General features: G+C 69.0%; 48 protein-coding genes and 1 pseudogene (1 of these 49 only partly in view). 25 read left to right on the plus strand and 24 right to left on the minus strand.

Translation table 11 applies throughout. From position 1 onward, the window contains the following. Positions 1–105: 105 nt before the first annotated feature. Positions 106–459 (minus strand): Fe-S protein, encoded by a 354-nt coding sequence (locus ABFT43_RS01790; protein ID WP_347958692.1) that lies wholly within the window; start codon positions 457–459, stop codon positions 106–108. An 85-nt stretch (positions 460–544) separates the two neighbouring features. Here ABFT43_RS01790 and ABFT43_RS01795 point away from each other — a divergent pair, with 85 nt between their 5' ends. After that, on the plus strand, positions 545–2,155 hold the full coding sequence (locus ABFT43_RS01795; RefSeq protein WP_347958693.1) for a carboxylesterase/lipase family protein: 1,611 nt from the start codon (positions 545–547) through the stop codon (positions 2,153–2,155). Here ABFT43_RS01795 and ABFT43_RS01800 read toward each other — a convergent pair. Beyond that, the gene (locus ABFT43_RS01800; protein WP_347958694.1) at positions 2,142–5,981 is read right to left on the minus strand and encodes an nSTAND1 domain-containing NTPase; all 3,840 of its coding nucleotides are present in this window, start codon (positions 5,979–5,981) and stop codon (positions 2,142–2,144) included. The genes ABFT43_RS01795 and ABFT43_RS01800 overlap by 14 nt on opposite strands. Positions 5,982–6,457: 476 nt before the next feature. On the opposite strand from ABFT43_RS01800, the gene ABFT43_RS01805 reads away from it, so the two are divergent. The 4 genes from ABFT43_RS01805 (at position 6,458) to ABFT43_RS01820 (ending at position 10,742) form a co-directional block, all read left to right on the plus strand. Then, on the plus strand, positions 6,458–7,672 hold the full coding sequence (locus ABFT43_RS01805) for a winged helix DNA-binding domain-containing protein (protein WP_347958695.1): 1,215 nt from the start codon (positions 6,458–6,460) through the stop codon (positions 7,670–7,672). A gap of 74 nt (positions 7,673–7,746) precedes the next feature. Continuing rightward, entirely contained in the window at positions 7,747–8,433 is a 687-nt protein-coding gene (locus ABFT43_RS01810; protein WP_347958696.1) for a DUF899 domain-containing protein, read from the plus strand. 89 nt (positions 8,434–8,522) lie between these two features. Next, a complete protein-coding gene (locus ABFT43_RS01815) occupies positions 8,523–9,245 on the plus strand; it encodes a response regulator transcription factor (RefSeq protein WP_347958697.1) in 723 nt (240 codons plus the stop codon). Continuing rightward, positions 9,246–10,742, plus strand: coding sequence for a sensor histidine kinase (locus ABFT43_RS01820; RefSeq protein WP_347958698.1), 1,497 nt, complete (start codon positions 9,246–9,248; stop codon positions 10,740–10,742). Positions 10,743–10,775: 33 nt separating this feature from the next. Here the strand turns inward: ABFT43_RS01820 and ABFT43_RS01825 are convergent, their stop codons facing one another. Next, on the minus strand, positions 10,776–11,615 hold the full coding sequence (locus tag ABFT43_RS01825) for a hypothetical protein (RefSeq protein ID WP_347958699.1): 840 nt from the start codon (positions 11,613–11,615) through the stop codon (positions 10,776–10,778). A 9-nt stretch (positions 11,616–11,624) separates the two neighbouring features. Beyond that, complete coding sequence (locus tag ABFT43_RS01830) at positions 11,625–12,623, minus strand: DNA adenine methylase (protein ID WP_347958700.1); 999 nt, start codon at positions 12,621–12,623, stop codon at positions 11,625–11,627. Positions 12,624–12,793: 170 nt separating this feature from the next. Here ABFT43_RS01830 and ABFT43_RS01835 point away from each other — a divergent pair, with 170 nt between their 5' ends. Next, positions 12,794–13,219: an HIT family protein gene (locus ABFT43_RS01835; RefSeq protein ID WP_347958701.1), complete on the plus strand. Its 426-nt coding sequence runs from the start codon at positions 12,794–12,796 to the stop codon at positions 13,217–13,219. A gap of 9 nt (positions 13,220–13,228) precedes the next feature. On the opposite strand, the gene ABFT43_RS01840 is transcribed toward ABFT43_RS01835, so the two are convergent. Continuing rightward, positions 13,229–15,340, minus strand: coding sequence for a RecQ family ATP-dependent DNA helicase (locus ABFT43_RS01840; RefSeq protein WP_347958702.1), 2,112 nt, complete (start codon positions 15,338–15,340; stop codon positions 13,229–13,231). Between the two features lie 369 nt (positions 15,341–15,709). On the opposite strand from ABFT43_RS01840, the pseudogene ABFT43_RS01845 reads away from it, so the two are divergent. From ABFT43_RS01845 to purD, 4 genes and pseudogenes are all read left to right on the plus strand, one after another. Then, positions 15,710–16,461, plus strand: a pseudogene (locus ABFT43_RS01845) (glycosyl transferase); the annotation flags it as partial. Positions 16,462–16,591: 130 nt separating this feature from the next. Further along, complete coding sequence (locus tag ABFT43_RS22655) at positions 16,592–16,723, plus strand: hypothetical protein (RefSeq protein ID WP_457590099.1); 132 nt, start codon at positions 16,592–16,594, stop codon at positions 16,721–16,723. 143 nt (positions 16,724–16,866) lie between these two features. Continuing rightward, entirely contained in the window at positions 16,867–18,069 is a 1,203-nt protein-coding gene (locus ABFT43_RS01850; protein ID WP_347959244.1) for a low temperature requirement protein A, read from the plus strand. A 36-nt stretch (positions 18,070–18,105) separates the two neighbouring features. Continuing rightward, a complete protein-coding gene (gene purD, locus ABFT43_RS01855; protein ID WP_347958703.1) occupies positions 18,106–19,359 on the plus strand; it encodes a phosphoribosylamine--glycine ligase in 1,254 nt (417 codons plus the stop codon). 81 nt (positions 19,360–19,440) lie between these two features. On the opposite strand, the gene ABFT43_RS01860 is transcribed toward purD, so the two are convergent. The 3 genes from ABFT43_RS01860 to ABFT43_RS01870 form a co-directional block, all read right to left on the minus strand. After that, positions 19,441–20,391 (minus strand): alpha/beta hydrolase, encoded by a 951-nt coding sequence (locus ABFT43_RS01860; RefSeq protein ID WP_347958704.1) that lies wholly within the window; start codon positions 20,389–20,391, stop codon positions 19,441–19,443. 112 nt (positions 20,392–20,503) lie between these two features. Then, positions 20,504–20,902: a DUF302 domain-containing protein gene (locus ABFT43_RS01865; protein ID WP_347958705.1), complete on the minus strand. Its 399-nt coding sequence runs from the start codon at positions 20,900–20,902 to the stop codon at positions 20,504–20,506. Between the two features lie 59 nt (positions 20,903–20,961). Beyond that, the gene (locus tag ABFT43_RS01870; RefSeq protein WP_347958706.1) at positions 20,962–21,717 is read right to left on the minus strand and encodes a DUF6882 domain-containing protein; all 756 of its coding nucleotides are present in this window, start codon (positions 21,715–21,717) and stop codon (positions 20,962–20,964) included. A gap of 185 nt (positions 21,718–21,902) precedes the next feature. Between ABFT43_RS01870 and ABFT43_RS01875 the strand changes: the two genes are divergently transcribed. From ABFT43_RS01875 to purB, 3 genes are all read left to right on the plus strand, one after another. Continuing rightward, positions 21,903–22,496 (plus strand): TetR/AcrR family transcriptional regulator, encoded by a 594-nt coding sequence (locus ABFT43_RS01875; protein ID WP_347959245.1) that lies wholly within the window; start codon positions 21,903–21,905, stop codon positions 22,494–22,496. A 35-nt stretch (positions 22,497–22,531) separates the two neighbouring features. Beyond that, positions 22,532–22,939, plus strand: a complete 408-nt coding sequence (locus tag ABFT43_RS01880; RefSeq protein WP_347958707.1) for a hypothetical protein — start codon at positions 22,532–22,534, stop codon at positions 22,937–22,939. Between the two features lie 61 nt (positions 22,940–23,000). After that, positions 23,001–24,428 carry an adenylosuccinate lyase gene (gene purB, locus ABFT43_RS01885; protein ID WP_347958708.1) on the plus strand — a complete coding sequence of 476 codons (1,428 nt, stop codon included), beginning with the start codon at positions 23,001–23,003 and terminating at the stop codon, positions 24,426–24,428. A 4-nt stretch (positions 24,429–24,432) separates the two neighbouring features. On the opposite strand, the gene ABFT43_RS01890 is transcribed toward purB, so the two are convergent. Continuing rightward, on the minus strand, positions 24,433–24,741 hold the full coding sequence (locus tag ABFT43_RS01890) for a SelT/SelW/SelH family protein (protein WP_347958709.1): 309 nt from the start codon (positions 24,739–24,741) through the stop codon (positions 24,433–24,435). A 112-nt stretch (positions 24,742–24,853) separates the two neighbouring features. On the opposite strand from ABFT43_RS01890, the gene ABFT43_RS01895 reads away from it, so the two are divergent. Together ABFT43_RS01895 and ABFT43_RS01900 are read left to right on the plus strand one after the other, a co-directional pair. Then, on the plus strand, positions 24,854–25,753 hold the full coding sequence (locus tag ABFT43_RS01895) for a phosphoribosylaminoimidazolesuccinocarboxamide synthase (protein ID WP_347958710.1): 900 nt from the start codon (positions 24,854–24,856) through the stop codon (positions 25,751–25,753). Beyond that, entirely contained in the window at positions 25,750–27,897 is a 2,148-nt protein-coding gene (locus ABFT43_RS01900; protein WP_347958711.1) for a S9 family peptidase, read from the plus strand. Before ABFT43_RS01895 ends, ABFT43_RS01900 begins: the two co-directional genes overlap by 4 nt. Before the next feature lie 70 nt (positions 27,898–27,967). On the opposite strand, the gene ABFT43_RS01905 is transcribed toward ABFT43_RS01900, so the two are convergent. Both ABFT43_RS01905 and ABFT43_RS01910 read right to left on the minus strand, forming a co-directional pair. Continuing rightward, positions 27,968–29,515: a DHA2 family efflux MFS transporter permease subunit gene (locus ABFT43_RS01905; protein ID WP_347958712.1), complete on the minus strand. Its 1,548-nt coding sequence runs from the start codon at positions 29,513–29,515 to the stop codon at positions 27,968–27,970. Positions 29,516–29,623: 108 nt separating this feature from the next. Beyond that, the gene (locus ABFT43_RS01910) at positions 29,624–30,148 is read right to left on the minus strand and encodes a MarR family winged helix-turn-helix transcriptional regulator (RefSeq protein ID WP_347958713.1); all 525 of its coding nucleotides are present in this window, start codon (positions 30,146–30,148) and stop codon (positions 29,624–29,626) included. A gap of 149 nt (positions 30,149–30,297) precedes the next feature. Here ABFT43_RS01910 and ABFT43_RS01915 point away from each other — a divergent pair, with 149 nt between their 5' ends. The 4 genes from ABFT43_RS01915 to ABFT43_RS01930 all read left to right on the plus strand — a co-directional run bounded on the left by ABFT43_RS01915 (position 30,298) and on the right by ABFT43_RS01930 (position 33,114). Next, on the plus strand, positions 30,298–30,780 hold the full coding sequence (locus ABFT43_RS01915) for a glutathione peroxidase (RefSeq protein ID WP_347958714.1): 483 nt from the start codon (positions 30,298–30,300) through the stop codon (positions 30,778–30,780). Between the two features lie 110 nt (positions 30,781–30,890). Beyond that, positions 30,891–31,130, plus strand: coding sequence for a phosphoribosylformylglycinamidine synthase subunit PurS (purS, locus tag ABFT43_RS01920; protein ID WP_347958715.1), 240 nt, complete (start codon positions 30,891–30,893; stop codon positions 31,128–31,130). A 6-nt stretch (positions 31,131–31,136) separates the two neighbouring features. Further along, positions 31,137–31,817, plus strand: a complete 681-nt coding sequence (gene purQ, locus ABFT43_RS01925; protein WP_347958716.1) for a phosphoribosylformylglycinamidine synthase subunit PurQ — start codon at positions 31,137–31,139, stop codon at positions 31,815–31,817. 10 nt (positions 31,818–31,827) lie between these two features. After that, positions 31,828–33,114 (plus strand): M18 family aminopeptidase, encoded by a 1,287-nt coding sequence (locus tag ABFT43_RS01930; protein ID WP_347958717.1) that lies wholly within the window; start codon positions 31,828–31,830, stop codon positions 33,112–33,114. Between the two features lie 32 nt (positions 33,115–33,146). On the opposite strand, the gene ABFT43_RS01935 is transcribed toward ABFT43_RS01930, so the two are convergent. Both ABFT43_RS01935 and ABFT43_RS01940 read right to left on the minus strand, forming a co-directional pair. Next, positions 33,147–33,926: a lytic transglycosylase domain-containing protein gene (locus tag ABFT43_RS01935; protein WP_347958718.1), complete on the minus strand. Its 780-nt coding sequence runs from the start codon at positions 33,924–33,926 to the stop codon at positions 33,147–33,149. A gap of 186 nt (positions 33,927–34,112) precedes the next feature. Further along, entirely contained in the window at positions 34,113–35,420 is a 1,308-nt protein-coding gene (locus ABFT43_RS01940; protein ID WP_347958719.1) for a hypothetical protein, read from the minus strand. 62 nt (positions 35,421–35,482) lie between these two features. On the opposite strand from ABFT43_RS01940, the gene ABFT43_RS01945 reads away from it, so the two are divergent. Beyond that, positions 35,483–35,956, plus strand: a complete 474-nt coding sequence (locus ABFT43_RS01945; RefSeq protein ID WP_347958720.1) for an anthrone oxygenase family protein — start codon at positions 35,483–35,485, stop codon at positions 35,954–35,956. 134 nt (positions 35,957–36,090) lie between these two features. Here ABFT43_RS01945 and ABFT43_RS01950 read toward each other — a convergent pair whose 3' ends face one another. Genes ABFT43_RS01950 through ABFT43_RS01960 form a run of 3 tightly spaced genes read right to left on the minus strand, consistent with a single transcriptional unit; the run spans position 36,091 to position 38,901 of the window. Beyond that, complete coding sequence (locus ABFT43_RS01950; RefSeq protein WP_347958721.1) at positions 36,091–37,419, minus strand: VOC family protein; 1,329 nt, start codon at positions 37,417–37,419, stop codon at positions 36,091–36,093. Further along, positions 37,416–37,964, minus strand: coding sequence for an RNA polymerase sigma factor (locus ABFT43_RS01955; RefSeq protein ID WP_457590085.1), 549 nt, complete (start codon positions 37,962–37,964; stop codon positions 37,416–37,418). Before ABFT43_RS01955 ends, ABFT43_RS01950 begins: the two co-directional genes overlap by 4 nt. A 4-nt stretch (positions 37,965–37,968) precedes the next feature. Next, positions 37,969–38,901 (minus strand): alpha/beta fold hydrolase, encoded by a 933-nt coding sequence (locus ABFT43_RS01960; RefSeq protein ID WP_347958722.1) that lies wholly within the window; start codon positions 38,899–38,901, stop codon positions 37,969–37,971. Positions 38,902–38,970: 69 nt separating this feature from the next. Between ABFT43_RS01960 and ABFT43_RS01965 the strand changes: the two genes are divergently transcribed. Continuing rightward, the gene (locus ABFT43_RS01965; protein ID WP_347958723.1) at positions 38,971–39,582 is read left to right on the plus strand and encodes a TetR/AcrR family transcriptional regulator; all 612 of its coding nucleotides are present in this window, start codon (positions 38,971–38,973) and stop codon (positions 39,580–39,582) included. A gap of 128 nt (positions 39,583–39,710) precedes the next feature. On the opposite strand, the gene ABFT43_RS01970 is transcribed toward ABFT43_RS01965, so the two are convergent. From ABFT43_RS01970 to betT, 3 genes are read right to left on the minus strand one after another with little or no spacing between them, the layout of a single operon-like run. Then, entirely contained in the window at positions 39,711–41,273 is a 1,563-nt protein-coding gene (locus ABFT43_RS01970) for a GMC family oxidoreductase (RefSeq protein WP_347958724.1), read from the minus strand. A gap of 2 nt (positions 41,274–41,275) precedes the next feature. Further along, the gene (locus ABFT43_RS01975; RefSeq protein WP_347958725.1) at positions 41,276–42,784 is read right to left on the minus strand and encodes an aldehyde dehydrogenase family protein; all 1,509 of its coding nucleotides are present in this window, start codon (positions 42,782–42,784) and stop codon (positions 41,276–41,278) included. Further along, positions 42,781–44,982, minus strand: coding sequence for a choline BCCT transporter BetT (betT, locus tag ABFT43_RS01980; protein ID WP_347958726.1), 2,202 nt, complete (start codon positions 44,980–44,982; stop codon positions 42,781–42,783). The genes ABFT43_RS01975 and betT overlap by 4 nt, the downstream gene beginning before the upstream one ends. Before the next feature lie 134 nt (positions 44,983–45,116). Here betT and ABFT43_RS01985 point away from each other — a divergent pair, with 134 nt between their 5' ends. The 4 genes from ABFT43_RS01985 (at position 45,117) to ABFT43_RS02000 (ending at position 50,396) form a co-directional block, all read left to right on the plus strand. Next, positions 45,117–45,530: a VOC family protein gene (locus tag ABFT43_RS01985; RefSeq protein ID WP_347958727.1), complete on the plus strand. Its 414-nt coding sequence runs from the start codon at positions 45,117–45,119 to the stop codon at positions 45,528–45,530. Between the two features lie 393 nt (positions 45,531–45,923). After that, positions 45,924–48,470, plus strand: coding sequence for an ATP-dependent Clp protease ATP-binding subunit (locus ABFT43_RS01990; RefSeq protein ID WP_347958728.1), 2,547 nt, complete (start codon positions 45,924–45,926; stop codon positions 48,468–48,470). Positions 48,471–48,633: 163 nt separating this feature from the next. Then, positions 48,634–49,500 carry an enoyl-CoA hydratase-related protein gene (locus ABFT43_RS01995; protein ID WP_347958729.1) on the plus strand — a complete coding sequence of 289 codons (867 nt, stop codon included), beginning with the start codon at positions 48,634–48,636 and terminating at the stop codon, positions 49,498–49,500. Between the two features lie 398 nt (positions 49,501–49,898). Then, the gene (locus ABFT43_RS02000) at positions 49,899–50,396 is read left to right on the plus strand and encodes an HNH endonuclease (RefSeq protein ID WP_006898934.1); all 498 of its coding nucleotides are present in this window, start codon (positions 49,899–49,901) and stop codon (positions 50,394–50,396) included. A gap of 42 nt (positions 50,397–50,438) precedes the next feature. Here ABFT43_RS02000 and ABFT43_RS02005 read toward each other — a convergent pair whose 3' ends face one another. The 5 genes from ABFT43_RS02005 to ABFT43_RS02025 all read right to left on the minus strand — a co-directional run. After that, on the minus strand, positions 50,439–51,737 hold the full coding sequence (locus tag ABFT43_RS02005; RefSeq protein ID WP_347958730.1) for a hypothetical protein: 1,299 nt from the start codon (positions 51,735–51,737) through the stop codon (positions 50,439–50,441). A gap of 95 nt (positions 51,738–51,832) precedes the next feature. Beyond that, positions 51,833–53,347 carry a lipase family protein gene (locus tag ABFT43_RS02010; protein ID WP_347958731.1) on the minus strand — a complete coding sequence of 505 codons (1,515 nt, stop codon included), beginning with the start codon at positions 53,345–53,347 and terminating at the stop codon, positions 51,833–51,835. A gap of 100 nt (positions 53,348–53,447) precedes the next feature. Beyond that, positions 53,448–54,131 (minus strand): DUF305 domain-containing protein, encoded by a 684-nt coding sequence (locus ABFT43_RS02015; RefSeq protein ID WP_347958732.1) that lies wholly within the window; start codon positions 54,129–54,131, stop codon positions 53,448–53,450. Continuing rightward, the gene (locus tag ABFT43_RS02020; protein WP_347958733.1) at positions 54,128–55,606 is read right to left on the minus strand and encodes an LVIVD repeat-containing protein; all 1,479 of its coding nucleotides are present in this window, start codon (positions 55,604–55,606) and stop codon (positions 54,128–54,130) included. The genes ABFT43_RS02015 and ABFT43_RS02020 overlap by 4 nt, the downstream gene beginning before the upstream one ends. A gap of 565 nt (positions 55,607–56,171) precedes the next feature. Continuing rightward, a protein-coding gene (locus tag ABFT43_RS02025) for an MFS transporter (protein WP_347958734.1) crosses the window boundary here: on the minus strand, positions 56,172–57,146 show its 3' portion. It continues 312 nt past the right edge of the window; only the last 975 of its 1,287 coding nucleotides appear in the window; the start codon falls outside the window, past its right edge; it ends in the stop codon at positions 56,172–56,174.

A 57,146-nucleotide genomic window follows, 5' to 3' on the forward strand; every position in this document is an offset into this window, starting at 1 on the left:
GCCCCCGCCCCCGCCCCCCCCCCCCCCCCCCCCCCCACGACCGGGTGACCGTGCGCCCCGAACCGGAGATGTGTGTCCACCGTTTCGAGGTCGCACGGTGATCGGTCACCAGATGACGGCGAGACCCGCCGCGATCAGGGGCAGCACCGCGGCGGCCCAGAACAGTCCGCGCGGCACGGGCTCGCCCGTGCGCCGCTGCCGGGCGTTGCCGATCCCCAGGATCGCGCCCAGCGCCAGCAGGATCACCAGCTTGATGCCGATCTTCGGGTAGTTGAGGTCGATGCCCTCCGGCCACGGGGCCGCGAGCGCCAGGCCGGTGATGAACGACAGCAGGACGCCGTACTCCATCACGCGGGTGAACCGGAACTCCCGGCTCGCCGCCTGGGCGACCAACGCGCCGAAGGTCACGGCGAAACCGATGAGGTGCACGAAGATTACGACGTTGCGTAGTATTTCCATGCCTGCACTGTACCCAGCCGTCGTCGCCGGGCCGTCCTCGTCGTTCCGCCCTCCGCGCGTTGGCCCCACGGGGCACGATGGACGCATGGAGTACGACGAATCCGGTACCACGACTGTCGACGGCGAGGCCTCGGCCTCCACGGGACGGGCCGCCCCACTCGCGCGGACCGCGCTGGGCACCTACCGCGGGGTCGCCGGTGAGCGCGCCGACATCTGGCGGGGCATCCGCTACGCCGAGCCCCCGGTCGGGGACCTGCGCTGGCGGCGCGCGGTCCCACTCTCCGCCACCGGGGACCCCGACGCGATCATCGGGGCCCGCACGTTCGGCGCGGTCAACCCGCAGGAACCCAACCCCGCCGTCCGGCTCGGCCCCGACGTCGTGTTCGACGAGGACTGCCTGTACCTCAACGTGTGGACCCCGCCCGGGGCATCGACCCGCGCCGGCAGGGGGCTCCCGGTCATGGTGTGGCTGCACGGCGGGGCCTATGTCCTGGGTTCGGGTAGCCAGCCGTATTACGAGGGCTCCAACCTCGCCGCCGCCGGCGACGTGGTGGTCGTGACGCTCAACTACCGCCTCGGACTGCACGGCTTCGCCGATCTGTCGTCGATCGACCCGCGATTCGAGTCCAACGTCGGACTCAGTGACGTGCTCGCCGCACTCCGCTGGGTCCGCGACCACATCGCCGCATTCGGTGGGGATCCCGAGCGCGTCACCGTGTTCGGGGAATCCGCCGGCGCCGGGCTGGTGACCGCGCTTCTCACGATGCCCGCCGCGGACGGGCTGTTCGACCGGGCGATCGCCCAGAGTTCGCCGGTGACCTCGATGTACGGCGCCGAGCGCGCGGCCCGCGTCGCGCGGCTCCTGCTGGAGGCATCGGGACTCGACGAGGCGGACACCGTCGCCGCGGTCGACGCGATCGAAAACCTCGACGCCGCACGGTGTTCCGGACTCACCAGCGAGCTGTTCGCCCGGGTGCCCACCGACTGGCCCGGCACCATCGCCTTCGCCCCGGTCGTCGACGGCGATCTGCTGCCCGAGTATCCGCTCGACGTCTACCGGGCCGGGCGGGCGCTGCCGGTGCCGCTGATCATCGGGACCAACCGGGACGAGGCGAGTCTGTTCAAGTACATGAAGTCCCCGCTCATGCCGATCACCACCGAGGAGATCGAGCGGATGTTCGCCTCGATGGCCGCCGAGTATCCCGATGTGGTGTTACCCGAACGCGCACAGGTGCTCTCGGCCTACTCGGGACTCAAGCCGAAGGTGACCGGGCTCGGGGTCGCCCGCGACGTCGCGTTCCGGATGCCGACGTTGTGGCTCGCCGACGCCCACGCGCACCGCGCCCCGACCCATGTCTACCGGTACGACTGGTGCCCGCGGATGTTCAAGCTCCTCGGTCTCGGCGCCGCACACGCCACCGAGGTCCCGTATGTGTGGGGCAATCTCGGGTCCACCCCGCGCGACATCACCTTTCTGCTCGGCGGACGCAAGCACGGAGAGGCGGTGTCGCAGAGGATGATCCGGCGCTGGACGCAGTTCGCGCACGGGAACGAACCCGATGCGGGCGACGACTGGCCGACCTACGACAGCGGCCACCGGCCGGTGCTGCGCATCGATGCCGAGGACCGCGTGGTCGCCAACCTCGACGGCGATCTGTGGGAGGCGTGGGGCGAGGAGCCGCTCAGTTTCCGTTGAGGCGGCCGCGACGGGGATGGCCGTCGCAGTCTCCCTTGAGGTCCGCGTGCGGGAGGTACGCCTTGCGCTGTGCCGGCGTCAGGGGTGAGGTGCTGGCGCAGACCCAGCCGCGGGCGGCGTTCACGTCCAGGCTGTGCACGTACACGTTGCCGGTGGTGTCGCCGCCGGCGAGCAGTTCGTCGTCGGCGGGCATGCGCACCGGGAGCTGCCAGGTGGTGGTCGTGTCGGTGGTCGACAGCAGGGTCCCGACCGACTGCCGGTCGGTGAGCTCCCCGTGGTCGCCGAGCGCGAAGCTGATCAGTTCGTGGGTGGCGGTGCCCACGGCGACCCGGTTCGGCGACATCGACAGCGTGTCCGGGTAGAGCTCCTCGTGCCGGTCGATGCGCTCGGGGCCGGCGCCCGAACCCGGCGCCGGGAGCCGCCACGTCGACAGTGCCCGGGCCGCGACGACCAGGATCTCGCCGCTGTCGTCGAAGGCGGCCTGCGTGACCGGGGCGTCGTCGGTGATCACCGCGTACGGTTCGGTGTCCCCGGAGGCCAGGTCGTACAAATAGACGCGCTTGTCGTCGGAGGTCACCGCGAGCCGTTTGGCGTCACGGCTGAACGCGATGCCGCGGATGAGGTCCGTGGGCCCCTCGAGCGGCTCGCCGACCCGCCGGGGCGCCGACGGGTCCGAGGTGTCCCAGAGTGCGACCGTCGTGTCGGTGTCTCCGGTCGCGAGCGTGTTCCCGGTCGGCGAGAAGGTGACCGGGAACGAGTACCGGGTGTCGAGCGGCAGTTTCGCCGCGGCACGCGGGGCCGCCGGGTCGGCGATGTCCCACAGCTCCACGAGACCGCCGTTGTTGTTGGCCGTCGCCGCGAGGGTGCCGCGCGCGTTCACCGACACCCGAGGGTGGTCGTTGACCTTCCGCTGGACCGGGATGCGCGACCGCAGCGTCAACTGCTCGCCGGCAAGGGTCCACAGATTGAGGGTGGTGTCCGACCCGACGGTCGCGAGGACGCGTTGCGCCGGGTCGGTGGCGACGCCGCTGATGGTGCCGCCGCGGTCGGGGACGGTGCGGTCGGGCAGCGACCACACGTCGATCGTCCCGTCGGAGCGGCCCGAGACCAGGCGGTCGCCGCTCGGGTCGAAGGCGGTGGAGAAGGTCCGCACCGAGCCCTGTTCGGAGGCGGTCTGCAACGCCCACTGCATGGTCGGCGACCCACGGTTGGCGGTGTTCCACACCCGGACCGTGCCGTCGGCGCGGGCGGAGGCGAGCCGAGCGCCGCCCGGGTCGAAGCCGATCGACCACGACCCGGCCGTGGCATTGGGCAGCGAGGTGCTCAGCGGGTGCGGTGACGCGGGGTCGGAGACATCCCAGAGCTGGGCGTTCGGACTGTCACCGGTGATCGCCAGCGTCCGGCCGTCGGGGCCGAACGCCACCGCGTGGGTGATGCTGGGGAAGCCGGTGATCGGCTCGCCGGCGGGCTGCGGTCGTTCTCCGGTGCTCCACAGACGCACCGTGCGGTCGTCGCCGCCGCTGGCCAGCAGCCGCCCGTCGGGGCTGAAGGACAGGGTCCGGGCCGCGGCGGTGTGCCCGCGCAGCTCGGCGGTCTGCCGCAGCGAGCCGTTCGGGGCTACCGCGTAGACGGTGATCGACCCGTCGTCCGACGACGCGGCGAGGGTGCGTCCGTCGGCGGAGAACCGTGCCATGTAGACGGTGCCGCGCCCGGGCGTCGCGGTCGACCGCAGCGCGGGCCGGGCCGGGTCGGCGAGATCCCAGACGCGGACGGTGCCGTCGCCGCTACCGGCCGCCAGCAGCGGGAGAGCCGGATGGAACGAGGTCGAGGTCACGTAGTTGCCGAACCCGGAGAGCGTCCCCGCCTCCCGGTAGCCGGGGTGATGGTCGGTGCGTTGCCACAGCCGCACCGTCCGGTCGCCGCTCGCCGAGGCGAGGAACCTGCCGGTGCGGTCGAAGGCCAGGTCGTAGACCGGTCCGGTGTGTCCCGTCACCTGGGTGGCGAGTGGACTCGTCGCGGCGCCGCGCACGGCCGCGACGACCGTCGGGTCGTCGGGGTAGAGCTGGTGCGCGACCAACAGCAGACGCGCGGCGACCGACGGATTGGACCGCTGCATGTTGTCGATGTGGGACAGCAGCGCCTGCCGTTCGGCGAAGTTGCGTTGATTGCGCAGGTCGTGGGCCTGCCGGAACCCGATCACGGCCGCGATGGACGCAGCGATCGCGAGGACGACGATCACCGAGACCGCCCCGAGTTGCAGGAGCCGGCGCCGGTGTTCCATCGCGACCGCGGAGTCGAGGAACTCGTCGTTCTCCTTGCTCAGCAGGTGCAGGTAGTTGCTGCGCAGGGACTGGCGGTGCCGGGTGGCGTCCTCCAGTCGTGACCCGGTGTAGAGGAAAGAGCGGCTGCGGCCGTTGGCCAGCCACGCCTGGGTGTCGGCGTCGAGTTGCTGCCACCACACGTGGGTGTCGGAGTCGTCGGCGATCCACTCCGCGAGACGCGGCCACGCGGTCAGCACGACGTCGTGGACCAACATCACCGAGTCGGCCGAGACGGTCAGCAGCCGGGCCTGTGCGAACTCGTCGATGACGGTCGAGACCTCGGGCGGGAAGCGGTTGCCGATCGTCGTGGTCGACAGCGGCACCCGCAGCGCGATGCCGGCCGGGCCGACGTGCACCAGGGCGAGCAACAGGGCACGGGCGAGGTCGCGGTGTTCGGGACTGATCGCCTCCCACGCGGATTCGGCGGTGTCGGCGACGGCGCGGGCGATGCCGCCGGTCGCCCGGTAACCGGACAGCGTCATCCGGTTCCCGGAGCGCCGGGCCCAGGTCGCCTGCAGCACATGTGCCAGCAGCGGGAGCCGTCCGGCGCGATCGCCGACGGTCGACGCCTCGTAGAGGTCGGTGATCATCACGTCGGCCAGGCCGCTCTCGATGCGGCCGCCGGCCAGCCGCACCGGCGCGGTGATGACCTCCCGGAGCTGTGCGCGGGTCATCTCGGAGACGATCACACAGCGGTGCTGCCAGGCGTCGGCGAGGAACGGGTACTCGACGCACTGGCTGAAGAAGTCGGCGCGCACCCCGAGCACGACCACGGTGTCGGCGGCGAGTTTCTCGACCTCGTCGAGAACTCGCTGCCGCGGTTCGTCGTCGAGGGAGAAGACGTTCTCGAACTGGTCGATGACGATGACCGAATCGGCATCGGGATCGCAGTCGCAGGTCACCACGCCCCCGTACGGCGTCCGGTCCTCTGCGCACGTGCAGTCCGGCGCGCTGATCCGGAGTCCGTCCGACGTGATCTCGCCGTACCGCGGCCGGGACAGCCGCTCGTCGCGGGCCAGTCCGGCGCGCAGCAGCGAGGACTTGCCGGAACCGGACACACCGGTCACCACGACCAGCCGCGACGCCGGGGGACACGGCGCCGGCGCGTTCCGGGCCGAGAGGATGGTGTCGGCGAGGCCGGCGATCAGGTCGTCCCGCCCGAAGAACAGCTCGCTGTCGTCGGCGGTCAGTGTGGCCAGGCCCGCGTACGGGCGGGTGAATCGCACCGGCGGCGCGTGGGCCTCCGCGGACTCCTGGGAGAGATGACGCTCCCACAGTTCACGCCACTGCGGGATGGTCAGGACGTCGGCGACCCCCGCGGACACCGCACGGGAGGTCAGCCAGACGAGGAGGGGTTCGACGGTCGCGAAGTCGCGTGGGAGGTGGCGTCCGTTGCGCCAGTCGCTGATGCGCTGGGCGGACACCTTCGCGCGGGACGCCGCGGTGCGCAGAGTGGGGCGACCGGCCTGCACGAACAGGAGCGCAAGCGCTTCACCAAAATCCACTCACCCGACTCCGCGCCTTCAGACTTCCGATCGACCGGTCCATCATGTCTGACCCCGACCCGGGTTTCCAGAGCCCGGGATCGAAAGTGGCGACGGCCACTCCCACCGGCGACGGCCATCAGGTCATCTGACCTGATCCGGTCCGGAACCGGGTTCATCGGTGTCCGGACCGGATAGTCCATTTCACGTGTGACCTGCACATTCTCATCCGGATCCGGATCGGCGCTGGCTTCGGGGGTGCGGATGGGGTCTCCTGTACGTGCGTTTCCTGACGGGGGTCGGGAGCGTGAGGATGCGTTGGTCGCAGGACACACGGAGGTGTTCTCAGGCACTGCCCGTCGGGGGCTGTGTGTCGTTCGGTCCACGTAACCGGGCGGGTGCCGGAAGCCGGGTCGATGGGGGTCGGCCGGCTTGCGGCACCCGCTTCCTTCTCTCGACTGCGCTCCCCATCCGTTTTCGCTCCCTACCATCGCTGCATGGTGACCCCACGTCCCCGCATCACCGACGCACAGCGTCGCACCCGCCTGGCCCGGCGCAGTCGGCTCGCCCCGGATTCTCGCGCCGCCGACGCCGTGGAGGCCGCCCGCTCCGTCGTCGGGTTGCACGCCACCACCCCGTCGACCGTCTATCTGTCCGCGTGGGCGCGCGTCGCCGACGGTGCGGGCTTCACGCGCGCGGATCTCGACACCGCCCTCTACGAGGAGCGGACCCTCGTCAAACACCTCGCGATGCGCCGGACGCTGTTCGTCTTCCCGCGCGAGCTGCTGGCCGAGGCGATCGGCGCCCTCGGGCCCCGGATCACGGCCTCCGAACGCACCAACCTGCTCCGGGACCTGCGTCGCTCCCCGGACATCGACGATCCCGAGGCCTGGATCGAGCGCGCCCGCGAGGCGATCCTCGCCGAGCTCGCGTCCGGCGAATCCCTGACGTCCACCGAGCTGCGGGAACGCCTGCCGGCGCTGGCCGGATCCATCGACCACGGCGAGGGCAGGTCGTGGGCGGGCCGGAGTCACTTCGGACCGCGGGTGCTCAACATGCTCGACGCGGCGGGCGAGGTCGTCCGCGGACCCAACCGGCTCGACTGGCATCTGTCGCGCCCGGCGTGGACGTCGATGGAACGCTGGCTGGGTGAGCGCCCGGAGATCCCGAGCGTGCACGACGGGCACCGGGCGCTGATCGAACGCTGGCTGCGGACGTACGGGCCCGGCACCGAGACCGACCTGGTCTGGTGGCTCGGCTCCACCAAGACCGCGGTCCGTGCCGCGCTCGCCGACCTCGAGACCGTCGAGGTCGAACTCGAGAACGGGGACATCGGCCACGTCCTGCCCGACGACCTCCCCGGCGACACCGACGACGACGCACCGCTCGCCCCGCACGCGGTCCTGCTGCCCGAACTCGACCCGACGACGATGGCGTTCAAGCGGCGGGACTTCTACCTCGGCGACCACGCGCCGATGGTCTTCGACACCGCGGGCAACGGCGGGCAGACCGCGTGGTGGGACGGCCGGATCGTCGGCGGCTGGTATCGGCGCGCGGACGGGCGGATCGCGATCCACCCGCTCGAGCCACTGCCGCGGGCCGCGCGCCGGGCACTCGACGCCCGCGCCGACGAGCTGACAGAGTGGCTCGGCGACGCCACGCCGAAGACCGGGTACGCGGCGCCGTACACGAAGCTGATCGGCACCCGCTGAGTGCGACCGATGAGTCGAGGGCACCCGTCGGGTCTGTCCGTCGAGAGACATCCCTTCTGCGAGAGGACCCCGTGATGAACACTCCACTCCCACCCGTCGTCGACCACGACACCTGGGCCGCGGCACTCGCCGAACTGCGCGTCCGGGAGAAGGCCGCCACCCGGGAACTCGACGCGATCGCCGCGCAGCGACGCCGGCTGCCGATGGTCGAGATGCCCGATCACGTCCTCACCGGACCCGACGGACCGGTCCGGCTCGTCGACGTCTTCGACGGCAGGTCGCAGCTCATCGTCTACAACCACATGTGGTTCCCTGGCGAGAAATGGCAGTGCTCGGGTTGCACCGGCTTCACCGCGCAATTCGACCGGCTCGGGTTTCTCGGCGACTACGACGCCCGGTTCGTGATCATCACGCACGGACCCATCGACGAGGCGCTCGCCTACAAGAAGCGCGTCGGCAACCGGATGGACTGGTACTCCTCCGCCGGCACCACCTTCTCCGCCGACGTCGGTGCCGGACCCGGCGAGGGGTTCGCGGTCAACGTCTTCCTCCGCGATGGCGACACCGTCTACCGGACCTGGCACACCTCGGGTCGCGGCGTCGAACAGCTCGCCCACACGTTCGCGCTGATCGACGTGCTGCCGTGGGGGCGTCAGGAGGAGTGGCAGGATTCGCCCGCGGGCTGGCCCCAGGGCCCGACCTACGGCCGCTGGCGTGACTCGGACGCGATCGCCGCGGCGTACGGGGATCCGGACGCGTAGCCCCGGCCGAAAAAGCAGGTCAGGGTTCACAGGGATCTCCCAGGCGCCTTCCAGGAAGGTCGCGGGGTCGTCTGGAAGAGTGGGTGGGCGTGAGTGGACCCGACCGTGACGACGCCCCGCGCGGGGCGAAGGTCCTCGTCGTCGACGACGAGGAGAACATCCGCGAACTACTGTCGGTGTCGCTGAGATTCCAGGGATACCAGGTGGACACCGCGGCCGACGGCCCGAGCGCCATCGACAAGTGCCGCACCCGCAAGCCCGACATCCTGATCCTCGACGTGATGATGCCCGGCATGGACGGCTTCGGCCTGCTGCGGCGGTTGCGCGCCGACGGGATCGAGGCGCCGGCGCTGTTCCTCTCCGCACGCGACTCGGTCGCCGACAAGGTCAACGGCCTGACCATCGGCGGCGACGACTACGTCACCAAACCGTTCAGCCTCGAGGAGGTCGTCGCACGATTGCAGGTGCTGTTGCGCCGCAGCGGCTTCGGGGAGGAGGAGAAGACGTCGTCGAGGATCACCTTCGCCGACATCGAACTCGACGACGAGACCCACGAGGTCTTCAAGGCGGGCAAGCCGGTGCAGCTGTCGCCGACCGAGTTCACCCTGCTCCGTTACTTCATGGTCAACGCGGGCACGGTGCTCTCCAAACCCCGCATCCTCGACCACGTGTGGAACTACGACTTCGGCGGAGACGTCAACGTCGTCGAGTCCTATGTCTCCTACCTGCGCCGCAAGCTCGACAACGGCGAGAAGCGCCTCATCCACACCCTGCGCGGCGTCGGATACGTGATGCGTGAGCCGCGCGAGTAGATGACGGCCCCCATCCCGCAGGTCCCGTGCGGAACCCGACACTCCCCGCAGCCCTCCGGGCGCCGTCGGGGGGTTCCGCTGCGGGTCTCCCTGGTCGCCCTGACCGTCGCGCTGGTGGTGGTCGGGCTGCTCGCCTCCGGGGTCGCGGTCACCTCGTCGATGCGGCAGGACCTGATCTCGCGCGCCGACGACGGCCTGATCAACGCGACCCGCACCTGGGCCGAGCCGCGCGGCCCGCTCGACGAGCCGCGGTCCGGTCCGCCGGGCCCGCGACGGCCGCCGTCGCCCTACTACGTCGAGGCGGTCCCGTTCGGTCCGGGCGGACCGATGTCGATCAACATCTACAACCAGTTCGGTCACTCGCCCGACCTGTCCGCGCTGGAGGGCGAGGCCGATATCGGTCCGGTCACCGTGCGGTCGATCGAGAGCAACGGACCCGAATGGCGGGTCATCAAGCGGACCAACAGATTCGGTTCGGTGACCGTCGCGACCCCGATGTCCGACATCGACGCCACGATCAGCCGGTTGATCTGGTTGCAGTTCGCGATCGGCGCCGTCGTCGTACTGCTCATCGCCGTGCTCAGCTACCTGCTGGTCCGCACCAGTCTCCGTCCGCTGCGCCGGGTCGAGGAGACGGCCCACGCGGTCGCGGAAGGTGATCTCACGCAACGGGTTCCGCCGGCCGCCCCGAACACCGAGGTCGGCAGCCTGTCGGAGTCGCTGAACACGATGATCGGGCAGATCCAGCAGGCGTTCGCGACCACGGCCGCCTCCGAGCGGCAGGCCCGCGCCTCCGAGGAGGAGATGCGGCGCTTCATCGCCGACGCCAGTCACGAGCTGCGCACGCCGCTCACCTCGATCAAGGGGTTCGCCGAGCTCTATTCGCAGGGCGGCGTCCCCGACGTCACCGATGCGATGCGACGCATCGACGAGGAGGCGGGCCGGATGAACCTGCTCGTCGAGGACCTGCTGATGCTCGCCCGGCTCGGTGTGCAGCGGCCCGTCGACACCGAGCCCGTCGACCTGTTGACGCTGGCGACCGATGCGGTGTCCTCCGCGCGGATCTCTGCTCCCGATCGCGACATCCGGCTGGAGGTGAGGTCCGGCGACCATCCACCGGTCGTCGCCGGTGACGCTCCGCGACTGATGCAGGTGCTGCGCAACCTCGTCTCCAACGCGATCGACCACACCCCGCCGGAGGCGTCAGTCACCGTCGGCGTCGCGGTCGACGACAGCGTGGCCGGGCGCCCGGAGGCCGTGCTCACCGTCGCCGACACCGGGCAGGGGCTGACCCCCGAGGAGGCGGCGCACGTCTTCGAGCGGTTCTACCGTGGCGACCGGTCGCGGCACCGGGGTTCCGGCGGCGGCAGCGGCCTGGGCCTGTCGATCGTCGCCGCGCTCGTCGAGGCGCATGGCGGGCGGGTCGGTGTCGACACGGCTCCCGGGAAGGGCGCGACGTTCTGGGTGCGGCTGCCGCTCCACCTGAACCCGGAGTAGCCCCGGAACTGGCGGAGGGGGCGTGCCGAGGGACTAGATCAACCGCCGCAACCGCGCGAATTCCTCGACGTCCGTGCGGAATCGGTCGAGCGTCACGAGTGTGTACATGCCGTCGATCTGACGGTTCACCCAGAGCTGGTGGATGCGCCGGAGATCGGATTGGCGAGACTTCCAACCGATCCCGTCGATCACCGCGAGCACCAGCTGGGTCGGCAGCCGCACCTCGGCCATCTCCTCGATCTCGCGCACCGCGTCGGTGAGCTTGGAGCCGGTCGAGTCGAATCCCTTTGCGGCGACCACGATCTCGGCCGAGGCCGGATCGCCGACGATGAGGTCGGCGGGAGCGGTGCGGCCGTTGCGGCCGGTGAACCGGGACCGCGGGGTGTAGGTGAGGCCGAGATCGCGTGCGATGTCCTCGATCTCGTCCTCGATTCGGCGGCCCGACGCGCCGGCGCGGGTGGCGGTGGCGCGGGTGCCGGCGCGGGCCACGAGGATGTCGGCGAAGGTGTAGGTGCGGTCCATCTGCGCGCGCAGCGTGCGGACGAGGTCGAACTCGGAGTCGAGCCAGGTGATCAGGGCGACCGGCTGGGTGCGGGCCAGGCCGTGCCAACCGCTCGTGTCGAAGCGGTCGCGCAGCGCGTTCTTCAGCTTCTCCTGCGACAGCCCGACGGCGAGCCCGAGCACCGGGACGTCGTTGGGGTTGTCGCGGACCCACGCTGCCAGCCCGGTGATGTCCGTGTCGAGGAGTTCGCCGAGTCGGGCGGTAGCCTCGTGGATGCGTTCGGCCTCCGGGGTCGAAGCAGTGGGGTCGACGTGAGAGGTCAACCGCCCCAACGACTTCAGGTAATCGTCGAAGTCAGGTGCGTCACTCATTCGCTCTCGTCAGTCCCGGCCGATGAACAGATACTCGCTGACGTCGCGGCGGGTGGCCGCGGCGTGCGTACCGAAACTGTACTTGTGGTCGATCGCGATGACCTCCACCGAGGGCTTCACCTTGCCCAGCAGGTCGATGATGCGCTCCTTGCCGGGCAATGCGTTCGACGAGTAGGACAACACGATGGCGCCGGCGTCCTCGAAGTGCTCGAAGGTGCGCAGCAGGGCGTCCTCGATGGTCCGCTTGTAGGCGAACGGCGTGAACCGCTTGGGCAGCTTCTTGGTCTTGGTGTTCTCCATGATCGTCATGCCGCGCCAGTACGCGGACAGGCCCTCGAGGAAGTGATAGCGCTTGATGTAGTCGTTGTCGTCGGTGGGCGGCGCGTACGGCGGGTCGAGGTAGACCAGGTCCGGGGGCGCCGACCACGGGAGTTCGAGGTCGAAGATGTCACCCTGGACACTGCGGTTGGAGCAGCCGTTGCTGAAGACCGTGGCGTTGTAGTCGGCCGCGGCGCGCAGCCGGAAGTGGTCGCGCAGCGACATGGTGAGGTCGCGGCGGCCGTCGGCGTAGCGGGTGGAATCGGTGAACGTGAAGACCCCGCGCGGCTGCTTGCGCGCCGCCGACAGGACCAGGGCGGCGATGGCGAGGTCGCGCCGGTAACCGCGGAGCGTGTCGATGTGCGACCACGCCGAGTCCAGGAACGCGCGGTCCTCCGGGGTGAAGTACAGCCCGTCGAAGGTTCGCGAGATGTAATCGCGATCGTCGGCGGCGGGCCCGCAGATCCGCTCGACGAGATCGGGTTCGAGGCGGACGCTCGAATTGGCCACCGACGCGCGCGTGATGACGTGCGGGAAGTGCAGGAAGTCGTTGCTGAGGACCTCGAAACCCTGCGCCTTGAGCAGATAGGACACCACGCCGGAGCCGGAGAAGGCGTCGACGGCGGTCGTGCCGCCGATCTCGGCGAACACGCGCTCGAGATGGGGGAGCAGGCGGTACTTGGACCCCATGTACCGCAGGCGGGGGAACCGTTGCGCGCGGGCCAGAACATCGCTGGATCCGATTGCGCGTCCCGGTCGGGATGATTCCTGGCCACTCACACCGCAAAGGATGTCATGGACCCCCGACAGCCCGGCGCACATACACGGCCGAGGTGCGCCAGAACACTAGACTCGTGTCCATGGCATCGGTCTTCAGCATGATCATCAACGGCGATCTCCCGGGACGGTTCGTCTGGAAGGACGAGCAGGCCGTCGCGTTCCTCACCATCGAACCCGTCACACCCGGCCACGTGCTGGTGGTCCCGCGTGCGGAGGTCGACCACTGGGAGCAGATCGACCCCGCGCTGTTCGCGCACCTCAGCGGGGTCGCGCAGAAGGTCGGCCAGGCGGTCCGGCACGCCTTCGACGCGCCACGCATCGGTCTGCTGATCGCCGGTCTCGAGGTCCCGCACGTGCACATCCACGTCTTCCAGGGCCTCTCGCTCGAGACCTTCGATCTCGCCAACGCGAACAAGAACGCCAAGCCCGAGGAACTCGACGCCGCCGCCGAGAAGATCCGCGCGAGCCTGCGCGAACTCGGCTTCGGCGAGCACGTCGCGGACTGACGGCGAGGGTCAGACGGTTCGGTGGATCAGCAACGGCAGCACCGCCGCCGCACCGGCCTCGCGAAGCGCGGCGGCGGCGAGCGTGATCGGCCAGCCCGACGAGCTGGCGTCGACCACGAGCAGCACGTTCTGGCCCGTCACGTCGGGCGGATCGCCGAGATGATCACGCCAGTAGGTGGCCTCGACCGCGCCGGTGGCATCGGCGGGCGGATCGCCCGGACGCACGGGATAGGTTCCGCCACCGCGTTTTCCGACCGCGCGCAGATGCTCGGCGAGCGTCTCCGCCAAGGTGGTGCCGGTCAGCCGTAGGGACACGATGACGTCGGCCCGGATGCCGGTCTCGCGCACCCATGCGGACAGGGTCGCGACGGCCGCGTCGCCGAGCTCGGCGAGTGCGCGCTCGTCGGCGCCGCGCGCCGCGGCGAGCACCTCGACCCATTCGGGTGCGTCGGCATGGGCCAGCACTCGTCCGGTTTCGGCCAGCTGACCGGCGGGGATCCGTCCGCGACGGCCGAACTCGCCGCCCGGCCACATCTTGCGCGGTTCCAGGATCTGGGCCTTGCGTCGCAGCGTCGCGGTGATCGTGCGGACCACCTCGGCGTCGACGGAGTCGGGGAGGCCCTCGCTGAGCCGTCCGCGGCAGACCGAGCAGCGTCCGCAGTCGGCGGCCTCCGGGTCGTCGAGGGACTCGGTGAGCAGCCGCATCAGACAGGTGCGTCCGGCGATGTAGTCCCGCATGATGTCGGCCTCGCGGCGCCGGACGGCGAGGACGCCCTCGTAGTGAGCGGCGTCGTAGGCCCAGGGCTTGCCGGTGGCGATCCAGCCGTCGGGGGTGCGGTCGGTGGCGCCGTCGACGGCGAGTTGCTTGAGCATCAACTCGATTCGCGTGCGCCGGAACCGGGTCGCGGCCTCGAGCTGGACGACGGACTGCGGTTCGCCGGCCTCCTCGAGTGCGGCGAGGAGATCGCGCATCTTGCCCGGGTCGGGGATGGTCGCCGTCGCGAAGTGCTCCCAGATGCGGTCGTCGGTCTGTGACGCCAGCAGCATCACCACCGCGTCGTCGAGTGCGCGGCCGGCACGGCCCACCTGCTGGTAGTAGGACACCGGCGACGGCGGCGAGCCGACGTGCACGACGAAGCCGAGGTCGGGCTTGTCGTATCCCATGCCGAGCGCCGACGTCGCGACGAGCGCCTTGACCTCGTCGCGCAGCAACGCATCTTCGAGTTCATGGCGCCGGTCGGCGTCGAGCTGGCCGGTGTAGGCGGCCACGGGCAGCTCGTCGCCGTGGACGGCGCGGATGGCCTCGACGAGGCGGTCGGCGTCGGCGACGGTGAGCACGTACACGATGCCCGAACCCGGCAGGTGGGGGAGTGCCTGCGCCACCCAGCCGTACCGCTGAACCGGGGAGAGCCCGTCGAGGACGTTGAGGTGCAACGACTTCCGGGCGAGTGGCCCGCGCAGGACGAGTGTCGGGGCGTCGGAGCCGGAGTCGAGCTGGGCGGCGACGTCCTCGGTGACGCGCGCGTTGGCGGTCGCCGTGGTGGCGAGAACCGGGGTGGTCGGGTTGACCGACCGCAGCACGTCGGCGACGCGCCGGTAGTCGGGCCGGAAGTCGTGCCCCCAGTCCGACACGGCGTGCGCCTCGTCGATCACCAGCAGGCCGAGATTCCCGGCCAGCGCGTCGAGCACTCGCCGGCCGAACCCGGGGTTGGCCAGGCGCTCCGGCGACACGAGCAACACGTCGAGGTCGCCCGCCGCCAGCCGCGCCTCGATGGCCGACCACTCCTCGACGTTCGACGAGTTCAGCGTCGCCGCGGACAGCCCGCCGCGCTCGGCGGCGGCCACCTGATCGCGCATGAGCGACAGCAGCGGGGACACGATGAGCGTCGGCCCGCCCCCGCCGGAGCGGATGATCGCGGTCGCCGACCAGTACACCGCCGACTTGCCCCAGCCCGTCGCCTGGACCACCAGCACGCGGGCCCCGGGCGCTCCGGGTTCGCCGCCGGCCAGTGCGGTCACCGCGCGCAGCTGGTCCTCCCGGAGCCGGGCGCCCTCACCCGCCAGGCTGGTGATGACGCGGTTCGCGGCGGACAGCTGGTCCGGGGTCAGGGTGACGGCCATGGGCCCCAATGTAGAGGCGGACGCCGACACCGCAGCTCGCGCCGCGCACAGTGCGCCCGTGACCGGCCGGAACCGTTCGCAGGAACCTCGCAGCGGAGAGCCAGACCGGCGGGAGCCTCGGGGTGCACCGTGGTCGTCTGCGTGGTCGGGGCGGCGTCGACGATCGCCTTCGCGGTCCTGTTTCTCGCCCGGCACTCGTTCCTGGGTGCGCAGGTGTCGAACTTCGTCGCGCTGGCGATCACGCGGTGCTCAACACCGCGGCCAACCGCCGTTTCAGCTTCGGCGTCCGCGGCCGGGACAACGCGCTTGCGGCACCAGCTGGTCGGCCTGGGCGTGTTCGTCGTCGACTGGGTACTCACCGCCGCATCGCTGGCGCTCCTGCACGCGGTGGCGCCGAAAACCCATCTGTGGGAGCATTTCTCGCTGGCTGCGCTGCCGACCGGGACCGGCGTCATCTACCTGTGGAACCTCTCGATCAACGGATGGGCCAACTCGTTCTACTCCGCGGGCATCCAGGCCGGATCGGAGTCGTGGAAGGCGTGGTTGTTCGGGTGGAGCGACATGGCCGCCTCCATCACCGTCGACAAACCACCTGCCTCCCTCTGGATTCCGGGATTGTCCGCGCGGATCTTCGGCGTGAACTCGTGGTCGATCCCGGTGCCCGAGGCGCTGATGTACCTGGCCTTCGGGCCCGGCGGTTGGCTGCATCGCCTCGGCCAACTGTTCGCGGCGCTCGGTGCGATGATCGTCAGCGCCGGCTGGTGGATTCTCGCCGTCGAGCTGTGGCCGCCGTCGTCGCGATGGCGCTCATCGGCGAGGCCCGACGTACCGACACCCGCCGCGCATTCCTCGTGGTCTGGGGTCTGTGGCTGCTGGTCACCATGGGTGCCTTCAGCTTCATGGCGGGGATCTTCCACCAGTACTACACCGCGGCTCTCGCCCCCGGCGGTCGCCGCACTCGTCGCCGGCGGCGCGACGGTCTGCTGGTCGCACCGCGGCCGGCTGTGGGTGCGGCTCGCGCTCGGCGCGTCGGTGTGGATCGCGGCGATCTGGGCTTCGTCCTGCTCGACCGGACCCCGGGTTTCGTGCCGTGGCTGCGCTACGCGGTGCTGGTAGTCGGAGCTGGAGACCGGGTACTCGTCCGATCGGCGGCTCCGACGGCAGCGACCCGTCGCCGACGCTGGTGCAGTTCCAGAAGCTGGTCGCGAGAAGAAGATCCACTGGTTCCTCGGCGGCAGTGGCGGACCCGGCATGGAAGCCGACGGCATGGGTATCGGCTCCGGGCGTCCGGCGTGGCAGATCAGCGCCTGGGTTCAGGAGAACTTCACCGCGGTCGCGGTCGACGGGGTGACCGAGTACGACCTGACCCGACCGAAGAACTGAACGACGCATTCACCGGGGCGGCCTCGCGCTTCCCCTGGTGGATGCGGTCGTCGCGATCTAGAGTTCAGGCTGTGAAACCGGGGGAGGACACCACACAGGCGTCGGCGCAGCCGACCGCGCATACGCGCTCACGACTGATCCGGATGACCGGTCGCGACCCGCACGAGGAAGGGCGGGTGGCAACCGGTCTCGAACTCTTCTACGACCTCGTCTTCGTCGTCGGCTTCTCCGTCGCGACGAGCTCGGCGGGACACCAACTGGCCGAGGCCCACTACACCGCGGCGATCGTCGGGTTCGTCCTGTGCACCTTCGCGACGATCTGGGCCTGGATCAACTTCTCCTGGTTCGCGTCCGCGTTCGACACCGACGACTGGGTGTTCCGGGTCGTCACCCTCGTGCAGATGGTCGGCGTCGCGATCATCGCGGTCGGCATCCCTTCGGTGTTCACCTCGGTGGCGCACGGCGGCGACATCGACAACCGGGTGATGATCCTCGGCTACGTGGTGATGCGCGCCGGCATGATCATCCAGTGGCTGCGGGCGGCCGCGGAGAGTGAGCGGTGCCGTCGCGCCTGCCTGACCTACGCCGTCGCGACCGTCGTCGCGCAGATCGCCTGGGTCGCCATCGCGATCGCGCACCTGCCGCTGGTGCCGACGATCGTGGCGATGCTGGTCGCCGGGCTGATCGAGCTGTCGGGTCCGGTCATCGCCGAGACCCGCGCCGGCGGCACACCGTGGCACGCCCATCACATCGCCGAACGCTATTCGCTGCTGACGATCATCACCCTCGGTGAGGGTGTCGTCGGCGTGGTCGCGCTGCTGAGCGCGCAGGTCGCCGTCGACGGCTGGACGTTCGGCACCGCGGTCCTCGGTTTCTTCGCGATGACCACGACCTTCGCGATGTGGTGGGCCTACGCCGCGGTGCCCGTCGGCGAGGTGCTGCACGCCCGCCGCGACAAGTGCTTCCCGTGGGGATACGGGCACATCGCGCTGTTCATGGCCGCGGTCGGTGTGGGCGTCGGGCTCCACGTGGCGGCCCTGTTTCTCGAGCATCACGCCGAGATCGTCGACGAGACCGTGGTCGCGAGCTTCTCGGTCCCGCTGGCCGTGTTCTGCCTCGGCATCCTGCTCATGGACCGGTACCTCGTGGGCTTCGATCCCGTCACCCTCGTCCAGGCAGCCCTCGTGATCGCGGTGCTCGCGGCGTCGATGATCGCCTGCGCGGCCGGGGCGTCGGTGATCGTCTCGCTCGTCATCGCGTCGCTGGCCCCGGTGGTGATGGTCGCCGTCGACGAGCTGGCCGGCGCCGGGCGTCGCGAGCGGGCGCCGGCGGCTCTCACCGCCTGACGCCACGCGGGGCCGGGTCGATTAGAGTCTGTGTTCGTGCGCGTACTCGTGATCGGCTCGGGCGGCCGCGAACATGCCCTTCTCATCGGCCTGAAGAACGATCCGTCGGTCACCGACCTGCATGTGGCCCCGGGCAATGCGGGCACGTCGGCCATCGCCACCAACCACGCCGTCGACATCGTCTCCGGTGAGGCCGTGGTCGCGCTCGCCAAGAAACTCGACGTCGACCTGGTCGTGATCGGTCCGGAGGTCCCGCTGGTCGCCGGTGTCGCCGACGCCCTGCGCGAGGCGGGCATCGCCACCTTCGGCCCGAGCGCGAAGGCCGCCCAGATCGAGGGCTCCAAGGCCTTCGCCAAGGACGTCATGGCCGCCGCCGGTGTCCGCACCGCCCACGCCGAGGTCGTCGACAACCCGGCCCACCTCGACGCCGCGCTGGATCGCTTCGGACCGACCTGGGTCGTCAAGGACGACGGTCTCGCCGCGGGCAAGGGCGTCGTCGTCACCACCGACCGCGCCGTCGCGCGCGACCATGCCGCCGAATGCCTCGAGGCCGGTCACCCGGTGCTGCTCGAGAGCTTCCTCGACGGCCCCGAGGTCTCCCTGTTCTGCCTCGTCGACGGCGAGACCGTGGTCCCGCTGCTGCCCGCGCAGGACCACAAACGCGTCGGCGACAACGACGCCGGACCCAACACCGGCGGCATGGGCGCCTACACCCCGCTGCCGTGGCTGCCGGAGGGCATGACCGAGCGCATCGTCGACGAGATCGTCAAGCCCGTCGCCGCCGAACTGGTCAAGCGCGGCATCCCGTTCTCGGGCCTGCTGTACGCCGGACTCGCGATCGGCAAGGACGGCCCGGCCGTCGTCGAGTTCAACTGCCGCTTCGGCGATCCCGAGACCCAGGCGGTGCTCGCACTGCTGAAATCGCCGCTCGGCCGGGCGCTGAACGCCACCGCGACGGGCAAGCTCGCAGACCTGCCCCCGCTCGAGTGGCAGGACGGCGCCGCGGTCACCGTGGTCGTCGCCGCCGAGAACTACCCGGGCACGCCGCGCACCGGCGACGTCATCACCGGCGCCGAGTACGAGGGCGTCCTGCACGCCGGCACCGCCCGCAACGCCGACGGCCAGATCGTGTCCGCCGGCGGTCGCGTGCTCGCGGTCGTCGGCACCGGCGCCGATCTCGCCGAGGCCCGCGCGCAGGCGTACGCCCGCATCGAGAAGATCAAGCTGCCCGGTTCCCACTACCGTTCCGACATCGGCCGCAAGGCGCTCGAGGGTCAGATCGGCATCTGAGTCGAGCCCGTCGCGGGGCGGGACCAGACCGTGGGAATCGGACCCCGAGATCCGGTCTGTGAGGGATCGGATCGCGCGGGATCAGACGGCGAGATTCCGACCCAGGAACTCCACCTGCTCCGGCAGCACGCTGCGCCAGTAGCGGTTGGTGTGGCCGCCCGCGGCGGTCCCGAACGCGGCCGGCGGGCGCAGGCCCGCGGCCCACTGCCGGGTGTAGGTGTAGAACTGATCGCTCGATCCGATGTTGATCAGGATCGGGATCTTCGCGAACGACGGCTGCGCGCCGAACAGCGAGTTCTCCTGGTAGTCGGCGAGACTGTCGAACGCGCGGGGCGGGAAGTTGCGCGGATCGGCCCACAGTGCGGGTGAGCTCACGGCGACCGCCGCGACGCGCGGCGCGCCGACCAGCGCCGCGAGGCGCAGCGCGCCGTAGCCGCCCATCGACCAGCCGAACAGGCCGAAGCGCTCGGTCGACAGGTTCAGCTCCGGGTTGCTCGCGAGCATCGGCAGGAACTCGTCGAGGATCATCGCGCCGCCGTCGGTGCCGTCGAGACGCCGGTGGTAGTAGTTGCGGCCCACGTCGGCGGCGGCCAGCGCGAACGGCGGGTTGCCGTTGTCGACGTACTGCTGCAGCACCGTCTGCATCTCGAGCTTCGGCGAGAAGATCGTCTTCTCGTTGGTGTTCAGCGCATGCAACACCAGGACGACGGGCAGCTTGCCCGTCACGCCGTTGGGGCGCGCGACCGCCCAGCGCGTGTCGCGGCCGCCCATCCGTGCCGATCTGAAGCTGCCGGTGATGAGCGGCGGGCCGCTGGTGACCGGGGGCGGTGACGCCTCGACGGGCAGTTCGTCGTCGGCGACCCGGCCCTCGAGGTTGCGCGGCTCGACCGACGACGTCGACGGCGAGGTGTCGGAACATGCGGCGACGCCGAGGGCGGCCGCACCGAGTCCGGCGGCGAGCACAGCACGACGCCCCACACGCGGGAGATCGCGGTCGGCGGAGTCGGGGAGGTGGGAACGCACGCGGTTCATCGAGTCAACAGGGTAATGGTGAACCCGGGCCACGGCGCAACGCCGCGTACGCAGACTCGCCGACGTTGTGAGAAATCTGTCTCCCTCTTGACGGCCGCTTACGACGGGCCGGTCAGTCGCCCAGCGAGGAGATCGCCTTTCGTAGCAGCTCGCCGGCACCCGCCGCCACCTCGGGGAGGCCGGGCGCATCGGTCACCGCGACCATGATGTCGGGGTTCATCGCCTCGACGATGACCGATCCCTCCTTCTCCGGGTCGTCGCGCACGACGACGTTGCAGGGGAGGAGCAGGCCGATCTGCCGTTCGATGCCGAGCGCGCGATGGGCGAACTGCGGATTGCACGCACCGAGGATCAGGTAGTTCTCCATGTCCTCGTCGAGCTTCTTCTTCAACGTCGACGTGACGTCGATCTCGGTGAGTACGCCGAACCCCACCGCGCCCAGCGCCTCTCTCGTACGCGCGACCGCGTCGTCGAAGGTGGTCTGCAGCGTGGTGCGATATCCGAGTTCCATGGCTTCCTCTCGTGCACTCCGTGTGCGACCCAATATACCCCCAGGGGTATATTGGGCGCTCAGTCCGCCGCGGCCAGCCGGCACCGGTAGCCGACCGGCCGCCCACGTCGATCGAAGTCCACGTGGGCCACGGATCGACCGTCGGTCACGTCACAGATCGGTGAACGTCCGCGGTCGCTGCCGGTGCGCCAGCTGATGTGCCAGCCGCGGCGGGCGGCCATCCCGTGGATCGCGACCCGATGATCGCGCACCGCAAGAGAATCCAGCACCATCGGCAGTCTCGTCGCGAAGTCGGCGAAGCTCGGTTCGGGCACGGGCAGGCCCTCGAGGAGGAACAGGGCGCGGGCGTGGCCGTCGAGCGGAACCGTGCAATGCGGACTGATGCCGGTGCTCTCGACGGCGGCCGCGGCGATGAGGTCGACGACCCCGTCCGGGTCCTCGGCGTCGTCCGTGCCCCGGCTGGTCGCGACGCCGGACGGGAGGTCGGCTCGGACAGCGCCGGTTTCGTCCAGGCCGAGACGGGCGACAGTGTCGCGCAGGGCGGACGTCGGACCGGCCTCGCCGTCGCCGGTCAGGCTCCAGCCCCACACCACGTCGTGGGGTGCGACGACGGCGACCAGCGCGGCCTTCGACCGGATGACGCGGTCGCGGCGATCCGGGCGGGTCGACGAGAACACGACGGTCCGCCGGTCGGAGTCGCAACGCACGTCGAACGATCCCAGCCTCGCGCAGAGGAAATCGACGAGCGCGGCCTGCCTCAGGGCGGTGTAGAGCGCCGCGTAGTCGGCGACAGCGTGAAGGCCGTCGAACTGCATGGAATCCACGGTAAATGCGGAAAAGGCGCAGGCAGACGCCTTGTCCGATGACCGACTGACGCCGTCCCGGCGACCGGTCCCGACGGGGTGTGGCACCCGTTCGTGCATGAAAGCGTCTGGGAGTGTACGGCTTTGGCCAAAAGCAGTACGCCGCCACGGACGGCTTTGGCAGCATGAACCACATGATGACGTCGGCGGCGACTCCCAAGGGCGCGCGACGGCGGTCTCGGTTGATCGAGGCTGCCGGCGAGTTGCTGCTCGAGGGCGGTTTCGACGCCGTGCGGCATCGCGCGGTCGCCGAGCGGGCCCAGCTCCCGCTGGCGTCGACGACCTATTATTTCGAGTCCCTCGACGACCTGATGGCCGAGGCGGCGGCCAGCGTGTGCGAGCACGACGAGGCCGCAATCGCCGAGCGCGCCAAGGCTCTTCCGCGTCGCCGTCGTGGCACCAACGCCACCGCGACGGCGCTCGCCGAGGTCTTCGTCGGGGAGGACACGACCATCCAGCAGTTGTCCGCGCGTTACGAGATGATCGCGCTCTCGGCGCGGTACCCGCAGCTCCGGGAGGTCGTGACGCAGCGGTGGCGCTCGCTGACGGGGTGCCACATCGACGTGCTGACCAAGTCCGGCCGCGTCGCCGACCCCGCCCACATCGCCCAGCTGATCGGCATCGAGGACGGTGCCATCGTCGGGGCGCTCGGGCAGACCGCGGTCCGGCCGATCGACGCGGTGCACGACGCCCTGCTCGACGTCGTCGACGTGTTGGCGCCCAGGGAGTGACGCGGAAAGAGGATCGGATGTTCGGGGGAGGCAGGATGCGCAGATCTCGTGCAGTGGGTGTGACCGCGACGGCGGGTCTCGCGGCGGTGCTGACGTTCGCGGTGTCGGCGTCGATCGCACCGGCCGCACACGCCGCGCCCGCGGGCCGGGTCGACGCCGGGGTGCCGTTGTCGTCGGCGTTCTACGGAACCAACTGCACCTATCCGGTGACCGTTCCGGTCAACTCCTCCGGATGGGTCGAGTTCTACGAGATCAAGCCGGGCCTCCCGCCCCGCTTCATCGGCCGGGACCTCCCGTCGGGGGCGCTGGCCTCGGTCACCTGGGTACCGCGGCGGATCGGCGACAAGTACCTCGTCGCGGTGCAGAACGGCCAGGCGTCGAAGCCGACGCTGGTGCGCGTGCGCCAGGGATACGGCTCCGACGGGGCGTGCATCGCGTTCTGATCCGCCGGCCCGGGACAACGGGGGATTCGGGATCGGCGCGGGCGCGACCTACACTGAGCGGGTGTCGAAGCCCGCCATCTCCAATGTCCTGGCCAGCCGCTATGCCTCCGCCGACCTCGCCCGGTTGTGGTCGCCCACCCACAAGATCGAGCTCGAGCGGAGTCTGTGGATCGCCGTCCTGAAGGCGCAGCGCGACCTGGGCATCGAGGTGCCGGACGAGGCCATCGCCGACTACGAGCGGGTCGTCGACCAGGTCGACCTGGAGTCGATCGCCGAGCGCGAGCGGGTCACCCGCCACGACGTGAAGGCGCGGATCGAGGAGTTCAACGCCCTCGCCGGTCACGAGCAGATCCACAAGGGCATGACCAGCCGGGACCTGACCGAGAACGTCGAACAGTTGCAGATCCTCCGTTCGCTGGAGCACGTGCACGCCCACGGTGTCGCGGTCCTGGCCCGCATCGTCGAGCGCGCCGCGCAGTACTCGTCGCTGGTCATGGCCGGCCGCAGCCACAACGTCGCCGCACAGGCCACGACCCTCGGCAAGCGCTTCGCCTCGGCCGCCGACGAGCTGATGATCGCACTGACCCGCCTGCGCGAACTGATCGACCGCTACCCGCTGCGCGGCATCAAGGGCCCGATGGGTACCTCGCAGGACATGCTCGACCTCCTCGGCGGCGACGCAACCAAGCTCGCCGAACTCGAGGCGCGCGTGGCCGATCACCTCGGCTTCGCCCGTTCGTTCACCTCGGTCGGCCAGATCTACCCGCGTTCGCTCGACCACGACGTCATCTCGGCGCTCGTCCAGGTCGCGGCCGCGCCGTCGTCGCTGGCCACCACCATCCGCCTGATGGCCGGCCACGAGCTGGTCACCGAGGGCTTCCAGCCCGGTCAGGTCGGCAGCTCGGCGATGCCGCACAAGATGAACACCCGCAGTTGCGAGCGCGTCAACGGCCTCGCCGTGGTCCTGCGCGGCTACGGCTCGATGGCCGCCGAACTCGCCGGCGCGCAGTGGAACGAGGGTGACGTCTTCTGCTCGGTGGTCCGCCGGGTCGCGCTGCCCGACGCGTTCTTCGCCATCGACGGCCTGATGGAGACCTTCCTGACCGTGCTCGCCGAGTTCGGCGCGTACCCCGCGGTCATCGCCAACGAGCTCGACCGCTACCTGCCCTTCCTGGCGACCACCAAGGTGTTGATGGCGTCGGTGCGTGCGGGCGTGGGTCGCGAGACCGCGCACGAGGCGATCAAGGAGAACGCCGTCGCCGTCGCGCTCGCCATGCGCGAGGAGGGCAAGGAGCCTGACCTGCTCGACCGGCTCGCCGCCGACGACCGCATCCCGCTCGACCGGGCCCAGCTCGACGAACTGCTCGCCGACAAGTCGGTGTTCATCGGCGCCGCCGAGCAACAGGTCGCGGACGTCATCGCGGCCGCCGAGAAGATCATCGAGCAGTACCCGGAGGCCGCGGCCTACACGCCTGCGCCGATCCTGTAGGCGGTCACTCCGGTGCCGTCTTGTCCGCGTGGCCGAGCTTCCAGTCCGGCAGTGCGACGTCGCGCACCCGCCGCTTGAGCTCGGGCGCGTCGGGGAACCCGCCGTCGCGCGTGCGCTCCCAGATCCGGGTGCCGTCGACGTCGATGTGGAACACCCCGCCGGTGCCGGGGACCAGGGTGACCGAGCCGAGTTCGGCGCCGAAGGTGTTGAGCAGTTCCGACGCCATCCACGACGCGCGCAGCAACCAGTTGCACTGCGTGCAGTAGGTGATGGTGACGTGCGGGCCGGGAGTGCGCTCGGACGTGACTGACATGCGACCCAGGATCTCAGATCCGCGGGTCGTCCTCGTCCGGGGCGCACCGATCCCCGCGGATCCCGCATCCCTGCCGTCCCGCGCCGAGGTCAGAACCTCTAGGGTCGTGTGCATGCGTCCTGAACTGCAGTCCTACCGGCATCTGGCGTCGGGCAAGGTCCGTGAGATCTATGAGATCGACGCCGACACCCTGCTGCTGGTCGCCACCGACCGGATCTCCGCCTACGACCACATCCTGAGCCCCGCGATCGGCGACAAGGGCCGCATCCTCACGGCGATGAGCTTCTTCTGGTTCGACGTGCTCGGCGTGCCCAACCACCTCGCGGGCGGTCCGACCGACGAGCGCATCCCGGCCGAGGTCGTCGGCCGCTCGATGGTCGTGCGCAAACTGCCGATGGTTCAGGTCGAGTGCGTCGCCCGCGGCTACCTGACCGGCTCGGGCCTCCTCGATTACCAGGCCACCGGCTCGGTGTGCGGCGTGCACTTGCCGCCGGGGTTGACCGAGGCGTCGAAGCTGCCCGAACCGATCTTCACCCCGGCCACCAAGGCCGCCCAGGGCGATCACGACGAGAACATCAGCTTCGAGCGGGTCGTCGAGCAGGAGGGCGCCGAGCGCGCCGAGGCGCTGCGCGCGGCGACCCTCGACATCTACAGCCGCGGTGCGGCACTCGCCGCCGAGCGCGGGATCATCCTCGCCGACACCAAGTTCGAGTTCGGTCTCGGCGACGATGGCGAGCTCGTCCTCGCCGACGAGGTGCTGACGCCCGACTCGTCGCGCTACTGGGAGGCCGCCATCTACGAGCCCGGCAGGGTTCAGCCCAGCTTCGACAAGCAGATCGTGCGGAACTGGCTCACCAGCCCCGAATCCGGTTGGGACAAGGCCTCCGACACGCCGCCGCCGGCGCTGCCCGACGACGTCGTCGAGCGCACCCGGCAGCGCTACATCGAGGCGTACGAGTGGATCACGCAGAAGTCCTTCGACGACTGGCCGGGCGCGGAGGTGGTGGCGTGACCTCCGACCGTCTCGACGTGACCCCGCCGGTCGCCAAGAAGATCCCCAAGGAGCGGACCCACCACGGCGACACCTTCGTCGACGACTACGAATGGTTGCGCGACAAGGACGACCCGGAGGTGATCGCCTGGCTGGAAGCGCAGAACGCCTACACCGAGGCGCACACCGCCCACCTTGCCGACCTGCGCAAGAAGATCTTCGATGAGATCAAGGGCCGCACCAAGGAAACCGACATGTCGGTGCCCACCCGGCGCGGCCGCTACTGGTACTACGCCCGTACCCAGGAGGGCAAGCAGTACTCGATCTCGTGCCGCTGTCCGATCCGCTCCGAGGACGACTGGACCCCGCCGACGGTCGACGACGGCGTCGAGCTGCCGGGCGAGGAGATCCTGCTCGACAGCAACGTCGAGGCCGAGGGCCATGACTTCTTCAGCCTCGGCGCGCTGACGGTCAGCGACGATGGCAACTGGCTCGCCTACAGCACCGACGTCGTCGGCGACGAGCGATACACGTTGCGCATCAAGGATCTCCGCACCGGTGAGCTGCTCGGCGACGTGGTCACCGACACCTCGGGGAGCGCGGTGTGGTCGGCCGACGCCAAGCACGTCTTCTACACGACCGTGGACGCCGCGTGGCGCCCGGACACGGTGTGGCGCCACGACATCGGCGCGGGCACCGAGGACGTGAAGGTCTTCCACGAACCCGACGAGCGGTTCTGGGTCGGCATGGGGACCACCCGCAGCGACAAGTACCTCGTCATCGGGGTCGGATCCAAGATCACCTCGGAGAGCTACATTCTCGAGGCCGACGACCCGACCGGGGAGTTCCGCAGCGTCGCACCCAGGGTCGACGGGGTCGAGTACAGCGTCGAGCACGCCGTCATCGGCGGCGAGGACTACTTCGTCATCGTGCACAACGCCGTGGTCGACGGACAGAAGGCGGAGAACTTCGCCGTCGACATCGCCCCGGTGAGCAACCCCGCCGACCGTCGCCCGCTGATCGCGCACGATCCGGCCCGCCGGATCGAGGACCTCGACGCGTTCGCCGACTATCTGGTGCTGTCCTACCGTCGGGATGCGTTGCCGCGTCTGTCCATCGCCGACCTCCGGCAGATCGACGGCATCCCCGCCGAGTCGGACTTCCGCGAGGTCGAGTTCGGTCAGGAACTCGCCTCGGCCGGACTCGCGGCCAACCCCGAGTGGAACGCGCCGAACCTGCGGATCGGCTACGGCAGCTTCATCGAACCGGCCGAGCTGTTCGAACTCGACGTCGCGACCGGCGAGCGCACCCTGTTGAAGCGGCAGGCGGTGCTCGGCGGTTACGATCCGGCCGACTACGTCCAGTCCCGTGAGTGGGCGATCGCCGAGGACGGCACCCGGATCCCGCTGTCGATCGTGCGCCGCAAGGGCACCGACGAGAAGAGGCCCGCCCCGCTGCTGCTCTACGGCTACGGCTCGTACGAGGCGAGCATCGACCCGTACTTCTCGGTGGCGCGACTGTCCATGCTCGACCGCGGCATGGTGTTCGTCCTCGCCCACATCCGCGGCGGCGGCGAGATGGGGCGCTACTGGTACGAGGACGGCAAGGAACTGAACAAGAAGAACACCTTCACCGACTTCGTCGCGGCCGGGCGGTATCTCGTGGAGACCGGCTGGACGACGCCACAGCAGATGGTCGCCGAGGGCGGTTCGGCCGGTGGCCTGCTGATGGGTGCGGTCGCCAACCTCGCGCCGGAGCTGTTCAACGGCATCCTGGCGTCGGTGCCCTTCGTCGACGCGCTGAACTCGATCCTCGACCCGTCGCTGCCGCTGACGGTCATCGAGTGGGACGAGTGGGGCGACCCCCTGCACGACCCGAAGGTCTACGAGTACATGAAGTCGTACACGCCGTACGAGAACGTCGAGGCCAAACCGTATCCGCCGATCCTCGCGCTCACCTCGCTCAACGACACCCGAGTGCTATACGTCGAGGCGGCGAAATGGGTTGCCCGACTGCAGGAGAAGTCGACGTCGGACAACCCGATCCTGCTCAAGACGGAGATGTCGGCCGGACACGGCGGCGTCAGCGGCCGGTACAAGCAATGGGAGGAGGTCTCGTTCGAGATCGCCTGGATCCTGCAGCAGTCGGGCGCGCTCGACAGCTGAGCCCGGTCCCCCAAGGAACAGCCCCACCGACCCGAGGGCCGGTGGGGCTGTGTCGTCTCGCGTGGGGCGATCAGTGCATGATGATCGGTCCGCGCTCCAGATCCTCCTCGACGAGTGGCGAGGCGATCTTCTTCCGCGGCAGGAAGAACGCGGGGATGAGCGTCAGCGCGATCAGCACGACGGAGATCGTGAAGGTGTTGGAGAACACGTCCGCGGCGGTCTGGAAGAACGATTCCGGCAGCGGGTTCGGGACACCGGGGGGCAGCGGGGCATCGGAGCTGTTGGCCATGATCGCCAGCCCCGCCTCCGGCTTGCCGGCCAGGCTGCTCGCGAGGACCACCGAGATCACCGCGGTGCCGACCGAGGTGGCCGACTGCTGGATGACGTTCATGAGTGTCGAGCCGTCGGGCACCTGAGCGTTCGACAGCGTCGCGAGGGCGGCGGACATGATCGGCATCATCGTCATGCCCATACCCAGACCCTGGACGAACAGCGAGCCGCAGATCAGCCAGTACGAGGTGTTCGCGCCCAGCATGGTGAAGGTCGACAGCCCGATGACGATCAGCACGATGCCGCTGAGGACGAACTTGCCCGGGCCGATCTTGTCGGTGAGGCGACCGGCGATCGGCATGGTCAGCATGGCGCCGAGGCCCTGCGGGGCGAGCAGCAGACCGGCGGTCAGCGTGGACTCGCCGCGCACGCCGATGAAGTACTGCGGGAACAGCAGCGCCGCACCGAAGAACGCCACCATGAACAGCACCATCGTGCAGACGGCGATGGACAGCGTCCGGTTCTTGAACAGGCGCAGGTCGAGCAGCGGCTTCTTCGCGCGCAGTGCGTGGACGACGAAGGCGATGATCAGCAGCAGGCCGATGGCGGCGGGGATCAGCACCTTGCCGGTCATGAAGGTGCGGTGCTCGGCACTGGTCGAGATGCCGTAGAGGAACAGCGCGAGACCCGGCGACAGCAGGAGCAGCCCGATCCAGTCGATGGATGCCGGGGCGGTCTCGGCGTCGTCGCGCAGGACGACGAAGGCGTAGACGAAGGCGATGACGCCGATCGGCACGTTGATCAGGAAGATCCAGTGCCAGCTCAGGTTCTCGATGAGCACGCCACCGAGGATCGGACCGGAGATCGGGCCGAGCAGCATCGGGATGCCGAGGACCGCCATGACCGAACCGACACGCTCGGGGCCCGCGGCCTTGGTCAGCATCATCATGCCGATGGGCATCAGCAGGCCGCCGCCGAGGCCCTGGATCACGCGAAACGCCACCAGCATGCCGATGCTCGAGGCCAGCGCGCACAGCGCCGAACCGAGGGTGAACAGCACCAGCGAGAGCAGATAGACCTTCTTGGTGCCGAAGCGCGCGGCCGCCCAACTCGACAGCGGGATGACCGCGGCGAGGGCCAGCGTGTAGCCGGTCGCCGTCCACGCGGCGCCCGCGGCGTCGGTGTTGAACTCCTGCTGGAAGGTGTTCTGCGCGACGCCGACGACGGTGACGTCGAGGATCGACATGATCGCGCCGAGCACGACCACACCGGCGACCAGCAGGACGTTCTTGTCGAGCTTGGTGTCTGGCGGACCGTCGTGGAGATGGCCTCCGGTGGAGGATGTCATGCGGTGTTTCCTATCGGGTCGGTCGCGAACGCTGATGACATGCGTTCGGCGATCTACTTCATTCGGATGGGACTCGATGCCGGATGGGATCGGTGCAGGAGCCGGCGGTCACGAGGCCTCTTGCCGGGGTACGGCGTCGTCGAGGGCGAAGTGGTCGACCGGCCCGTAGACGATGGGCTGCAGCGCGTCACGCAGGTTGTCGCGCAGGTCGGCGGGTAGCCCGGCGACGAAGCGCCGTACGGTCTCGTGCTGCAACGCGAGGTGGGTCTCCAGGTACCGGGTGCCCTGTTCGGTGATCGAGATGCGCTTGATCCGGCGGTCGTCCGGGTCCTCACGCCGGTCGACGAACCCGCCGCACACCAGCTTGTCGACCGTGCGACCGGCCGCGGCGAGGGAGAGCTGCACCTGTTCGGCGATGGCGTTCACCGGCATCGGGCCGTCGTGGCAGCCGAGCGTGCACAGCACCCGCAGCTGCGAGAACGTGATGTCGGTGGCGGCGAGGCTCTCCATGGTCTCGGGTCGGCCGAGTTCGAGGAGACGGTCGAGGAACGCCTCGAGAGCCGCAGAGGCGGACTCGATCGACGGATCGTCGATCGAGCCGGTGGCGGCGCAGGTGGTGCTCTCCTCGGACACGAGGAGAATACTAAACCGGATGCAACTATTGCGAAAACGCAATATCCGGTGACATCGCGCATATCGGCCGGGTCTTGTGACGCCGATCTCAGGATCGATGCGCCCTGTGCCTCCCGCAACGTGGATCCCGCAGCGTCTACTGTCGTGACATGGGCAACATCAAGGACATCCCGGTCAAGGCACTCGACGGCTCCGACATCTCGCTGAAGGACTTCCCCGGTCCGTTGCTGATCGTCAACGTCGCCAGCAAGTGTGGCCTCACGCCGCAGTACGAGGGCCTCGAACAGCTCGCCAAGACCTACGGTGAGAAGGGCCTCACCGTGGTCGGCGTCCCGTGCAACCAGTTCATGGGCCAGGAGCCGGGCACCCCCGAGGAGATCGCCACCTTCTGCTCGACCACCTACGGCGTCACCTTCCCGTTGCTGGAGAAGACGGACGTCAACGGCGACGCCCGCCATCCGCTGTACGCCGAGCTGACCCGGTACCCCGACGCCGACGGCGAGTCCGGCGACATCCAATGGAACTTCGAGAAGTTCCTCGTCAACGCCGACGGAGAGGTCGTCAACCGATTCCGTCCGCGCACCGAGCCCACCGATCCGGTGGTCGTCAGCGCGATCGAATCGGTGCTGTGACGCCGTGGCGCAAGCGAAGTCGGCGTGCCTCGGGGCGCGCGGTGGCGATTTGGGGCACCCGGTAAGCTGACCAGGCGAGAACTGATCATCAGACATTGAGGAGCGGTGCCATGGCGCGAGTGGTGGTCGACGTGATGCCCAAGGCCGAGATTCTCGATCCGCAGGGGCAGGCCATCGTCGGCGCGCTCGGCCGTCTCGGGTTCACCGGGATCGTCGACGTCCGTCAGGGCAAGCGCTTCGAGCTCGAGGTCGACGACACGGTCGATGACGCAACCCTGGAGCGGATCGCGGAGGAGTTGTTGACCAACACCGTGATCGAGAACTACAACGTCACCCGGGTTGCGGAGTAAGAGGCCATGACCGCTCGAATCGGTGTCATCACCTTCCCCGGAACCCTCGACGACGTCGACGCCGCGCGTGCGGTCCGTCTGGCCGGCGCCGAGCCCGTCGGCCTGTGGCACGGCGACGCCGACCTGAAGGGCGTCGACGCGGTCATCGTCCCCGGCGGCTTCTCCTACGGCGACTACCTGCGCGCCGGTGCCATCGCCCGGTTCGCGCCCGTCATGGGTTCGGTCGTCGACGCGGCCTCCAAGGGCATGCCGGTCCTGGGTATCTGCAACGGCTTCCAGGTGTTGTGCGAGGCGGGCCTGCTTCCCGGCGCGCTCACCCGCAACGAGGGACTGCACTTCATCTGCCGCGACGAGTGGCTGCGCGTGGAGAACAACACCACCGCCTGGACCACCCGCTACGAGCGCGGCGCCGAGATCCTCATCCCGCTGAAGTCGGGCGAGGGTCGTTACGTGGCGTCGCAGGAGGTGCTCGAGGTGCTCGAGGGTGAGGGCCGGATCGTCTTCACCTACCCGGAGCGCAACCCGAACGGGTCGGCCCTCGACATCGCCGGCATCTGCAGTGAGAACGGCCGCGTCGTCGGCCTCATGCCGCACCCGGAGCACGCGACCGAGGCGCTCACCGGTCCCAGCGACGACGGCCTCGGCCTGTTCTACTCGGTGATCGACTCGGTCCTCGCCTCGGTGTAGATCAGATCCCATGACCGGTCCGAAGATCCCGACCAGCGCGTCCGCGTCCGGGCTGGGCGCCTTCATCGACGCCTCGCCGTCCCCGTTCCACGTGTGCGCGACCGTCGCCCGTGAACTCGAGAATGCCGGATACACAAGGCTGTTCGAGGAGGAGGCGTGGCCGGCGGCGGTGAGCACACCGTCGGCGAAGTTCTACGTCATCCGCGGCGGATCGATCATCGCGTGGGAATCCGGCGACGGGCCGGCATTCCGGATCGTGGGCGGGCACACCGACAGCCCGAACCTGCGGGTCAAGCAGAACCCCGACCGCCTGTCGGCCGGCGTGGCCATGGTCGCGCTCGAGCCGTACGGCGGGGCGTGGCTCAACTCGTGGCTCGACCGCGACCTCGGTCTGTCCGGGCGTCTGGCGTACCGGTCGGGAGATCGCGTGGCGTACACGCTCGTTCACGTGACCGAGCCGGTGGTGCGGGTGCCGCAGCTGGCCATCCATCTCTCCGAGGACCGCAAGGGCGTCTCGCCCGATCCGCAGCGACACGTGAACGGCGTCTGGGGACTCGACGACACGGCTCCCGACGTTCTCGGTTGGGTCGCCGAATATGCGGGTGTGGACCCGGGTTCGGTGCTCGGTTGGGAGCTGATGACCCACGACATCGCACCGTCGGCGGTGATCGGAGCGGGTGAGAACCTGTTGAGCGCACCACGTCTGGACAATCAGGGCACCTGCTATGCGGGGCTTCGTGCGCTGCTCGACGGGACGTCGTCGGCCCACACCCGCATGCTCGCGCTCTTTGATCACGAAGAAGTCGGCAGCGGCTCCGAGCGCGGCGCCGCGTCGGATTTCCTGGCGTCGATCTGCGAGCGAATCGTGTTGACGCGCGGCGGTTCTCGTGCCGATTACCTGCAGGCGATGGCGGCGAGCGTGTGCCTGTCGGGTGACATGGCCCATGCGACGCACCCGAACTACCCCGAACGTCACGAGCCCGGACACCGCATCGCGATCGGCGGCGGTCCGGTGCTCAAGGTGAACCAGAACCTGCGCTACGCGTCAGATGCGGTGGGGGAGGCCGTCTTCGCGCTCGCCTGCGACGACGCGGGTGTGCCGATGCAGCGGTACGTCCATCGCGCGGATCTTCCGTGTGGCTCGACGATCGGCCCGATCACCGCGACGCGCACCGGTCTCACGACCATCGACGTCGGCGCACCCCAACTCGCGATGCATTCCGCGCGCGAACTGATGGGTGCGGCCGATGTACCGATGTATTCTGCTGCGCTGCAGGCGTTCCTGGCTCGGGAGTGAGCCCGGGCTCGGCAACCGACTCGGGGGCCGGCTCAGTAGCTGCGTGCGAACCCGAGGACGTTGTTCACGTACTCCATCGAGTTGTTGTACCGCAGGATCGCGGTGACCAGCGATGCCGGGTTGCGCAGGTCCAGGTTGCCGTCGCAGAGGTAGTTCGCCGTGGTCAGCGCGGCGTCGAAGATGTTCTGCGGGTCGGTCTTCCCGTCGTCGTTGGCGTCGATGGCGTAGGCCTTCCAGGTCGCCGGAAGGAACTGCATGGGGCCGACCGCGCGGTCGTAGACCGGGTCGCCGTCGAGTTCGCCGCCGTCGGTGTCGCTGATGACCTCGTTGCCGCCGAGCGAGCCGTCGAGGCGTGGACCGAAGATCGCGCTGCGCAGCGCACCGTCGGGGTTCACGTTGCCCCGGTCGGCGTGATGGGACTCGACCTTGCCGATGCCGGCGATGACCTTCCAGTCGATGCCGCAGTGCGGACGCTTCGCGGTGATCTTCTTCGCGGCGTTCTGGTAGGCGTCGTAGTTCGTGGCGGGGACCTCGCCGGAGGTGACGCTGGCCGGACGGATGACCGGCGCAGGTGCGGGCTCGGGCTCGGCGGTCGGGCTGACCGGGTGCGCCTTCACGGCGGGGGTCAGGGCCGGGGCCGACGCCGCGGTGGCGTCGACGCCGCTGTCGCCGAGCCGGCTGGACGGTGCGGCGGTCGGCTGGGAGAGCTCTGCGCCCGCGGTCGCCGCGCCTGCCAGGACTCCCACCGGGAGCAGGGCCGCGGCCCAGAGTGGCGTGCGTGTTTTCTTGCGTGGCTTGGAGTGTTTACCCAAAACGAATCGACCTCGCGTGTACTGCTCGTGGTTTCTGCTTGCGGAACCGAGCCGACCGTACACGCAGTCGTGAGCAAAGCGTTATTTTTCTGTGACCATGTCAAGGCTGGACAAATGTAGCAACATCTGTCCTCGCAGGTGGTCGCGGGCAGACGTCCGTTGATGTGAGTCGTGCCACTCCCGGCATCAGCCGGGGCGCAAGACGGACAGCGTGTCCCCCTCGCCGAGCACGAGATATCCGTCCACGACCTTGACCCGTCCGGACCCCATCGGCTGCTCCCAGGCCACCGTGTTGTCGGGCTTGAGCGCGGTGAGCTGGCCCTGGTTGAGCAGGATCATCGTGTTCCCGGCCGACCCGACACACGCCGGATTCGCCAGGATCGGGGTGGTCGGGCCGGGCGGCGGGCCGCTGCCGATGTGCGTGCCGTCGGTGATGGCGTAGGTCGTGCGCGAACCGTCGAGGAGTCCGAAGTTGACCAACGAACCGCAGGCGATGGCGCCCGACTTGGACAACTCACGGTCGGCGATCCGCCAGCGCGCGGTGCGGCGGGCCGGATCGCGTACCTCGTACTCGCCGCGGCCGGCGAAGATGCGGTTCGAGGCGGTCAGGAGGGGCAGGACCGACGGCCCGGATTCGACCTGCAGTCCCGCTGCCTCGGTGACCGGGTCGGGATCGACGCGGCCGTTGACGATGGCGTAGGTGGTCACCTTCTCCTGGCCGTACTGCTGGTGCTCGACCGTGACCCCCGAGGGATAGAGGGTGATGGTGCACTGCTCGCAGCCGATGCGATTGCCGCCATCGACCGGGTTGATCAGGTACTGGCTCGCGTCAGCGGTCTTGATGACGACGATGTCGCCGTCTACCTCGATGCCGACGATCGGCGCGGCGAATGTGCGGGCCCAGATGGTCTTGCCCGCGGGCGTGGTGAGCGACAGCTGGTGGCCCACCTTGTTCACGCGCAGGAAGTTGGTGCCGAGTCCCACGACCTTGCGGGTGTCGAGGTAGCGCGCGGTCCGGGTGGGCGCACCGGTCTCGTCGATGAGGTAGAAACCGTCGTCGAGGGGGCTGCCGAGTTCGACGGCGCAACCGACCTGGCCGGACGCGTTGAAGGCGCAGTCGCCCTGGCCCGCGTTGATCGGCGTGTCCCACAGGACCTTGCCGGTGCGGCGCTCGATCATCGTGAAGGAGCGGCCGAGTCCGGACGGGTAGGAGATGAGCCACTTGTCCCCGGCGGCGTCGGCGACCTCGATCGGGACCCCGTCGCGATGATCGGGCAGATGCTGGTGGCCGACGATCGTCCAGGCCGTCGTCGGCCGCCGTTCGTAGTCGCGCAGTTCGCCGTACGCGTAGTCGGTGTCGTCCACCTTCGGGTCGCCTCCGAACAGCACCACACCGGCCGTGACGAGCAGAGCTGCGCAGCAGATGAGTACGACCGTCCCGATGCCGAACGGCAGGCGCGCGGAGATGGCCCGGGCGCGGGAGCGTGAGGACATGGCTAAGAGTGAACCATGACGGTTCCGGCCCATCGCGGCCGGTCACGATGCAGAGTTGTCCCATGGACGTCCTGCGCGATGTGCTGGTGATGCTCACCGTCGTGACGACGGGTCTGTCCGCCGGTGTGCTGGCCGGTTTCGGCTATGCGGTGATCCCCGGTCTCACCCGTGCGGAGGCCGATGTCGCGGTGCCGGCGATGCAACGGATGAACACTGCGATCCTCAATCCGCTGTTCGCCGTGGTGTTCGCCGGCGGTGTCGTGTTCGGGGCGCTGGCCACCTGGGCGGTCTGGGATCACCCGCTGCGCTGGTGGGTCTTCTCCGCGACCCTGCTCACCCTGGCCGGCGTGGTCATCACGATGGTGGTCAACGTCCCGGCCAACAACCGGCTCGACGCCGCGGGCGCGGTCCGCGGCGGTGAGGCGGACCGTGTGTGGGCGGAGTTCACCGCGGTGTGGGTTCCGTGGAACATCATCCGGTCGGTGCTCACCACCGCGGCGATCGCCGTGCTGGTCGTCGGGTTGCTGGTGAGCTGACGGGCCGGCCGGGAGTGCAGTCGACGCGATGTCTCCGGCGACGTCCCCGGGCCCACCGACCCCGGCCGGCGTCGCAGGTCGCGAAGCGGAGTCGCATGCGACCTCGGCGGGAGGAACACGATCTCGCCGGGTGCTCAGAACAGCTGCCCCAGGTAGAACTCCGCACCCTGGTCGTCGATGCATCGCGCCGACACCCCGTACGGCGCCGTACTCGGCTCGTCGAGCACGGCGCCACCCGCCGCGCGGACCCGTTCGACGGCGGCCTCGACGTCGTCGGTGACCCACATCGGCACGGACACGGACCTGTCTGCGCCACCGGCGATCCCGACCTGCGGCCGCACGTCGTCGACCTCCCAGCCGTCCTCGATGCGGCCGGGGTGGAACGTCCACCCGAGCACCGACCCGTAGAAATCGCGGTAGCGCCCGCCGTCGGGGGTGCGCACGGTCAGGTACGTCATCGCACCGGGGGTGCGGGGGTGCTGGTCGGGGCGCGCGTCGCCGGATTCGATCGCGTAGACCGCGAACCGGACGCCCTGGTCGTCGACGGCGTCGACGACGCGGCGCCCGTCCGGGCTGGTCCCGAACTCGCCACGGCCACCGGCGGCGACGATCCGCGCACGCGCCGCCTCGAGATCGTGGACCGCATACGCGCAGAACACGGTCGACGGGCCCGCGGTCTCGAAGATGCCCAGTCGGTGTCCGACATTGGTGACCCGGCGTCCGTCGGCGTCGTATTCCCACCCGAGGACCGCCGCATAGAACCTGCGGGCGCGGACGGCGTCGGGTGTGTTGAGGGACATGTATCCGATGTCGCCCTGGTGAATCCGGTCGACGACGGCCGACTTCGACGGACCGGTCAGCATCCAGCGGTGACCGAACGGGTCGACGATCACGCCGGTGCGGCTGCCGTATGCCTCGGACGGTTCCCGCGTGACGGCGGCGCCGGCGCGGGCGGCCGTAGCGACCGCGGCGTCGGTGTCGTCCACGGGGAGCATCAGGCTCACCGACACCTTGCCGGGCTCCGGGGCACGCAGTCCGAGGTCGGGGAACTCGCCGGCGAGATAGACGACGCCGCCGCCCATCTCCAGCTCGGCGTGGCCGATGACGCCGTCGTCCATGACGATCGGCTCACCGCGCAGGCGCGCTCCGAGAGTGGCGGTGTACCAGTCGATGGCGCGCCGCGGCTCGGCGACGACGAGATAGGGCAGGGCCCCGGGTCGGTCGACCGGGGTCTGCGCGGTCGGTTCGAACTCCGTGGTGGTTTCTGCTGCGGTGGATGTTGCCGTGCCGGCCATGACGACTCCTTGCGGTAGTGTCGCGCCGCGTTCGAGGCGGTCGCGCAGCGCCGCGGCAAAGCCGGCGTCGGGCATCACCGGACCGTCGAAGCCGGGGACGTCGGCTGCGCGCAGGACGCGCAGCGGATCCCGTGCCCCACCGTGGCGGGTGCTGTTCCGGGTGCTCATGCGTGACCTCCTCTCCCGCTGCTCGAGGGTTGTGTCTGCGGATAGGCCGCGCGGAAGGCGCGCTTCGCGCGGGTGAGCAGGGCCTCGGTGGCGCCGACCGTCCGCCCGAGGATCTCTGCGCATTCGCCGACCGGGAGATCGTCGACGTAGCGCAGGGTCAGCACGGCGCGGTGGACCGGTGACAGTTGTCCGAGGGTGTGATGGGCGACCATGCGGTCGAGTTCGGCGTCCCAGGGATCGTCCCCGGCCTCCGGCAGGTCCTCGACGGGTTCCGGAGTGCGCTGGGCCCGCCGCCAGTGGTCGGCGAGCTTGTGCCGGGCGATGCCGATCAGCCAGGGCGTCGTCGGCTCGGTGTCGCGATGACGGCGCACCGAGTCCATCGCCGCCAGGAAGGTCTCCGAGGTGACGTCCTCGGCCACTCGCCGGTCGGCGCATCGATGGATGACATAGCCGTATACGGCGGGCAGTGCCTGGTCATACACGGCCAGCAATGCCTGAGGCCCGCCTGGGCGTTCGATGGGAGAACCCGGATGGTCGCCGCTCACATATCTACCGTCGTGCGGCGGGCTCGGAATCCGACGCCTTCTCGGCGGCTTCTTTCCGTTCCGGTCCGGTCGACCCGACCGTGAACGCCGCGACCTCGTCGGCAACCGACCCCGGTCGGTCGAGGGAGACGAAGGTCCGGGCGTCCGGGACCTCGACGAACGGCACCGACTCACCCCCGAAGAGGAGGGCGAACCGCCGGCCGTGGGTCAGCGTGAAGCAGCGGTCGTCGCGACCCCAGACGAAGCGGACGGGCAGATCCACCTGCGTCATCCGCTGGGTCACCGCGAACAGGTCCGAGGGCCGGATGCCGCTCAGGAACGCGCGGAAGTCGTCGCGGATGCGCGGGTCGGTCTGTAGCGGCTCGAAGACCGAGGCGGTGAGTTCCGGGTCGGGATCGTTCAGCAGGAGTCCCACGCCGAGCGGCGAGTGTCGCAGCGCCCGCGACCGCATCGCCTCGACGAGCGGCCGGAGCAGGGCGCGCCGTCGCATGAGCGCGAAGTACAGCCGGAACGGCTGGGGCGGGAACAGGTCGAACGCGTCGCAGTTGGTGAACACGAGACGCCCGACGAAGCCGGGGTCCTCGTCGAGTGCGAACTGCGTGATCGCCCCGCCGGTGTCATTGGCCACCAGGGTCGCCGACGACAGGCCGAAGTGCCCGGCGAACTCCCGCAACAGCCGACTCACTCCCCGCGGCGAGCGATCAGCGCCGGGGCCCAACGGGATTCGATGGGAACCGAGGGGCAGCAGCGGCACCAGCGAACGGATTCCGCGTTCGGCGAGCAACTCGGCCACCGGCTCCCAGAGTCGGTGGTCGACGACGGCGCCGTGCACGAACATCACGGGCGGGTACTCCGATCCCTCCGGACCGTAGGTGGCGTATTCGATCGTGCCGGACGGGAGTTCGACGGGATGCAGTGCGGTCGGTGTGGTACCCATGGCGAGATCCGCTTCTCGTAGACTCTACTGACTTACGAACACTGAGTACGAAAGTTACGTGCAGCCTGTATGAAAGTCAACCGTCGAAGCCAGGCCGAACGCACCGCAGCGACCCGCGCGGCGCTCATCGCCGCGGGTCGCAAGCTGTTCGGTGAGCGCGGATTCGCCGACGTCGGGACGCAGGAGATCGTGGAGCACGCCGGCGTGACCCGTGGTGCGCTGTACCACCAATTCGACGACAAGAAGGGGCTGTTCACCGCCGTCTACGACGCCGTCGAGCAGGACATCGTCGCGCGGATCGGCGCGGCGGTCGGCGAGAGCGCCGCCGACGACCCGATCGGCGCGCTGAAGGCCGGCATGCGACTGTTCCTCGACCTGTGCACCGAGCCCGAGGTCCATCGGATCACCCTGGTCGACGCCCCGTCGGTCCTCGGCTGGTCCGAATGGCGCGCACGTGGTGAGGAGTTCGGCTTCGCGTTGGTGGAGGGCCTGATCCGGTCGGCCATCGTCGCGGGGCAGGTGACCGATCAGCCCACGCGGCCGCTCGCGCACGTCGCGATCGGCGCACTCGATGAAGCCGCACTGTATGTGGCGTCCGCTGCGGATCGGGCCGCGGCGACCGCGGAGGTCACCGCGGTCCTCGACCGTGTGGTGGACGCTTTCGGGGCGGTCCCCGGCTGACGGGCTGGTGCACCGGAGGGTCGGTGCGCCGAACGAGATGTGCGGAAGCCGTCGATCGGGCCCGCCCGCGAGATCTCGCCGGCCGACTCGGCGGGGCCAGAGCACGAGGACCGCACATCTCGGGCGAATCAGCCGCCTCGCACCAACTCCGCGCACCGCTCACCGACGAGCATCACCGTGATGTTCGGGTTGACGGTGGTGTGTTCGGGGAAGACCGAGGCGTCGGCGACCCGCAGGCGGGCCACGCCCTTGACGCGCAGCTCGGGATCGAGCGGCGACATGTCGTCGTCGGGCGGGCCCATCCGCACGGTTCCCACCGGGTGGTACACGGTGTTGTGGGTCCGCCTGATGTAGTCGGCCAGTTCGTCGTCGGAGGTGGCGTCCGGTCCGGGATACAGTTCTCGCGCAACCCAATCCGCGAGCGGTGCGGCCGCGGCGATCTCCCGTGCCCTCCGGATGCCGGCGATCATGATCCGCATGTCGTAGCCCTCGGGGTCGGTGAAATACCGGGGGTCGACACGAGGCTTGTCGCGGAAGTCGCACGAGCGCAACGTCACCGTTCCGCGGGACCTCGCGTGGGTGACGTTCGGGGTCAGGCAGAAGGTGTTCTCGCTCGTCGGATAACCCTGCCGCAGGGTGTGCATGTCGAACGGCACGCTGCCGTAGTGCATCATCAGGTCCGGCCGGTCCAGGCCCTCGTCCACCGTGGTGAAGATGCCCGCCTCCCACCACTGCGTCGACTCCCGGACCATCGGCTTCGAGGTCTCGAAACCGATCACGCCCTCGGGATGATCCTGCAGGTGCTCGCCGACGCCGGGGGAGTCGACGAGGACGTCGATGCCGTGCTCGACGAGATGGTCGGCCGGTCCGATCCCGGAGAGCATCAACAACTTCGGGGTGTCGATGGCCCCCGCGGACACGATCACCTCGCGCTGTGCCCCGATCCGCGTCGTGCGGCCGAAGGCGTTGTCGGTGATGTCCACGGCCGCCGCGTGCAGGTCGCCGCCGGACCTCTCGATCACGATCCGCTTGGCCCACGACCCGGTCCGAATGGTCAGGTTGGGCCGGTCGAGGATCGGATGCAGGTAGCTCACCGACGACGACGCCCGCACCCCGTCGGGCCTCCGGTTGATCTGGAAGAAGTTGGCGCCGTTGACGACCGTCTTTCCGCTGTTGAACTCCGCCCGCGGGATGCCGACCGCCTCACACGCGTCGAGCAGGGCGACACCGCAGGGGTCGCGCGGCGGGATCGTCATGATGTGCACCGGACCGCTGCGACCGTGATGGTCACCCGGGGCGTCGTTGGTCTCGATCTTCGGATAGAGCCCGTACACCTCCTCCGAACCCCAGCCGGCGCAACCGAAATCGCGCTCCCAGGAGTCGAGGTCCTCGCGCGGCGCCCAGAACGCGATGCAGCTGTTGTGCGAGCTGCAGCCGCCCAGCACCTTGGCGCGGGCGTGCCGCATGAACGAGTTGCCGTTCTCCTGCGGCTCGATGGGATAGTCCCAGTCGTAACCGGATTCGAGAAGTTCCATCCACCGGTCGAGGCGCAGGATCGCGTCGTCACCGACGTCCGACGGCCCGGCTTCCAGGAGGCAGACCGTCACCGACGGGTCCTCCGACAGGCGGGCGGCCACGGCGGCACCCGCCGATCCTCCACCGACGACCACGTAGTCGTACGTCTCGGTCACCGCTACCCCTTCCGGTTCTCGAACCAGCCGGTCACACCCGGCCGGAGATTCTCGTAGACGTGCTTGGCCTCGCGGTACTCGGCGAGCCCGGTGGGGCCGAGTTCACGGCCGAATCCGGACTGTCCGTAACCACCCCACTCGGCCTGCGGCAGGTACGGACCGAAGTCGTTGACCCACACCGTCCCGGCACGGATACGTCCGGCGATGCGTCGTGCGCGCGCCGCGTCGGACGACCACACCGCCCCGGCGAGGCCGTACACCGTGTCGTTGGCCAGGGTCACCGCCTCGTCCTCGGTGGTGAAGGTCTCGACCGTGACCGTCGGACCGAACGCCTCGTCGTGCACACAGGCCATCGAGCGATCGGCCCGGTCGATGACGGTGGGCAGGTAGAACCAGCCGTCGTCGAGCCTGCCCGATCCCCGGTCGCCGGTGGCGAATGCGCCGCCGCAGCGGATCACGGCTCCATCGGCGCGCGCCCGCTCCACGTATGCGTGCACCTTGTCCCGGTGTGCCTGCGAGATCAACGGGCCCGTCTCGGTGCCCTCCTCGAACGGCAGGCCGAGCCGGATCTGCTCCGCGCGCCGGACCAGCTCGTCGACGAACCGGTCGTGGATCGACTCCTCGACGATGAGCCGTGCACCCGCCGAACACACCTGGCCCGAGTGGAGGAAGGCGGCGTTGAGGGCGTTGTCGACGGCCGCGGCGAAGAAGTCCTCGGTGGCGCCGACGTCGGCGAACACGACATTCGGGTTCTTGCCGCCGAGTTCGAGGGCCACCTTCTTCACGGTCGCGGCCGCCTCCCGCGCGATGGCCCGGCCGGTCACCAGGCCGCCGGTGAAGGACACCAGGTCGACGTCGGGGTGCGACGACAGCGGGGCGCCTGCGTCGGCGCCCGGCCCGAGGACGAGATTCGCGACGCCGGGCGGCAGTCCGAGGTCGTGGAGGACCTCGAACAACAGGATCGCGGTATGAGGGGTCAGCTCGGCGGGCTTGAGCACGAACGTGTTTCCCGCGGCCAGTGCCGGCGCGACCTTCCACGCGGCCTGCAGCAGCGGATAATTCCACGGGGTGATGAGCCCGCATACCCCGACCGGCTCGTAGACGATGCGGGAATCGGCGTCGGGTGAACCGGTGTCGACGACGCGGCCGGCGTCCTGGGCGGCGAGCTTTCCGAAATAGCGGAAACAATTGGCGATGTCGGTCATGTCGATGTCCGACTCGTAGGGCCGCTTCCCGGTGTCGAGGGTCTCGGCGCGGACGAACTCGCCACGGCGGGCGTCGATCCGGTCGGCGATCCGGAGGAGGAGGTCGCCGCGTTCGTCGGCGGGTGTCGAGTTCCACTCGCCGGTGTCGAACGCGCGGCGTGCGGCGGCGATCGCTGCCTCGGTGTCGACGGCCGCTCCCTCGGCGACCACGCCCACCACCGAGTTGTCGGCGGGGCAACGGATCTCGCGGGTCGCGCCGGAAGCGGCGGGCCGCCACTGCCCATCGATGTAGAGGGTGTCACTCATGGAGCGGAGGCTCCTTCACGGTTGTCGGGTGTGTCGGTGGAGGGCGTGGTCGGGGCGGTGCCCGCGCCGTCGGGGGCGTCGTCGGGTCGGGCCGGGGGTTCGTGGTCGTGGTGGTCGGCCGCCGAATCACGCAGGTGCAGATAGCCGAGATGGCGTTCGTACTGATCGAGGATGTCGCCGATGATCTGCTCGCGGGTGTAGCCCGACAGCGAGTATCCCTGCGACCCCTCGGTCAGATACACCTCGCACCGGAAGTACCGGTCGTCGGAGCGCTGGGAGCGGACCGCGTAGGTCGGGGTCGGTGCCGACACCGGCCATACGCAGTACTCGAACCGCGGGGCGTCGGCGAGTTCGACGGTCAGCCGCGGCGACGGCAGCCCCTCGTTCTCCTCCGACTCGTCGACCGAAGCGGTGACGCCCTCGCGTGAGAACTGTTCGGCCACCTCGTGCATCGCCGGGATCACCGTCGCCGTCAGGAATCTCCGGGTCGCGACCCTCCCGGGGAAGCGGAGCGTGCCGATGAGACGCTGTCGCCAGCTGCTCTGCTCGGTCGGCCCGCGGCCCACCGCGATCACCTTGGGCAGGGTGGTGCGGAAGCTGTCGATCTTCATCGACTCGGTGCGAACGGCCTTCAGCAGCGAGTACCCGATCATGCCGAGGACGAAGGAGAACGGCAGGCCCATGATGACGGTGGCCGCCTGCAGGGTGAGGATCGAACCGTCGCCGCCGCCGGCGAACAGCATGGACAGGGTGAGCAGGCCGATCGCGACCGACCAGAAGATCCGCACCGGTCGCGAGCAGTCGGTCATCGGGCCGTCGAGTTTGCTGGTGAAGTTGCCCATGACGAGTGATCCCGAGTCGGCGCTGGTCACGTAGAACAGCAGGCCGGTGATGGTCGCGACACCGATGAGCAGCGTGGCGCCCGGGTATTGGTCCAGCAGCGAGTAGAACCCGGCCTCGGGTGCCGACGCGGTGGTCTCGGCGAAGTCCTTGTCGCCGCGGGCCACCGCCAGGGCGCTGTTGCCGAAGATCGAGATCCACAGCAGGACGAAGCTGAACGGCACGACGAGGACGCCGAAGACGAACTGCCGCAAGGTCCTTCCGCGTGAGATCCGGGCCAGGAACAACCCGACGAACGGCGCCCAGGCCACCCACCACGCCCAGAAGAACAGGGTCCAGCCGTCGACGAACGCACGGGCGTCGTGGTCGGGCGTCGGGTTCACCTGATCCCAGGCGAAGGTGTCCAGGGTGCGGTCGGCGAAGGTCGCCACATAGTCGCCGACGTTCTGCACCAGGCCGTTGAGCAGGAAGTCGGCGTCCTTGGCGACCGTGATGTAGATCAGCAGGAAGATCGCGAGGACCACGTTGATCTCCGACAGGCGCCGGATGCCCTTGTCGACGCCCGAGATCGCCGAGGCGGTCGCGATCACCACCGACAGCACGATCAGGCCGATCTGGGCGGCCTTGCCCTGGGAGATGCCGAAGATCTCGTTCAGGCCGAAGTTGAGCTGCACCACGCCGATGCCGAGCGACGTCGCGATGCCGAAGATGGTGCCGAGGACGGCGGCGACGTCGATGGCGTCGCCCCAGCGGCCCTCGATGCGTTTCCCGAAGATCGGGTAGAGGGCGGCGCGGATCGTGAGCGGGAGGTTGTGCCGGAACGCGAAATAGGCCAGCGCCCCACCCATCAGGGCATACATCGCCCACCCGGTCACGCCGTAGTGGAAGACCGTCCACGTGACCGCCTCGCGGGCGGCGGCGTTGGTCTCGGCCTCGCCGACGGGCGGGTTGAGGAAGTGGGTGACCGGTTCGGCCACCGAGAAGAACATCAGGTCGATGCCGATACCCGCGGCGAAGAGCATCGACGTCCACGTGAACAGGCTGTACTCCGGGCGGGACTCCTCCGGGCCGAGGCGGTAGCGCCCGTATTTCGACAGGCCGAGGAACACGACGAGGCCCACGATCGCGGTCGCGAGGATGAAGTACCACCATCCGAACCAGCGGGTGATGAAGTCGCGGACCTCGCCGATGACGTTCTCGGCGGTGCCCGGTGCCGCGAGCGCCCAGATCGCGAATGCGAGCACGATGACGGCGGACGCGGTGAAGACCGCGACGTTGACCGAACCGGTCCGCTGTGGCGGATCCCCCGTGTCCGGGTGGCGAGTGGAGCGTCCAGGTGGACTCGCGTCGTCACTCATGGACTTCGACGGTAGCGGGGCGTTTCGGACCACACGGGCGTATTGCCCGACTTCGTGCGCGCCAAACCGGTTCGTGACATATCCGACTCGTCCGGCGGCGATGAGTTCGCGGCCACTCGCGGGTCTGTCCGGACATGGCAACAGCAACGATCGGTTCGATGATCCTGTCCAGCGAGGGTCCGCGGCGCCTCGCCGAGTGGTACGCCGCGGCGTTCGAGGCGACGATCGAGTCCACCGGCGCGGCCGACGGCGGACCCGGTTACCTCGTCGTCGACCTCGACGGCTTCTGCCTCATGTTCGACAGGCGCGACGACGTCTCCGGCGTCAACACCGACGGCGCGCGTCTGTTGATCAACGTGGAGGTCGACGACCCGAAGGCCGCCGCGGCCCGCATCGACGCACTCGGCGCGCGGTGGATCAGTCCGCTCGAGCAGCGCGGCGGCAACTGGTTCGGCACTGTCGCCGACCCGGACGGCAACTGGGTGCAGATCCTGTGGATCTGCGACGAGGAGGAGATCGCGATGGGGCCGCCGTCGTCGAGGTCCTGAGGTACGGCGGGTTCGACCACGATGAGCGTGGCATCGTGCGCGGCGGACCGGGCGAGCCCGACATCGCCCGGTTCAGGCGACCCCAGCGGCAACATCCTGACGGTGCTGCACGCCTGAGCGCTGCGATTCCCGGTGTCCGGGCGGTCCGGCGGCCCCGTTCGCTCTCGGCGTAGTGAACCGGGAACACAGCCCCGGCCTGCGCAGTTGTACTGTGCACATCCCCGCCGCAGCGGCGGATTCATGCACTCAGCGCAAGGTTTGACTGCAGGTGCAGCCACGGCGACCTCTAGAGTGGAGACAGGCTGGTCGTCGTATACCCGCACCGGGTCGTCCATACCGGACACACCGGGTGTTCTCGCGGCGGCCGGGGCGCTAGCAATGTGAGGGAGAACAATGTTCGAACGGTTCACCGACCGCGCTCGACGGGTTGTGGTTCTGGCCCAAGAAGAAGCGCGGATGCTCAACCACAACTACATCGGAACCGAGCACATCCTCCTCGGCCTCATCCACGAGGGCGAGGGCGTGGCCGCCAAGGCTCTCGAGTCGCTCGGGATCTCCCTGGAAGGTGTCCGCAGTCAGGTCGAGGAGATCATCGGCCAGGGCCAGCAGGCGCCCTCGGGGCACATCCCGTTCACACCGCGTGCCAAGAAGGTGCTGGAGCTCTCGCTGCGCGAGGCCCTGCAACTCGGCCACAACTACATCGGAACCGAGCACATCCTGCTCGGCCTCATCCGCGAGGGTGAGGGTGTCGCCGCGCAGGTCCTCGTCAAGCTGGGCGCCGATCTCAACCGTGTCCGCCAGCAGGTCATCCAGCTGCTGAGCGGATACCAGGGCAAGGAGCCGCAGGAGGCGGGTACCGGCGGCCGCAGCAGCGAGTCCGGCACCCCGTCGACCTCGCTGGTCCTCGACCAGTTCGGTCGCAACCTCACCGCAGCCGCCGCCGAGGGCAAACTCGATCCCGTCATCGGGCGCGAGAAGGAAATCGAGCGGGTCATGCAGGTCCTGAGCCGCCGTACCAAGAACAACCCCGTCCTGATCGGCGAGCCGGGCGTCGGCAAGACCGCCGTCGTCGAGGGCCTCGCGCAGGCCATCGTCAACGGCAAGGTGCCCGAGACGCTGAAGGACAAGCAGCTGTACACCCTCGACCTCGGTTCGCTGGTCGCGGGCAGCCGCTACCGCGGCGACTTCGAGGAACGCCTGAAGAAGGTCCTCAAGGAGATCAACACCCGCGGCGACATCATCCTGTTCATCGACGAGCTGCACACGCTCGTCGGCGCAGGTGCCGCCGAGGGAGCGATCGACGCCGCGAGCATCCTCAAGCCGAAGCTGGCCCGCGGTGAGCTGCAGACCATCGGTGCGACGACCCTCGACGAGTACCGCAAGTACATCGAGAAGGACGCCGCGCTGGAACGCCGCTTCCAGCCGGTCCAGGTCGGCGAGCCGTCGGTCGAGCACACCATCGAGATCCTCAAGGGCCTGCGTGACCGCTACGAGTCGCACCACCGCGTCTCGATCACCGACAGCGCACTCGTCGCCGCCGCGACGCTGGCCGATCGCTACATCAACGACCGGTTCCTGCCGGACAAGGCGATCGACCTCATCGACGAGGCCGGTGCACGCATGCGCATCCGCCGGATGACCGCGCCGCCGGACCTGCGCGAGTTCGACGAGCGCATCGCCGAGGCCCGCAAGGAGAAGGAGTCCGCGATCGACGCGCAGGACTTCGAGAAGGCCGCCGCTCTCCGCGACAAGGAGAAGCAGCTGGTCGCCGAGCGTGCCGAGCGCGAGAAGCAGTGGCGCAACGGTGACATGGACGTCGTGGCCGAGGTCGACGACGAGCAGATCGCCGAGGTCCTGGGCAACTGGACCGGCATCCCGGTGTTCAAGCTCACCGAGGAGGAGACCACCCGTCTGCTCCGCATGGAGGAGGAGCTGCACAAGCGGATCATCGGCCAGGAGGACGCGGTCAAGGCCGTGTCGAAGGCGATCCGCCGCACCCGTGCCGGCCTGAAGGATCCGAAGCGTCCGTCGGGCTCGTTCATCTTCGCCGGTCCGTCCGGCGTCGGTAAGACCGAGCTCTCGAAGGCGCTGGCGAACTTCCTGTTCGGCGACGACGACGCGCTCATCCAGATCGACATGGGCGAGTTCCATGACCGGTTCACCGCGTCGCGTCTGTTCGGTGCCCCTCCCGGCTACGTCGGCTACGAAGAGGGCGGCCAGCTCACCGAGAAGGTGCGCCGCAAGCCGTTCTCGGTGGTGCTGTTCGACGAGATCGAGAAGGCCCACTCGGAGATCTACAACACCTTGCTGCAGGTCCTCGAGGACGGTCGTCTCACCGACGGTCAGGGTCGCACGGTCGACTTCAAGAACACCGTGCTGATCTTCACCTCGAACCTCGGTACGAGCGACATCTCCAAGGCCGTGGGCATCGGCTTCAGCTCCGGTGACGACACCAAGTCGAACTACGAGCGCATGAAGCTGAAGGTCAACGACGAGCTCAAGAAGCACTTCCGTCCCGAGTTCCTCAACCGCATCGACGACGTCATCGTCTTCCACCAGCTGACGCAGGACGAGATCATCCAGATGGTCGACCTGATGATCGGCCGGGTCGAGGCCCAGTTGAAGAACAAGGACATGGCCATCGAGCTCACCGACAAGGCCAAGAGCCTGCTCGCCAAGCGCGGGTTCGACCCGGTCCTCGGTGCGCGCCCGCTGCGTCGCACGATCCAGCGCGAGATCGAGGACCAGCTGTCGGAGAAGATCCTCTTCGGCGAGCTGACCCCGGGTCAGATCGTCCTGGTGGACGTCGAGGGCTGGGACGGCGAAGGAGACGGCGAGGACGCCAAGTTCACCTTCACCGGCTCGGAGAAGCCCCGCGAGGTCCCCGACGCCCCGGTCGAGCTGTCCAAGGCCGGCGACGCCGGTACGGACGCGAGCTGACCGGAGCTCCTGAGCCGATCCGAGACGGCGGCGTCACCCGAGAGGGTGACGCCGCCGTTGTCGTTCGTGTCGCTCGTCATCTGACCTGGGGCGACGGAACGCTCGCTCGGGAGAAGGGGCTCCTGAGCGCACCGTCGGTGACCGCGGTGGATAGCATCTCCCTGTGACGAGCGATACATCAGAGGTCGGCCGCAAGGCCGTAGAGGAGCAGTCCACGATCCGCGTCGACCGGGACGGCGGGATCGTCGTCATCCGGCTCAACCGGCCCGACCGACTCAACGCGTTCACGTTGCAGATGGGCGCGGAGATCCGTGCCGTCCTCGACGAGACCGACGCCGACGACTCGGTTCGCGCGGTGGTGCTGACCGGCGCGGGGCGTGCCTTCTGCGCCGGCGCCGACCTCGAGGCGGGTGGTTCGACGTTCGACGCGTCGTCGGAGGTCACCGGCGACGAGGTCCCGCCGGACGAGGGTGGCCTGCTGACGCTGCGCATGTTCGCCTCGCTCAAGCCGATCGTCGCCGCGATCAACGGCCCCTCGGCCGGTGTCGGGGTGACCATGACGCTGCCCGCCGACGTCCGGATCGCCTCGGAGGACGCGAAATTCGGCTTCGTCTTCGCTGCGCGCGGCCTCGTCCCCGAGGCTGCCTCGAGCTGGTTCCTGCCGCGGCTCGTCGGTCTGCCGACGGCACTGCAGTGGACGATCGGCGCCAAGATGGTCCAGGTCGACGAGGCGCTCGAGCGCGGGTTGGTCCAGCAGGTCGTCCCCAAGGACAAGGTCCTCGAGACCGCGATCGCGGTGGCCCGCGAGATGACCGCGAACAGTGCTCCGGTCTCGGCGGCGCTGACCCGTCAGCTCCTGTGGCGGATGGCCGGGGCACCCAGCCCCCTCGACGCCCATCGAGCCGACTCCAAGGCGATCTTCTACCGCGGCCAGTCCGGCGACGTCTACGAGGGCGTCATGTCGTTCCTCGAGAAGCGGCCCGCCACCTACCCGAACACGGTGTCGAAGGATCTCCCCGACATCTTCTGAGCGTTTCACCACGCATTTCCGGTCCCATCCGCACCGGTGCGGATGGGACCGGCGTGTTCTCGGCCTCGTCGTCTCACGATGGCCCGCGAACCTGCGAACAGTGCGTTTGCAACAGGTGAACATCGCAAAACACGCGACATAAACAGTGGCAGGGTCTGTGGACCGCGGTTATCGTGTGCGTCAGCAGGCCAGAAACGGACGTGGAGAGGAGGTGGCGCAGATGTCGACGGTTACGACGGTGTCCGTTCGCGAGTGGCGGACGTCCGACCCCGGCTGCCGGGAAGGATTCCTGGTCCCGACGACCCGGCCCGGACCGATCACATCGCGCGCCACCGGTTCCTGAGGTCATGAGCCTCGATGGTCGGCGCAGTCACTCGCCCACGCATCGAGGAGCATCCATGACCATATTCGTCACGAATGCCGGATTGCAGATCCTGGCCCGGGTCACCTGGCGCCGCGCCGCAGTGCTGTTGACCACCGAGGTGGCACGCAATGTGGAGGGCACCCCGCTGGTGCGCGTGGTTCATTCGCCCACGGTGTCGCTGCCGATCCACAAGGTGGTGGCGATCAAACACAACGCCTACCGCCCGTTCTCGGGCAAGACCATGGATTCGTACGCGTCGAACGCGACGATCCTGCGTCGGGACCAATGGATCTGCGCGTACTGCGACGGCCCCGCGGACACCGTCGACCACATCGTTCCGGTGTCTCAGGGCGGGCCCAGCACGTTCGGCAACCAGGTCGCGGCGTGCAAGTCCTGCAACGGGTTCAAGGCGAACCGCACCCCGCGGCAGGCGGGCATGGCGTTACGGCATGCGCCCTTCGTCTACGACCCGTGGGCGGCGGACCAGAAAGAGGTCTGGGAGATGTTCATGCTGCATCCGAAGACCGCCTGAATCCCGAGACCGCCTGACCCGCCGCCCCCCGGCGTCGTTCGCTCAGCGCCCGGCGCTGACCTTGGTGGCGTTGGCCGTCGACGCGAGAATGCGCGGGATGTTGTACAGCGGTCGGCTCGAGTTCCACAGCTGCTCATATGGAGTGGTGAGCTGGCGGTGCAGCGCGGCCCGGTCGTGCTTGGCCTGGTGGGTGTACCGGGGCAGCAGCTCGGTGGTGACGAAGTTCCAGCGATCGGCGAAGATCGACCAGTCCCACGACGGGATGCCGAGCTGGACATGGGTCTTGCCGACGCCGGCGACCTCGGTGTCGAACTGCACCGGACGGAACTCGCGCAGCGCCGGGACGCCCGCGACGGACGGGGAGCCCGCGAGGGTCGTCATGTAGGTCAGCGATTCACCGACGCCGTTCTTGTAGCCGCGGCACTGGTCCCACAGGTTGCCGACGCAGTACTCCTGTTCGCGGCGAAGCAGATCGGCGTTGCCTCGTGCGATGCGGGACGCGTCACCGGAGGCGACGTCCTCCCACGCGGCCATCGTGCGGTCGTCGATGATCTTCGCGGCGTACATCTCCCGGATGCCGGTCAGTCCGGTACGGACATAGGTGTAGTGCTGGGTCATCATGTCCTGGTAGATGGCCTTCTGCATCACCAGGACCTTGCGCACGAACCACCCGAGGTCGTCCGGGGTGATCCGGTCGGCGTTCTTGGCGACGGCGCGCAGACCCGACGGCAGGGCCTTCTGTGCGGCGATCCCGTACCGGAGCCCGACATTGGAGATGATGGTACGGGCGAGCTGCGCGATGCCGGGGAGCTCGTAGATGAACTTTCCGAGCTCGAGATCCTCGATGCCCGAACCGAAGTCGGCGCCCACGAGTCCGCCCATGCCGGCCCACTGCAACTCCGCGTGCTTCAGCTGGAAGCTGCGGTAGTAGTTGTACGACTTGATCATGTTCGGTTTGCACCGGGCCAGCGTCGTACCCGGGTCCCAGGTGGCCAGGTCGATCCCGGACTCCCTGGTGCACTGCACGAGTCGGAGCTGATAGAGCAGGGCGCCGTAGCGCTTCGGGTCGATGCCCTGCCCACGGGCCTGGGAGACCAGGCTCTCGAGACGACCGAGGTCGTAGGGCAGGCGCGGGTGCACACCACCGCGGGTGACGCCCTCGGCGACACCGCTCAGCGGGAGGTCCAGGAAGTCCTCGAGTACGCCGGCGGGGGCCGGCGAGGAGCCACGGGGAGTGGCGGTGGCCAGGCCGCTGCCGGCCGCGGCGAGCGAGGCGGTGACGCCGGCGGCGGCGGCGCCGGCGAGGAATCGACGTCGGGAAAGGTTGTGGTGGTTGATCATTCGGATATCTCTCTCAGGTGCGAGCCGTCGGGAAGAGGGTGCAGTCCACCAGGCCTCCGGGGTGGGGAGGCCTTCGGGAGGACAGCTCTACGGCGTCAGGACGAAGCTTTCTTCAGCTTCGCGTCGATCCAATCGATGGTCTGCATGCCGAACAGGTCGGTCGTCCACCGGTAGGTGTTCGTGATCAGTTCGGTGTCATCACATTTCGCGGGTACATAGGTCACCTTGGTGCCCAGGTCGCGGTAGCGCTGCACCAGTTTGCGCATGTCGGCCGCCGGTGTCACGGACATGAACGAGCCGTCCTCGCCGCAGGAGGTGATGAGGGTCGGTGCCTGCGGCCCGTACTTGTCGGTGCCCATGATGTTGTCGGCGTACGCGTACTGGAAATCCTCGATCTCGGCGGGATTCCGGTTGCCCTTGAACAAGATCTCGAACCGCTCGAATCCGAAGACGAAGTAGCCGTACGTCTGGCACATCGTCTTCCACGCCGCGGCCTGCGCGCGGCCGAGTTCGTTGAGGTGCTTGTCGAGGTTCATCGACGGGTAGGACTCGTTGAGTCCGACGATGGTGGCGAATCCGAACGCCGACGCCATCGACCCGTTCGAGAAGTTCACGAACTGCTTCTGGTCGGCGTTGAAGTTCTGCAGGACCACCGCGCCGACGTTGAGTTCGGGGTAGTACCAGGGCTGGTACTCGGCCGCGTAACCCGCGCCGTTGCCACCACCGGCGACGCCGAAGAAACCGACCGGCTGCTTCGGATTCAGGCCGAGCGACTTGACCTGGTAAGCGGCGCGCAGGCCGTTGAGCAGGGCCATTCCGGCGACGCGGCCGGCGAAGACCTCGGACACCCCGTTCGGGCCGGGGTTGCCGCCGTTGCCGATGTCGGTGATGACGACGCCGTAGCCCTTGCCGAACATCTGGGCCAGCGGCCCGAGTGCCGACCAGGCCGACGCCTCGGAGAAGACGCCGCCGCTCCACTGGGTGGTCGGGTGGCAGCGGGCGCCGAGGCTGTCGTTGGCCTCCTGATATGCGATGAGCTTGCGTTCGCTGTTCTTGATCCCGTCGCGCGGGATCATGATCACACCGGTGCTGACGTTCTTCGACCCGTCGAGCCGCTCGGTCACGTACATGGTCATGTACGCGTCGATCGCTCCGGGCTTGGTGCCGGCGACGAACGTCGTCGCGAACTGCATCGGGAACTTCTGGACCTTCAGCAGCGTGCCGGGGGCTTCCTTGCCGGTCAGCTTCGGCTCCTTGTAGAAGTCCCGGTGGCCGAGCAGGCCGGTGAACTGTTCCCACGGGCTGGTGACGCTGCTGGTCGCGATCATCTTCTGGACCGACGGGTTGAGGATGGATTCCGGTCGCGGAGTGGTGACCAGATGCGCATCCGGGTCCGAGTTTGCGGCCTTCAGCTTCGCGACACTCGGCGTCGGCTGGCTCGCCACGCGGTCGAGCTTCGCCAATGTCCTTTGTTCGGACGACAATTCGGATGGTGCGGCATTCGCGGCCGTCGTGGTCGCGGACAGCCCGCCGGCGATCACGGTCGATGCGACCGCCACACAGGCGGACAGCCGGACGAGCGCACGCCCATACCCCACAGGTTTTCTCATCAAACCCCCCCAAGGCTTTTCTCGAGGGGGAACAATAACGCATGTTCTGTTAACTGTGGCAAATCGAGAGAGACGTCACAGGCGGTTATGTCTCACTTTTTCAGGTTGGCAACGGATCGGCCCCGCGCTCCTGCAGGAGCAGTGTCATCTGACCGATCTCATTCCCCTGATCACCGATCATGCTCAGCGCCAGCTGCTTCGTCGCCGGTCCCGACCGCGGGTCGTTGTATGTCGCCTGCGCCATCTCCAGGCCGGCCCGATGGTGTCGGATCATCAACTGCAGGAACAGCGTCTCCGCGTCGTCGCCGCGCAGTGCCGACAACCGGCCGATCTCCTCGGCGCTGGCCAGGCCCGGCATCGGCGCGGCGTTCGCCGGACCCGGACGCGGATGATGATGCGCCCGCGCGTCATCCGCTGTCATCCAGGCCATCGGGCTCTCCGACGTCTGCGGAATCCCGTAGAGCTGCAACCAACCTCGCATCGTCGCGCTCTCCGCGGTCTGCGCGAGGACGAGTTGGTCGGCGAGTCCGCGGATCGTCGGATCGATGTCGGGAGCGGCAAGGACGGTGCGCGCCATCAGGATCGCCTGATCGTGATGCATCGACATGTCCTGGGCGAAACCGATGTCGGTGACGCTCAGCGACCTCGACGTCGACGACCGCGCGTCGTCGTGGGCAAGCGGCCGCCACACCGAGCCCACGACCACCCCGATCGCCAGCAGCAGGACGGACAGCGAGATCAGTCCGGCGACCGGGGGCCAGGTGGGGCGTGGTGACGACGTCATCCGATGTACGAATCCTGGTCGGGCGGTGGCGTGTAGACGCGGTTGCTGAGTTCGAGGGCGTAGAACCCGCCGTCGCCACATGTGACGAAGATCTTGTTGCCGCGGAACTCCGGCGGCGAGAAGCACCAGTCGGTCGCCATGTCGCCGCCGACCACCATCCCCGCACGCGGACCGATCATCTCGTGCAGCTTTGCGCGTCCGTTGGCGAGTGACATGCCCAGGCTGAGGAACTCGATGGCCGGAACACCGATGATCGAGCCGAGGACGTGCGGGGAGTTCGGGCGCGTCAGGGCGGTGGCGCCCTTCTGGGCCGGCGGGTTGTAGTAGGCGATCTCGCGGATGTGATCCAGATCGCGGATGTCGAAGACCCGGATGCCGGACGACTCCCACGCGCACGCCAGTGCGGTCGGGTCGGTCTGCCGATCGACCGCGCAGTAATGCGGATTGCTGCCGAACACCGAACCGCCCATCGAGGAGCGGAAGTGGGTGTCGAGGTGCTCGGGCAGGTTGATCTCGAGCTTCAGCTGCGCGGCGAAGCGCGGGTTGTTCACTCGGCTGACGTCGAAGATCTTGACCCCACCGGAGCCGCCCTCGTCGGCGGTGATGATGTACGGGGTGCCGCCATGGGTGATCGGGATCGAGTGCTGGTTCAGTTGGCCGTCCTGCCAGTGGTACGCCGCGATGTGCGGAACCTGCGGATACGGGTCACGTCGCTGCACGGCGCTGATGTCGAGGATGGTGATCCCCAACATGTTCGACAGGTACATGCGGTTGCCGTCCGGCGAGATCCCGAAGCCGTGCCCGAGGAAGCTGTGCAGGCCCTGCCAGATCACCCGCGGGTTGCGCGGATCGGAGACGTCGATGGCGCTGAGATGCCCGGGCGCCACACCCGACGCCCAGTAGGTTCGGCCGTCGGGCGACCAGCCGCCCTCGTGCGAGGTGAACGGAATCGGGTGGGCGATCCCGCCGCCATGGGCGTTGAGCAGCTTGGGATGTTCGCAGTCGGAGATGTCGTAGACCGCGAAGTACCCCGCACCCCAGAGGAAGGGCACCCCCGTCGCCGCGAGGAGCTTGCGCTTCTTGTTGACCTTCAGGGTCTCCCACGTGCCGGCGCGCATCGCGGTGTCGGTGAGGGAGCCGACGATCCGCGGATTACGCGGATCCCTGGCCGAGATGACCTGGACTCCCGGTTGCGGCATGAAGTTGTTGCCGGGGAACAGGCTTCCGGTGTAACTGCAGTGCTCGAAGGACGCCGAGACGATGCCGCCCCCGCCACCGGTGACGTTCCCGAGCTCGGTCATGTTGCACCGGTAGCCCCGGGTGCTCCGCCCGGACAGTCGGTCCTCGGCGCTGACATCGCCCTGCAGGCCGGGTTCGGGCAGCGACCCGGGACCGCAGACGGCCTTCGGCACCGACGTCTCCGAGATATCGGTGAACCAGTGGTTGCCGGCGTTGGCGGGCGCCGTGACCAGCATCGTCGACACGAGTGTCGCGCCGGCGACCAGACAGGTGACCGCGCGCAGGCGGCGTCGTGGTGCTGTGGCACGGGATGCCCGTGCGTGCCGCGTCCTCCCCGAACTTCCCAATCGTTTCGGCGTCATCGCCCCTCCGATCGTGACGTGGTTCACGCTAGCGGGACCGTTGAGACGGTGGGGCCGGTTCGTCGAAACTCGCTGGTCATCGGAGTGCGACCCGATCATGTAGCTCGTTCGCCACGACCCGGCGTGGGCGGGGAACAGGCGTGGGCGGGGAACAGTAGCGCCGGGCGGCGCCTTTCGAGTCCACGAACGCACCGAGGGCCCTCCCCGGGTGGACGACACTCCGGAAGGAACCACCATCAGTCGGATCCACACAGACGCCGTCCTGATCGACACCGACGGCGAAGCACCCTCGACACCGCCGTGGACGAGTACGGCAGTGGACGAGTACGGCAGTGGACGAGTACGGCAGTGGCGCCCTGGGGGGCCTCGGCAGCATCGACGGGGCCGACCCGGCCCGATCACGCCGCCTCATCGACCTCCCGCCCCGCGCGACGGCCGGTCAGCCCTCGTGTCGGCCGGCTGGTTCGCGTTCGCGACTGCGCTTGTGCGCGAGGAAGGCCAGCAGCGCCGCGGCCAGGCATGCGGCCGCGCCCACCCCGAGCCCGACGCGGGCATCGGTAGCCTCGATGATCGCGCCCACCAGTGGACCGCCGATCGGGGTCGACCCCATGAACGCCACCGACCACAGCGCCATCACGCGGCCGCGCATGTGTGGCTCCGAATTGAGTTGCAGGGTGGCGTTGCCGGTCGACATGAACGTCACGCTGAGCCACCCGACGAGGAACAGCGCGCCGATCGCGGTGACGAGGTCGGGTGCGAGGGCCACCGCGGCGATGGTGATGCCGAAGCCGAGCGCGGCGAGGGTGAGCGGCCGCAGGCCGGTGGTTCCGCGCGCCGCGACGACGAGGCCGCCGACGACCGCGCCGACCCCCATCGCCGACGTCATGAAGCCGAGGGCCTGTGGGCCGCCGTCGAAAACGAAATCGGCTGCGGCGGTGAGGGTGACGGGGAAGTTGTAGGCGAGGGTGCCGACGAGGGCCATGGTGGCCAGCGGAATCCACAGCGACGGGTTCCCGCGCACGTGGCGGAGGCCCTCGCGGAGCTGCCCCCTCGCTCGCGGGACGGGGGTCTCCCGGGTGATCTCCCCGCCGTCGAGGACGAGCAGGGACGCCACGACGGCGATGAAGCTCAGGGCGTTGATGGCGAAACACCATCCCGCCCCGACGAGTGTGAGCAGGATGCCGGCCACCGCCGGGCCGACCGCTCGGGCGGCGTTGACCATCACCGAGTTCAGCGTGACCGCGTTGCGGATCAGCGACATGCCCACGATCTGGTGGATGAACGCCTGCCGCGCGGGTTGCTCGAAGGCGTGCCCGAGCCCGAGCAGCAGCGCCAGGATCGCGACGTGCCACACCTCGACGACACCGGTGACGGTGAGGACGGCGAGTATTGCGGCGAGCGATCCCATCATCGC

The sequence above is a fragment of the Gordonia aurantiaca genome (assembly GCF_039939235.1).
In the GTDB taxonomy this organism is placed as follows: domain Bacteria; phylum Actinomycetota; class Actinomycetes; order Mycobacteriales; family Mycobacteriaceae; genus Gordonia.

What these genes read in the sequence shown, in the direction of transcription:
- ABFT43_RS01790 (WP_347958692.1), bottom strand. Translation starts at nt 459, where the DNA reads ATGGAAATACTACGCAACGTCGTAATCTTCGTGCACCTCATCGGTTTC.
- ABFT43_RS01795 (WP_347958693.1), top strand. Translation starts at nt 545, where the DNA reads ATGGAGTACGACGAATCCGGTACCACGACTGTCGACGGCGAGGCCTCG.
- ABFT43_RS01805 (WP_347958695.1), top strand. Translation starts at nt 6,458, where the DNA reads ATGGTGACCCCACGTCCCCGCATCACCGACGCACAGCGTCGCACCCGC.
- ABFT43_RS01810 (WP_347958696.1), top strand. Translation starts at nt 7,747, where the DNA reads ATGAACACTCCACTCCCACCCGTCGTCGACCACGACACCTGGGCCGCG.
- ABFT43_RS01820 (WP_347958698.1), top strand. Translation starts at nt 9,246, where the DNA reads ATGACGGCCCCCATCCCGCAGGTCCCGTGCGGAACCCGACACTCCCCG.
- ABFT43_RS01825 (WP_347958699.1), bottom strand. Translation starts at nt 11,615, where the DNA reads ATGAGTGACGCACCTGACTTCGACGATTACCTGAAGTCGTTGGGGCGG.
- ABFT43_RS01830 (WP_347958700.1), bottom strand. Translation starts at nt 12,623, where the DNA reads ATGGGGTCCAAGTACCGCCTGCTCCCCCATCTCGAGCGCGTGTTCGCC.
- ABFT43_RS01835 (WP_347958701.1), top strand. Translation starts at nt 12,794, where the DNA reads ATGGCATCGGTCTTCAGCATGATCATCAACGGCGATCTCCCGGGACGG.
- ABFT43_RS01840 (WP_347958702.1), bottom strand. Translation starts at nt 15,340, where the DNA reads ATGGCCGTCACCCTGACCCCGGACCAGCTGTCCGCCGCGAACCGCGTC.
- ABFT43_RS22655 (WP_457590099.1), top strand. Translation starts at nt 16,592, where the DNA reads ATGGAAGCCGACGGCATGGGTATCGGCTCCGGGCGTCCGGCGTGGCAG.
- ABFT43_RS01850 (WP_347959244.1), top strand. Translation starts at nt 16,867, where the DNA reads ATGACCGGTCGCGACCCGCACGAGGAAGGGCGGGTGGCAACCGGTCTC.
- ABFT43_RS01860 (WP_347958704.1), bottom strand. Translation starts at nt 20,391, where the DNA reads ATGAACCGCGTGCGTTCCCACCTCCCCGACTCCGCCGACCGCGATCTC.
- ABFT43_RS01865 (WP_347958705.1), bottom strand. Translation starts at nt 20,902, where the DNA reads ATGGAACTCGGATATCGCACCACGCTGCAGACCACCTTCGACGACGCG.
- ABFT43_RS01870 (WP_347958706.1), bottom strand. Translation starts at nt 21,717, where the DNA reads ATGCAGTTCGACGGCCTTCACGCTGTCGCCGACTACGCGGCGCTCTAC.
- ABFT43_RS01875 (WP_347959245.1), top strand. Translation starts at nt 21,903, where the DNA reads ATGACGTCGGCGGCGACTCCCAAGGGCGCGCGACGGCGGTCTCGGTTG.
- ABFT43_RS01880 (WP_347958707.1), top strand. Translation starts at nt 22,532, where the DNA reads ATGCGCAGATCTCGTGCAGTGGGTGTGACCGCGACGGCGGGTCTCGCG.
- ABFT43_RS01890 (WP_347958709.1), bottom strand. Translation starts at nt 24,741, where the DNA reads ATGTCAGTCACGTCCGAGCGCACTCCCGGCCCGCACGTCACCATCACC.
- ABFT43_RS01895 (WP_347958710.1), top strand. Translation starts at nt 24,854, where the DNA reads ATGCGTCCTGAACTGCAGTCCTACCGGCATCTGGCGTCGGGCAAGGTC.
- ABFT43_RS01905 (WP_347958712.1), bottom strand. Translation starts at nt 29,515, where the DNA reads ATGACATCCTCCACCGGAGGCCATCTCCACGACGGTCCGCCAGACACC.
- ABFT43_RS01915 (WP_347958714.1), top strand. Translation starts at nt 30,298, where the DNA reads ATGGGCAACATCAAGGACATCCCGGTCAAGGCACTCGACGGCTCCGAC.
- purS (WP_347958715.1), top strand. Translation starts at nt 30,891, where the DNA reads ATGGCGCGAGTGGTGGTCGACGTGATGCCCAAGGCCGAGATTCTCGAT.
- purQ (WP_347958716.1), top strand. Translation starts at nt 31,137, where the DNA reads ATGACCGCTCGAATCGGTGTCATCACCTTCCCCGGAACCCTCGACGAC.
- ABFT43_RS01930 (WP_347958717.1), top strand. Translation starts at nt 31,828, where the DNA reads ATGACCGGTCCGAAGATCCCGACCAGCGCGTCCGCGTCCGGGCTGGGC.
- ABFT43_RS01940 (WP_347958719.1), bottom strand. Translation starts at nt 35,420, where the DNA reads ATGTCCTCACGCTCCCGCGCCCGGGCCATCTCCGCGCGCCTGCCGTTC.
- ABFT43_RS01945 (WP_347958720.1), top strand. Translation starts at nt 35,483, where the DNA reads ATGGACGTCCTGCGCGATGTGCTGGTGATGCTCACCGTCGTGACGACG.
- ABFT43_RS01950 (WP_347958721.1), bottom strand. Translation starts at nt 37,419, where the DNA reads ATGAGCACCCGGAACAGCACCCGCCACGGTGGGGCACGGGATCCGCTG.
- ABFT43_RS01960 (WP_347958722.1), bottom strand. Translation starts at nt 38,901, where the DNA reads ATGGGTACCACACCGACCGCACTGCATCCCGTCGAACTCCCGTCCGGC.
- ABFT43_RS01965 (WP_347958723.1), top strand. Translation starts at nt 38,971, where the DNA reads ATGAAAGTCAACCGTCGAAGCCAGGCCGAACGCACCGCAGCGACCCGC.
- ABFT43_RS01975 (WP_347958725.1), bottom strand. Translation starts at nt 42,784, where the DNA reads ATGAGTGACACCCTCTACATCGATGGGCAGTGGCGGCCCGCCGCTTCC.
- betT (WP_347958726.1), bottom strand. Translation starts at nt 44,982, where the DNA reads ATGAGTGACGACGCGAGTCCACCTGGACGCTCCACTCGCCACCCGGAC.
- ABFT43_RS01985 (WP_347958727.1), top strand. Translation starts at nt 45,117, where the DNA reads ATGGCAACAGCAACGATCGGTTCGATGATCCTGTCCAGCGAGGGTCCG.
- ABFT43_RS01990 (WP_347958728.1), top strand. Translation starts at nt 45,924, where the DNA reads ATGTTCGAACGGTTCACCGACCGCGCTCGACGGGTTGTGGTTCTGGCC.
- ABFT43_RS02000 (WP_006898934.1), top strand. Translation starts at nt 49,899, where the DNA reads ATGACCATATTCGTCACGAATGCCGGATTGCAGATCCTGGCCCGGGTC.
- ABFT43_RS02005 (WP_347958730.1), bottom strand. Translation starts at nt 51,737, where the DNA reads ATGATCAACCACCACAACCTTTCCCGACGTCGATTCCTCGCCGGCGCC.
- ABFT43_RS02010 (WP_347958731.1), bottom strand. Translation starts at nt 53,347, where the DNA reads ATGAGAAAACCTGTGGGGTATGGGCGTGCGCTCGTCCGGCTGTCCGCC.
- ABFT43_RS02015 (WP_347958732.1), bottom strand. Translation starts at nt 54,131, where the DNA reads ATGACGTCGTCACCACGCCCCACCTGGCCCCCGGTCGCCGGACTGATC.
- ABFT43_RS02020 (WP_347958733.1), bottom strand. Translation starts at nt 55,606, where the DNA reads ATGCTGGTCACGGCGCCCGCCAACGCCGGCAACCACTGGTTCACCGAT.